The 55,326-nt window shown below is 65.5% G+C and carries 59 protein-coding genes and 1 rRNA gene (1 of these 60 only partly in view); 35 read left to right on the top strand and 25 right to left on the bottom strand.

What is annotated here, in order from left to right:
- Positions 1-124 carry the 3' portion of a hypothetical protein gene (locus tag MHY23_RS08695; RefSeq protein ID WP_239307208.1) on the top strand. Its footprint begins 44 nt before the window's first position, so the window shows 124 of its 168 coding nt (coding positions 45-168); its start codon lies beyond the left edge, outside the window; the stop codon is at positions 122-124.
- Here the strand turns inward: MHY23_RS08695 and MHY23_RS08690 are convergent.
- A complete protein-coding gene (locus MHY23_RS08690; RefSeq protein WP_239307207.1) occupies positions 121-573 on the bottom strand; it encodes a hypothetical protein in 453 nt (150 codons plus the stop codon). The genes MHY23_RS08695 and MHY23_RS08690 overlap by 4 nt on opposite strands.
- Positions 574-744: 171 nt before the next feature.
- Between MHY23_RS08690 and MHY23_RS08685 the strand changes: the two genes are divergently transcribed.
- Complete coding sequence (locus MHY23_RS08685; protein WP_239307206.1) at positions 745-2,064, top strand: amino acid permease; 1,320 nt, start codon at positions 745-747, stop codon at positions 2,062-2,064.
- Between the two features lie 18 nt (positions 2,065-2,082).
- On the opposite strand, the gene MHY23_RS08680 is transcribed toward MHY23_RS08685, so the two are convergent.
- A complete protein-coding gene (locus tag MHY23_RS08680; RefSeq protein ID WP_239307205.1) occupies positions 2,083-2,484 on the bottom strand; it encodes a DUF488 family protein in 402 nt (133 codons plus the stop codon).
- Between the two features lie 341 nt (positions 2,485-2,825).
- Here MHY23_RS08680 and leuS point away from each other — a divergent pair, with 341 nt between their 5' ends.
- On the top strand, positions 2,826-5,654 hold the full coding sequence (gene leuS / locus MHY23_RS08675) for a leucine--tRNA ligase (protein ID WP_239307204.1): 2,829 nt from the start codon (positions 2,826-2,828) through the stop codon (positions 5,652-5,654).
- Positions 5,655-6,022: 368 nt separating this feature from the next.
- On the top strand, positions 6,023-7,045 hold the full coding sequence (locus tag MHY23_RS08670; RefSeq protein ID WP_239307203.1) for a hypothetical protein: 1,023 nt from the start codon (positions 6,023-6,025) through the stop codon (positions 7,043-7,045).
- Here the strand turns inward: MHY23_RS08670 and MHY23_RS08665 are convergent.
- Positions 7,035-7,973 (bottom strand): acryloyl-CoA reductase, encoded by a 939-nt coding sequence (locus MHY23_RS08665; protein ID WP_239307202.1) that lies wholly within the window; start codon positions 7,971-7,973, stop codon positions 7,035-7,037. The genes MHY23_RS08670 and MHY23_RS08665 overlap by 11 nt on opposite strands.
- Before the next feature lie 35 nt (positions 7,974-8,008).
- Between MHY23_RS08665 and MHY23_RS08660 the strand changes: the two genes are divergently transcribed.
- From MHY23_RS08660 to MHY23_RS08650, 3 genes are read left to right on the top strand one after another with little or no spacing between them, the layout of a single operon-like run.
- Positions 8,009-8,515, top strand: a complete 507-nt coding sequence (locus MHY23_RS08660) for a VanZ family protein (protein ID WP_239307201.1) — start codon at positions 8,009-8,011, stop codon at positions 8,513-8,515.
- Positions 8,512-8,877, top strand: a complete 366-nt coding sequence (locus MHY23_RS08655; RefSeq protein ID WP_239307200.1) for a YidH family protein — start codon at positions 8,512-8,514, stop codon at positions 8,875-8,877. The genes MHY23_RS08660 and MHY23_RS08655 overlap by 4 nt, the downstream gene beginning before the upstream one ends.
- On the top strand, positions 8,874-9,188 hold the full coding sequence (locus MHY23_RS08650) for a DUF202 domain-containing protein (protein ID WP_255713993.1): 315 nt from the start codon (positions 8,874-8,876) through the stop codon (positions 9,186-9,188). Before MHY23_RS08655 ends, MHY23_RS08650 begins: the two co-directional genes overlap by 4 nt.
- Before the next feature lie 198 nt (positions 9,189-9,386).
- Here MHY23_RS08650 and MHY23_RS08645 read toward each other — a convergent pair whose 3' ends face one another.
- The 5 genes from MHY23_RS08645 to MHY23_RS08625 form a co-directional block, all read right to left on the bottom strand.
- On the bottom strand, positions 9,387-10,670 hold the full coding sequence (locus MHY23_RS08645) for a plasmid pRiA4b ORF-3 family protein (RefSeq protein WP_239307198.1): 1,284 nt from the start codon (positions 10,668-10,670) through the stop codon (positions 9,387-9,389).
- Between the two features lie 17 nt (positions 10,671-10,687).
- Positions 10,688-12,112 (bottom strand): C4-dicarboxylate transporter DcuC, encoded by a 1,425-nt coding sequence (gene dcuC, locus MHY23_RS08640; RefSeq protein ID WP_239307197.1) that lies wholly within the window; start codon positions 12,110-12,112, stop codon positions 10,688-10,690.
- A gap of 86 nt (positions 12,113-12,198) precedes the next feature.
- A complete protein-coding gene (locus MHY23_RS08635; RefSeq protein WP_181889327.1) occupies positions 12,199-12,741 on the bottom strand; it encodes a pirin-like C-terminal cupin domain-containing protein in 543 nt (180 codons plus the stop codon).
- Between the two features lie 10 nt (positions 12,742-12,751).
- Positions 12,752-13,354, bottom strand: a complete 603-nt coding sequence (locus MHY23_RS08630; protein WP_239307196.1) for a response regulator transcription factor — start codon at positions 13,352-13,354, stop codon at positions 12,752-12,754.
- A complete protein-coding gene (locus MHY23_RS08625) occupies positions 13,351-14,487 on the bottom strand; it encodes a sensor histidine kinase (protein WP_239307195.1) in 1,137 nt (378 codons plus the stop codon). Before MHY23_RS08625 ends, MHY23_RS08630 begins: the two co-directional genes overlap by 4 nt.
- A 91-nt stretch (positions 14,488-14,578) precedes the next feature.
- Between MHY23_RS08625 and MHY23_RS08620 the strand changes: the two genes are divergently transcribed.
- From MHY23_RS08620 to MHY23_RS08610, 3 genes are read left to right on the top strand one after another with little or no spacing between them, the layout of a single operon-like run.
- Positions 14,579-15,556, top strand: a complete 978-nt coding sequence (locus MHY23_RS08620; protein WP_239307194.1) for an ABC transporter permease — start codon at positions 14,579-14,581, stop codon at positions 15,554-15,556.
- Positions 15,556-16,197, top strand: a complete 642-nt coding sequence (locus tag MHY23_RS08615; RefSeq protein ID WP_239307193.1) for an ABC transporter ATP-binding protein — start codon at positions 15,556-15,558, stop codon at positions 16,195-16,197. The genes MHY23_RS08620 and MHY23_RS08615 overlap by 1 nt, the downstream gene beginning before the upstream one ends.
- 10 nt (positions 16,198-16,207) lie before the next feature.
- Positions 16,208-16,714 carry a hypothetical protein gene (locus MHY23_RS08610; RefSeq protein WP_239307192.1) on the top strand — a complete coding sequence of 169 codons (507 nt, stop codon included), beginning with the start codon at positions 16,208-16,210 and terminating at the stop codon, positions 16,712-16,714.
- Here MHY23_RS08610 and MHY23_RS08605 read toward each other — a convergent pair.
- From MHY23_RS08605 to MHY23_RS08580, 6 genes are all read right to left on the bottom strand, one after another.
- Entirely contained in the window at positions 16,624-17,736 is a 1,113-nt protein-coding gene (locus MHY23_RS08605) for an MFS transporter (protein WP_255711198.1), read from the bottom strand. The genes MHY23_RS08610 and MHY23_RS08605 overlap by 91 nt on opposite strands.
- Positions 17,737-17,814: 78 nt before the next feature.
- On the bottom strand, positions 17,815-18,759 hold the full coding sequence (locus MHY23_RS08600) for a hypothetical protein (RefSeq protein WP_181889321.1): 945 nt from the start codon (positions 18,757-18,759) through the stop codon (positions 17,815-17,817).
- A 539-nt stretch (positions 18,760-19,298) separates the two neighbouring features.
- Positions 19,299-21,050: an IS3 family transposase gene (locus MHY23_RS08595; protein WP_239307190.1), complete on the bottom strand. Its 1,752-nt coding sequence runs from the start codon at positions 21,048-21,050 to the stop codon at positions 19,299-19,301.
- A 445-nt stretch (positions 21,051-21,495) separates the two neighbouring features.
- Positions 21,496-22,452, bottom strand: a complete 957-nt coding sequence (locus MHY23_RS08590) for an NAD(P)-binding domain-containing protein (protein WP_239307189.1) — start codon at positions 22,450-22,452, stop codon at positions 21,496-21,498.
- Positions 22,445-24,025, bottom strand: a complete 1,581-nt coding sequence (locus MHY23_RS08585) for a bifunctional ADP-dependent NAD(P)H-hydrate dehydratase/NAD(P)H-hydrate epimerase (protein WP_239307188.1) — start codon at positions 24,023-24,025, stop codon at positions 22,445-22,447. Before MHY23_RS08585 ends, MHY23_RS08590 begins: the two co-directional genes overlap by 8 nt.
- A 21-nt stretch (positions 24,026-24,046) precedes the next feature.
- The gene (locus tag MHY23_RS08580) at positions 24,047-24,853 is read right to left on the bottom strand and encodes a DNA-formamidopyrimidine glycosylase family protein (RefSeq protein WP_239307187.1); all 807 of its coding nucleotides are present in this window, start codon (positions 24,851-24,853) and stop codon (positions 24,047-24,049) included.
- Between the two features lie 25 nt (positions 24,854-24,878).
- On the opposite strand from MHY23_RS08580, the gene MHY23_RS08575 reads away from it, so the two are divergent.
- Genes MHY23_RS08575 through MHY23_RS08560 form a run of 4 tightly spaced genes read left to right on the top strand, consistent with a single transcriptional unit; the run spans position 24,879 to position 28,391 of the window.
- Entirely contained in the window at positions 24,879-26,372 is a 1,494-nt protein-coding gene (locus MHY23_RS08575; protein WP_239307186.1) for a DUF1846 domain-containing protein, read from the top strand.
- A 54-nt stretch (positions 26,373-26,426) separates the two neighbouring features.
- Entirely contained in the window at positions 26,427-26,762 is a 336-nt protein-coding gene (locus tag MHY23_RS08570) for a helix-turn-helix domain-containing protein (RefSeq protein ID WP_239307185.1), read from the top strand.
- Between the two features lies 1 nt (position 26,763).
- The gene (locus tag MHY23_RS08565; RefSeq protein WP_239307184.1) at positions 26,764-27,462 is read left to right on the top strand and encodes a PIG-L deacetylase family protein; all 699 of its coding nucleotides are present in this window, start codon (positions 26,764-26,766) and stop codon (positions 27,460-27,462) included.
- A gap of 38 nt (positions 27,463-27,500) precedes the next feature.
- On the top strand, positions 27,501-28,391 hold the full coding sequence (locus MHY23_RS08560) for a rhodanese-related sulfurtransferase (protein ID WP_239307183.1): 891 nt from the start codon (positions 27,501-27,503) through the stop codon (positions 28,389-28,391).
- Here MHY23_RS08560 and MHY23_RS08555 read toward each other — a convergent pair.
- The 3 genes from MHY23_RS08555 to MHY23_RS08545 all read right to left on the bottom strand — a co-directional run bounded on the left by MHY23_RS08555 (position 28,381) and on the right by MHY23_RS08545 (position 30,360).
- Complete coding sequence (locus MHY23_RS08555) at positions 28,381-28,839, bottom strand: hypothetical protein (RefSeq protein WP_181889313.1); 459 nt, start codon at positions 28,837-28,839, stop codon at positions 28,381-28,383. The genes MHY23_RS08560 and MHY23_RS08555 overlap by 11 nt on opposite strands.
- 10 nt (positions 28,840-28,849) lie before the next feature.
- Positions 28,850-29,728, bottom strand: a complete 879-nt coding sequence (locus MHY23_RS08550; RefSeq protein ID WP_181889312.1) for a universal stress protein — start codon at positions 29,726-29,728, stop codon at positions 28,850-28,852.
- A 167-nt stretch (positions 29,729-29,895) separates the two neighbouring features.
- Complete coding sequence (locus MHY23_RS08545) at positions 29,896-30,360, bottom strand: MarR family transcriptional regulator (protein WP_311389932.1); 465 nt, start codon at positions 30,358-30,360, stop codon at positions 29,896-29,898.
- 67 nt (positions 30,361-30,427) lie between these two features.
- Here MHY23_RS08545 and MHY23_RS08540 point away from each other — a divergent pair, with 67 nt between their 5' ends.
- From MHY23_RS08540 to MHY23_RS08485, 12 genes are all read left to right on the top strand, one after another.
- Positions 30,428-30,790 (top strand): DUF5318 family protein, encoded by a 363-nt coding sequence (locus MHY23_RS08540; protein ID WP_239307182.1) that lies wholly within the window; start codon positions 30,428-30,430, stop codon positions 30,788-30,790.
- Between the two features lie 102 nt (positions 30,791-30,892).
- A complete protein-coding gene (locus MHY23_RS08535; RefSeq protein ID WP_370645836.1) occupies positions 30,893-33,148 on the top strand; it encodes a transglycosylase domain-containing protein in 2,256 nt (751 codons plus the stop codon).
- On the top strand, positions 33,149-34,690 hold the full coding sequence (locus MHY23_RS08530) for a glycosyltransferase family 87 protein (RefSeq protein ID WP_239307181.1): 1,542 nt from the start codon (positions 33,149-33,151) through the stop codon (positions 34,688-34,690). It abuts the gene before it with no gap.
- A 3-nt stretch (positions 34,691-34,693) separates the two neighbouring features.
- A complete protein-coding gene (locus tag MHY23_RS08525; RefSeq protein WP_181889309.1) occupies positions 34,694-34,882 on the top strand; it encodes a hypothetical protein in 189 nt (62 codons plus the stop codon).
- A 282-nt stretch (positions 34,883-35,164) separates the two neighbouring features.
- Positions 35,165-35,461 (top strand): 30S ribosomal protein S6, encoded by a 297-nt coding sequence (rpsF, locus tag MHY23_RS08520; protein WP_181889308.1) that lies wholly within the window; start codon positions 35,165-35,167, stop codon positions 35,459-35,461.
- A gap of 51 nt (positions 35,462-35,512) precedes the next feature.
- Positions 35,513-36,157, top strand: a complete 645-nt coding sequence (locus tag MHY23_RS08515; protein ID WP_181889307.1) for a single-stranded DNA-binding protein — start codon at positions 35,513-35,515, stop codon at positions 36,155-36,157.
- Positions 36,158-36,205: 48 nt separating this feature from the next.
- Positions 36,206-36,658, top strand: a complete 453-nt coding sequence (gene rplI / locus MHY23_RS08510) for a 50S ribosomal protein L9 (protein WP_181889306.1) — start codon at positions 36,206-36,208, stop codon at positions 36,656-36,658.
- A gap of 127 nt (positions 36,659-36,785) precedes the next feature.
- Positions 36,786-37,547 (top strand): hypothetical protein, encoded by a 762-nt coding sequence (locus tag MHY23_RS08505; protein ID WP_181889305.1) that lies wholly within the window; start codon positions 36,786-36,788, stop codon positions 37,545-37,547.
- A 54-nt stretch (positions 37,548-37,601) separates the two neighbouring features.
- Entirely contained in the window at positions 37,602-37,889 is a 288-nt protein-coding gene (locus MHY23_RS08500; protein WP_239307180.1) for an antitoxin, read from the top strand.
- Positions 37,890-37,897: 8 nt separating this feature from the next.
- Complete coding sequence (locus tag MHY23_RS08495) at positions 37,898-38,296, top strand: type II toxin-antitoxin system VapC family toxin (protein ID WP_239307179.1); 399 nt, start codon at positions 37,898-37,900, stop codon at positions 38,294-38,296.
- Entirely contained in the window at positions 38,287-38,985 is a 699-nt protein-coding gene (locus MHY23_RS08490) for an AAA family ATPase (RefSeq protein WP_370645835.1), read from the top strand. The genes MHY23_RS08495 and MHY23_RS08490 overlap by 10 nt, the downstream gene beginning before the upstream one ends.
- Positions 38,986-39,147: 162 nt before the next feature.
- Positions 39,148-39,822: an AAA family ATPase gene (locus MHY23_RS08485; protein ID WP_239307178.1), complete on the top strand. Its 675-nt coding sequence runs from the start codon at positions 39,148-39,150 to the stop codon at positions 39,820-39,822.
- Here the strand turns inward: MHY23_RS08485 and MHY23_RS08480 are convergent.
- Both MHY23_RS08480 and MHY23_RS08475 read right to left on the bottom strand, forming a co-directional pair.
- Complete coding sequence (locus tag MHY23_RS08480; RefSeq protein ID WP_239307177.1) at positions 39,819-40,193, bottom strand: type II toxin-antitoxin system death-on-curing family toxin; 375 nt, start codon at positions 40,191-40,193, stop codon at positions 39,819-39,821. The two genes, MHY23_RS08485 and MHY23_RS08480, sit on opposite strands and share 4 nt — an antisense overlap.
- Positions 40,190-40,396 (bottom strand): CopG family transcriptional regulator, encoded by a 207-nt coding sequence (locus MHY23_RS08475; RefSeq protein ID WP_239307176.1) that lies wholly within the window; start codon positions 40,394-40,396, stop codon positions 40,190-40,192. Before MHY23_RS08475 ends, MHY23_RS08480 begins: the two co-directional genes overlap by 4 nt.
- A 71-nt stretch (positions 40,397-40,467) precedes the next feature.
- Between MHY23_RS08475 and MHY23_RS08470 the strand changes: the two genes are divergently transcribed.
- On the top strand, positions 40,468-42,528 hold the full coding sequence (locus tag MHY23_RS08470; protein ID WP_239307175.1) for an ATP-dependent DNA helicase RecQ: 2,061 nt from the start codon (positions 40,468-40,470) through the stop codon (positions 42,526-42,528).
- Here the strand turns inward: MHY23_RS08470 and MHY23_RS08465 are convergent.
- Positions 42,505-42,924, bottom strand: coding sequence for a hypothetical protein (locus tag MHY23_RS08465; RefSeq protein WP_239307174.1), 420 nt, complete (start codon positions 42,922-42,924; stop codon positions 42,505-42,507). The genes MHY23_RS08470 and MHY23_RS08465 overlap by 24 nt on opposite strands.
- Positions 42,925-43,298: 374 nt before the next feature.
- On the opposite strand from MHY23_RS08465, the gene dnaB reads away from it, so the two are divergent.
- Positions 43,299-44,816, top strand: a complete 1,518-nt coding sequence (gene dnaB, locus MHY23_RS08460; protein WP_181889298.1) for a replicative DNA helicase — start codon at positions 43,299-43,301, stop codon at positions 44,814-44,816.
- A 106-nt stretch (positions 44,817-44,922) separates the two neighbouring features.
- The gene (locus tag MHY23_RS08455; protein ID WP_070844554.1) at positions 44,923-45,111 is read left to right on the top strand and encodes a hypothetical protein; all 189 of its coding nucleotides are present in this window, start codon (positions 44,923-44,925) and stop codon (positions 45,109-45,111) included.
- Positions 45,112-45,129: 18 nt separating this feature from the next.
- Here the strand turns inward: MHY23_RS08455 and MHY23_RS08450 are convergent, their stop codons facing one another.
- Genes MHY23_RS08450 through MHY23_RS08435 form a run of 4 tightly spaced genes read right to left on the bottom strand, consistent with a single transcriptional unit; the run spans position 45,130 to position 49,244 of the window.
- The gene (locus MHY23_RS08450) at positions 45,130-46,443 is read right to left on the bottom strand and encodes an MFS transporter (protein WP_239307173.1); all 1,314 of its coding nucleotides are present in this window, start codon (positions 46,441-46,443) and stop codon (positions 45,130-45,132) included.
- 41 nt (positions 46,444-46,484) lie between these two features.
- Positions 46,485-48,749 (bottom strand): cation-translocating P-type ATPase, encoded by a 2,265-nt coding sequence (locus tag MHY23_RS08445; RefSeq protein WP_239307172.1) that lies wholly within the window; start codon positions 48,747-48,749, stop codon positions 46,485-46,487.
- A 21-nt stretch (positions 48,750-48,770) separates the two neighbouring features.
- On the bottom strand, positions 48,771-48,971 hold the full coding sequence (locus MHY23_RS08440) for a heavy-metal-associated domain-containing protein (RefSeq protein WP_239307171.1): 201 nt from the start codon (positions 48,969-48,971) through the stop codon (positions 48,771-48,773).
- Between the two features lie 12 nt (positions 48,972-48,983).
- On the bottom strand, positions 48,984-49,244 hold the full coding sequence (locus MHY23_RS08435) for a transporter (protein ID WP_239307170.1): 261 nt from the start codon (positions 49,242-49,244) through the stop codon (positions 48,984-48,986).
- Between the two features lie 61 nt (positions 49,245-49,305).
- On the opposite strand from MHY23_RS08435, the gene MHY23_RS08430 reads away from it, so the two are divergent.
- Both MHY23_RS08430 and MHY23_RS08425 read left to right on the top strand, forming a co-directional pair.
- Entirely contained in the window at positions 49,306-49,677 is a 372-nt protein-coding gene (locus MHY23_RS08430) for a co-chaperone YbbN (protein ID WP_181889294.1), read from the top strand.
- Positions 49,678-49,765: 88 nt separating this feature from the next.
- Positions 49,766-50,704, top strand: coding sequence for a PspA/IM30 family protein (locus tag MHY23_RS08425; RefSeq protein WP_239307169.1), 939 nt, complete (start codon positions 49,766-49,768; stop codon positions 50,702-50,704).
- Between the two features lie 312 nt (positions 50,705-51,016).
- On the opposite strand, the gene MHY23_RS08420 is transcribed toward MHY23_RS08425, so the two are convergent.
- Positions 51,017-52,399: an NYN domain-containing protein gene (locus tag MHY23_RS08420; protein WP_239307168.1), complete on the bottom strand. Its 1,383-nt coding sequence runs from the start codon at positions 52,397-52,399 to the stop codon at positions 51,017-51,019.
- Between the two features lie 183 nt (positions 52,400-52,582).
- Between MHY23_RS08420 and MHY23_RS08415 the strand changes: the two genes are divergently transcribed.
- The 4 genes from MHY23_RS08415 to MHY23_RS08400 form a co-directional block, all read left to right on the top strand.
- Positions 52,583-52,957, top strand: coding sequence for a GntR family transcriptional regulator (locus MHY23_RS08415; protein WP_239307167.1), 375 nt, complete (start codon positions 52,583-52,585; stop codon positions 52,955-52,957).
- A complete protein-coding gene (locus MHY23_RS08410; protein WP_239307166.1) occupies positions 52,954-53,712 on the top strand; it encodes an ATP-binding cassette domain-containing protein in 759 nt (252 codons plus the stop codon). The genes MHY23_RS08415 and MHY23_RS08410 overlap by 4 nt, the downstream gene beginning before the upstream one ends.
- Positions 53,712-54,710 carry a hypothetical protein gene (locus MHY23_RS08405; RefSeq protein ID WP_239307165.1) on the top strand — a complete coding sequence of 333 codons (999 nt, stop codon included), beginning with the start codon at positions 53,712-53,714 and terminating at the stop codon, positions 54,708-54,710. The genes MHY23_RS08410 and MHY23_RS08405 overlap by 1 nt, the downstream gene beginning before the upstream one ends.
- Before the next feature lie 552 nt (positions 54,711-55,262).
- Positions 55,263-55,326: ribosomal RNA gene (locus tag MHY23_RS08400) — 16S ribosomal RNA — on the top strand; the annotation flags it as partial.

Below are 55,326 nucleotides of genomic sequence, written 5' to 3'. Positions count from 1 at the left end.
GCTGCGGCTCAAGCGCGAGCGCACCGAGGACGAGCAGGTGATGGTGGACAGCTACGGCCGGGACACGGACCGTGTGGACCTGACGCTGCTCGACCCGGTAGTTCAGTGGGCGCAGCGCGCCTAGCGGCTGAGCTTGGGCAGCTGGAGTGCGCCGGACTGCAGCGCGAAGTTCGCGATCAGGCCCAGCACCGCGAGCACGACGGTGGCGATGATGCCGCCCTTGATGCCCGCCTCCAGCGGCTCGGACTTGTAGTCCTCGCCGTCCAGGCACGCCTGTACAGCCTGGACGTTGTTGGCCTTCTGCTGCGCCGCGGTGTCGGTGGAACCGAATGCCTCGCCGACGACCGCGGCGGTGCGCTGGATGCCGGTGAGCTTGTTCAGCTCCACGCCCTCGATTCCCTTCTCCGCCACGATTTCCTGGGTGACGCTCTTGGAGCCGATGCTGTCGAGTTCAAGCTTGCACACCGGAGTGTTCTTGCTGCCGGCCATGGTGTTGGACGCGGCGTCTGCGGGGCCGGCCGCCAGGGAAACGGCCATCGTGGCGGCAACCGCGGCGGCGGTGAACTTCTTCATGGGAAACTCCTGTTCAGGGGCGGGAAACAACAATAGTCAATATATCCTGCGCCTGGACGGCTGTCCGCAAGAGGCCGTGGTGTACACCCGTGGTCTCCCCAGTTATTGCTGCGCGTCGCGGTGCCTTATGATTCAGTGTGGCTTAAAACACTCATACGTTAAGGAGTACCTTTGACCACAGCGGGCAAAGAGTTCAATTTGGACCACCTCACCGGCGCCGACAAGCGGCAGGTGGAGGAAAACCGGTCCGGCACCGTCCCCGACGGCGGAACCCTGTCCTGGGCAATCACACTGTTCGGCACCGCCGTCGGCGCCGGCATCCTGTTCCTCCCCATCGACGCAGGCAGCTTCGGCTTTCTCCCACTACTGCTGATCACCCTGTTCATCGGCCCGATGGTGTTCTTTTCGCACCGCACCTACGCCCGCATCGTGGCCGCCTCCCCGGTCAAGGGCTTGGACGTGCTGCAGGTGGTCACCGCGCTCGCCGGCCGCAACCGCGGCCTGATGACGGGCCTGATGTACTGGCTGTCCATCTACCCCATCGTGCTCATCTACGGCGTGAGTATCACCAACACCATGGACAGCTTCGTGGTCAATCAGCTCCATGGCCCCGAGGTACCGCGCTGGCTCATGGCCATCCTGTGCGTCGGCGTGCTCACCGGCGCCTACGCCTTGGGCAAGAAGGCCACCCTGGCCTTTGCGAACCTGCTGGTCTACCCCCTGATCATCGCGCTGGCCGCGGTGTCGTTCTACCTCATCCCCCAGTGGGACCTGGCCAGCTTCCGCTCCTACGAGTCCGACGTGCCGTTCTGGAAGGCGATGCTGCTGATCCTGCCGGTGTTCGTGTTCTCCTTCAACCACATGCCGGCGATGTCCCAGTTCGCCCTGGACGTGCAGAAGAAGTACCCGGATGACCTGGAGTCCACCAAGAAGGCCGTGGCGAAGACCGAGCTCATCACCACCGGCCTGCTGGTGGTGTTCACCATGTTCTTCGTGTGGTCCTGCACCCTGGCGCTGGGTGCCGACGGCATGGACGCCGCCCGTGAGCAGAACATCCCCGTGCTGTCCTACCTGGCCAACGAGACCCACACGCCGTTCCTGGCGATCCTCTCCCCGATCGTTGCCCTCTGCGCGATTGCGTCGTCCTACTTCGGCCACGTCATGGGCGCCGAGGAAGGCACCACGTACCTGGTGCGTGCCGTGGCCCCTGGCGTCGCTGAGCGTATGGACCCGAAGAAGCTGCGCTGGGGCATCTACGTCTTCATTTTTGTCACCACGGTGATCGCCGGCATCCTCAACCCTTCGATCCTGGACCTCATCTCCGTGGTCGGCGGCGTGTTCATCACCTTCCTGGTGTACATCGTGCCGATGCTGCTATTCCGCTACGCCAAGGACTACCAGCGCTACGCCAACAAGCCGGAAACCTGGTTCGTGTTCGTGCTGGGCATCGTGATCATGTGCGTGGCCATCTGGCAGATGTTCGCGGGCTAGAACCTAGAGGTGCACGACTTAGAAGTCGCCGTGCTCGGCGAGGTACTCCGCCGCCACGGAGCGGTGGCAAACTCCGGGGTCGGGCTCTGAGCAGAGGAGGGCGGAGCCGTCGATAAGCTTGGGCATTGTGCGCTTGGCATATTCGGCGCGCAATTGCTTTGCAAATTCGTCGAACGGCAAGCCCTCCTTGCGGTACGCGCGCATGAGGTCCTCGCTGGGCGCGAGTGCTAGCTCGTGGGAGTAGCCGATGCCCGCGATGGTGTCGAGGAACCACGGCAAATCCGACTCCTTGGTAAAGCCGGCGAGCTGGTTTGTGTTGTGCCGCCGGATATCCACGACCTGCTTCACGCCATTGTCCCGGAGGATGTTGAAGAACTCCTCCGCGGTCTTCTTGCTGTAGCCGATGGTGTAGAGCTGCATATTTGCGACCATAGCGGTGTGGCTCGCGGTACGTTGGCGCGGTTGCGGACTCCGCATTGCGGACAATTTCGGGTAGACCAACTATTGGTAATTGCCAACGAAAAGTGGGTCGAGACTGCCGGAACTCGAGCGGCAGGATCTGTGATTTTGTAAAAGTTTACATGCGAAACAGTGCATAAGCTCTCTACCTGCGGTGTTAAATCTGGACGCTCGTCTGAATTGTCGATTCGTACAAAACCACCTAGAACCCGCCCCCACCGAGAGCCCACCCAGAACCTGCTCCGCCCCGGACCCCGCGCCGGGCGCCTGCATCCAAATGCCCTTAACTACACTGCATAACCATGACTGAGGCGACCCCGCACCGCTATACGGCCGAGCTGGCCAACACCATTGAGCAGAAGTGGCAGGCGTACTGGCGCGACAACCAGACGTTTTATGCCCCGAACCCGGTCGGCGACCTTGCCACCGGCGAGGAGCTGCCCACAGACAAGCTCAACGTCCAGGACATGTTCCCCTACCCCTCGGGCGCGGGCCTGCACGTGGGCCACCCGCTGAGCTACATCGCCACGGACGTCTATGCGCGCTACAACCGCATGCTGGGCAAGAACGTGCTGCACACGCTGGGCTACGACGCCTTCGGCCTGCCCGCGGAGCAGTACGCCATCCAGACGGGCACGCATCCGCGCGTGACCACCGAGGCGAACATCGCGAACATGCGCCGCCAGCTGGCCATGCTGGGCCTGGGCCACGACCCCCGCCGCTCCGTGGCCACCACGGACCCGGAGTTTTATAAGTGGACGCAGTGGATCTTCCTGCAGATTTACAACGCGTGGTTCGACGAGGAGCTGCAGAAGGCACGCCCGATCGAGGACCTGGTCAAGGACCTCATGTCCGGCGCCCGCAAGACCAAGGACGGCCACAACTTCCGCGACCTGACCACCGCGGAGAAGCACAAGGCTATCGACGAGTTCCGCCTGGTCTACCTCTCCGACTCCATGGTCAACTGGTGCCCGGGCCTGGGCACGGTGCTGGCCAACGAGGAGGTTACCGCCGAGGGCCGCTCCGAGCGCGGCAACTACCCGGTCTTCCGCAAGCGCCTGCGCCAGTGGATGATGCGCATCACCGACTACTCGGACCGCCTGCTCGACGACCTTGACCTGCTCGAATGGCCCGAAAAGGTCAAGAGCATGCAGCGCAACTGGATCGGCCGTTCCCGCGGCGCGGACGTGCATTTCGCCTCCCCCGCCGGCGACATCACGGTCTTCACCACCCGCCCGGACACGCTCTTCGGCGCGTCCTACGTGGTGCTTGCGCCGGAGCATCCGCTTGTCGACGAGCTGGTCACCGCCTCCTACCCTTCCGACGTAGACAGCCGCTGGACCGGCGGCACCGACACCCCGCGCGAGGCAGTCGATGCCTACCTGCGCTCGATCGCCGCGAAGTCTGACGTGGAGCGCCAGGAGAACAAGGAAAAGACCGGCGTGTTCCTCGGCTCGTATGCCGTGAACCCGGTCAGCGGCGAGGAGGTGCCGATCTTCATCGCCGACTACGTGCTCACCGGCTACGGCACCGGCGCCATCATGGCGGTTCCGGCGCACGACGAGCGCGACTACGAGTTCGCCACCGTCTTCAGATTGCCCATCACCCCGGTGCTGGACGGCGATGTCTCCGAGGCGGCGTTCACCGGCGACGCGGAGCACATCAACTCCGCGAACGAGGACGGCCTCGACCTCAACGGCCTGGGCAAGGGTGAGGCTATTGAGCGGGCGATCCTTTGGCTCGTCGATAGGCAGAGGGGCTCCGAGAAGATCCAGTACAAGCTGCGCGACTGGCTGTTCGCGCGCCAGCGCTACTGGGGCGAGCCGTTCCCGATTGTCTACGACGAGAATGGTCAGGCGCACGGGCTGCCCGAGGACATGCTGCCGGTGGAGCTGCCGGAGGTGGAGGACTACAACCCCATCGCCTTCGACCCCGATGACGCCGACTCCGAACCCGCCCCGCCGCTGGCGAAGGCGACCGACTGGGTCGAGGTGGAGCTGGACCTGGGCCACGGCAAGCAGAAGTACTGGCGCGACACGAATGTGATGCCGCAGTGGGCCGGTTCCTCCTGGTACCAGCTGCGCTACATCGACCCGACGAACGCTGAAGCATTCGTAGACATCGAAAACGAGCGCTACTGGACGGGTCCGCGCCCCGACGAGCACGGTGCCGATGATCCGGGCGGCGTGGACCTCTACGTCGGCGGCGTGGAGCACGCCGTGCTGCACCTGCTGTACGCCCGCTTCTGGCACAAGGTGCTGTTTGACCTCGGCTTTGTCACCTCCCAGGAGCCGTACCGCCGCCTGTTCAACCAGGGCTACATCCAGGCCTACGCCTACACCGACTCGCGCGGCGTGTACGTGCCGGCCGCCGAGGTGGAGGAAAAGGACGGCAAGTTCTTCTACGACGGCGCCGAGGTCAACCGCGAGTACGGCAAGATGGGCAAGTCCCTGAAGAACTCCGTCGCGCCGGACGATGTCGTGGAGGAGTACGGCGCCGACACCCTGCGCGTTTACGAGATGTCCATGGGGCCTTTGGACACCTCCCGCCCGTGGGCGACCAAGGACGTCGTCGGCGCGCACCGCTTCCTGCAGCGGTTGTGGCGCCTGGTGGTGGACGAGGCGACCGGTGAGACTTCGGTGGTGGACACTGAGCTTTCGGACGAGGACTCCAAGGCCCTGCACCGCACCATCGCCGGCGTGCGCGACGACTACGAGCACCTGCGGGACAACACCGTCGCCGCCAAACTCATCGAGTACGTCAACTACCTGACCAAGACCTACCCGAACGGTGCGCCGCGCGCCGCCGTCGAGCCGCTGGTGCAAATGGTCTCGCCGCTCGCACCCCACATCGCCGAAGAGCTCTGGTCGGTGCTGGGCCACTCCGAGACCATCACGTTCGAACCGTTCCCGGAGTTCGAGGAGCAATGGCTTGTCGACGACACCGTGGAAGTGCCCGTCCAAATCAATGGCAAGGTCAAGGCGCGCATCGACGTCGCCACCGACGCCTCCAAGGACGACCTCGAGGCCGCAGCACTTGCCGACGAGCGCGTGGCCGACCTGGTCGCCGGGAAGAACGTGGTCAAGGTCATCGCCATCCCCGGCCGCATGGTCAACCTGGTGGTGAAGTAGGGGTCTGCGGGGCGTGGGGCTTCGCGGCGGGTGCCTGCGCGGCGGGTGCAAGATAGTTCACTCGCCAGATGCCTCCCAGTGAATTAGTTTCCTTTGGGCGGTCGGATAGTTCACTTTCCCCAGGTCGCGCGGAGCCCGCTGCGGGGTTGTTCACTCGGCGATGAACCATTCCGCACCATTCCGCACCGGCGCCGACACATCGCGGCTGAATCTGTCAGGCTGCCCTTAAACCCCCAGGTCGGCGCAAACGGCTGCCGTGATCTGTCAGACACCCGGCCGCCCAAAACCCGCCCGCCGCCCGGGTCTGTGGCTGGTGTGACTGATAACATCCCGAGTGAAAGTTACCCACCAACACGAAGGATAAACACATGTCCACCCCTTATAACGGCGGCGGGTACGAGCCGTACCCGGAGCACCCGGAAGGCAGCCACCCGGAAAACGGCACCGGCGGCACCGGCGACCGGGCCGGCGACTACCCGGCCTACAGCAGCCCGAACACCGAAAGCACCTACGACGCGTTCGAGGTGAACTCGGCGGCGTCGATGGCCGGCGCCTCCGCGTTGCGCTTCCACGGCCAGCAGCTCACTGACAACGCCCCCGGCGACGGCGTGTCCCCGCACCCGATCAACGACCCGGCGTCGAACGGCTGGTTCCACGTGAAGGGCACCGGCAAGCTCGAGGTCATGGAGGCGCTGAGCTGGGGCGGCAAGGCGCTGTTCGCCAACGCCAAGCTGTGGATCCCGCTGGGCGTGGCCTACACGGTGCTCGCGGTGCTGGGCCTGTTTTTGCCGGGCCCGGGTGCAGCCATCGGCTCGATCGGCATGCTGCTGCTCGCGCCGTGGATGGTTGGCGTGGCGTTGCAGCAGACGCTGGTGAAGCAGTTCACGTACAACGACGCGAAGGCGCCGGCGTACGGCAAGACGCTGGGCGTGACGGCGCTGCTCGGCGTGCTGGCCTTTATTGTCTCCATGATCCTGCTCATGGTGCTCGCGTTCGGCGCGCTGAGCACCATCGATCCGACCACGCTGCCGGACAACGCTGAGGATGTCACCCCGGAGGAGATGTGGAACCTGTTGCGTCCGATTCTGGGCGCATTGGCTGTCATGGGTGTGATTGGCTTGCTGGTCATGCCGTTTTTCATGTTCCAGGCGTGGTACGCGGCGGATAATAACGGCTCGTTCGGCAACGCTATTTCCGCCGGTTTCAAGGCTGGCGCGTCGAATTACCTGAAGATCCTGGGCTTCGTGGTGCTCGCCGGGTTGATCAACATCGTTGGTGCGGCGCTGTTTTTCGTCGGCCTGATTGTCACGATGCCCGGCACCATGCTGGCCGCGGCGCACGCGTACCGCCAGATTTCCGGCGGTCCGGTGCCCAAGGAAGCTACAGCGTAACGACGGCGCGTCCGCTCCACCCACCATCGAGCAGCGAACGCCCAACTTCTTCAACGCCGTCCAATCCGACTTCTTCGGTGCGGATGGCGTTGGTGTCTACGGACTCGTCGAGGAGCGACCACGCCTCGTCGCGAAGCTCATTCGGCGCGTCGACGGAGTTGATGCCCACCAGCTGCACCCCGCGCAGGATGAACGGCAGGACGCTGGCCGGTAGGTCGTTGCCGGCGGCCATGCCGCATGCGGTGGCCACGCCGCCCCACTGCAGCTGCGACAGCGCGTTGGCCAGCACGGTGGAGCCGACGGTGTCCACCACGCCGGCCAGGCGAGCCTTCTGCAGCGGCTTGCCGGCCTCGGCGAACTCGGCGCGGTCCACAACCTCAGCGGCGCCGAGCTCCTTCAGCCAGGCGCCATGCTTATCGACGCGCCCAGTCAACGCCCACACCTCATACCCCCGCGCCGCCAGGAGCTGCACCGCGATGGATCCGACGCCGCCGGTGGCGCCGGTGACGAGCACGGGGCCGTCGACAGGCGAAAGTGCGACGCGTTCCAGACCCGCGACCGAAAGTGCGGCGGTGTAGCCCGCGGTGCCGATCGCGGCCGCCTCGAACGCGGAGAAGCGCTCGGGCACGCGGGTGATGTCTTTAGCGTCGATACGCATCTGCGGGGTGTAGCCGCCGTGGCGGCGCTCACCGATGCCGCGGCCGTTGACGGTGACCAGCGTGCCGTCCTCGAGGGTGCCCACCGCGTCGATGCCCGGCACCGTCGGCAGTTCGCGCAGGATGCCGCGGTTGCCGGACAGCGCCATCGCGTCCTTGTAGTTCACCGACGAGTGGCTCACGTTGATCAGGGTGTCGCCCTCGCCCGCGTAGGCGTCCTGCGTCTCGACGATCTCCGGGCCGTTTTCAGTGACAATCAAGCTGCTGTTCATGGCCGCCAGCATAGGCCGACACTACGGTGGGGCGGGTGAAAACAGCGAGCAAAGCCAACAACGCCGCCGCCCACGCCGCGGCGGTGGTCGTGACTGTCCTGGTCGTGCTCGCGTTTACGGTGGGCAAGGCGTTCGTTTCCATCCCGGGGCTGTGGTCGGCGGAGGCGCACCAGCTCAGTCAGGTCCGCCTGAACCCGCTGGAGACCTTCGAGTACGCGCGCGTGTGGTGGGGGCCGTGGCTGAACCTGTTCGGCAACATCGCGCTGTTTACCCCGGTCGGCTTCATCGCGTACCGCGGCTCGGTGGCCCGCGCGGTGCTGGTCGGGTTGGTGTGCAGCCTGGGCATCGAGGTCGCACAGTATGTGTTCGCGTGGGGCTACAGCGATACTGACGACGTGCTCTGCAACGTCGCCGGTGCGGCGCTGGGTGCGGGGTTGGCCGGAGGGACGTCGAGAAGCAATCGCGCAACGGTGCTGTGGTGCATCGCCGCGGCCGGCGCGGTCGTGCTCACCGTGTGGGCGGCGCTAGGGTTGAGCGCATGAGCGAGCGCGGATGGTTTACCAGGCGGGTCTTCCCCGATGGCGGGGAGCCCGACCCGCGATTCACCCTGGCCAACGAGCGCACCTTCCTCGCCTGGACCCGCACCGCGCTGGCGTTTCTGGCCGGCGGGATCGCGCTCGAGGCGTTCGAGCTGCCCGGCATCGAACCCGGCGTGCGCAAGGTCGCTGCCGCCGCTGTCATCCTGATAGCCATGGCCATTTCCGCAGGTGCGGCGGTGCGGTGGGTGCGCATCGAGAGAGCTTTGCGTCACGACGAGCCCCTGCCCGCCCCCGCCATCATCCCCGTCTTGTGCGTGGTGGTGTTCGTCGCGGCGGTGGTTGTGGCGGTGAGCCTGCTCGCATGATCGCCGTCGCCGACCCCGGCCTGCAGGCCGAACGCACCGCCATGAGCTGGACCCGCACCGCGCTGGCCATGCTCGTCTGCGCGGCGACGTTGCTGCGGTGGGCGGGTTCCTATCCGGCGCTGATCGTGGTGGCGTCGGTGGCGCTGGCGGCGGGCGCGCTGGTGATCGTGGCGCTGAACCGGCGGGGGTACCGCTTCGAGGCCTCCGCGCTTGCCAACGAGCGCAGCGCACCCAACGCCGCAGCCGTGTTTCTGCTGACCGCGATGATGCTCGGCACCGGCGGGCTGGGGCTATACCTGGTAGTGGGGTGAGGGGGCTGGCTTCCGCCGCCCCGCCGCTGCCCCGCCGCTGCCCCGCCGCTGGGAATTTGTTCACTGCCCACCGGCCTGCGGGTGAATTAGTTTCCCTGGCAGGGTTGATTTGTTCACTTTCCCCAGGTCACGGAGTCCGGTGTCGGGGATTGGTTCATCTGCTAGTGAATTAATTCCACGAGGGAGAAGTGGGGGCGGCTAGCGGTAGCGTTTTCCTCGTTGATAAAACTCCCGATGCTCGTGCATCATTTCACGACCTTCGGCGGTAAGGGCGGAACGCCCGGGCTGGATTTCCTCGACAACGCTGAAGGCGTAAAGCCAGGGGATTAGGAAGTCCATTGATTCCGGCGGTGCGGCGCCACCGTCCCCGATGAACCATTCGATCGTTGCATCCCAGTCCTCCCGTCCCACCACCGCTTCGAACAGGCGACGGAAATTTACGCTGAAGAACGACGTGCGGAAATCGCTGTCTAGGTATTCTTTACCTGCTTTAGTGAGGGTGACGGTGCCGCTGCGCTTTTTCAACAGGCCAGACTCGACAAGCACGTCCGAGACGTCGTCGGCAAACGGTATCTCAGTGATGTGGGTGATTGCCTGCGCAGTGCTGAGCGGCAGGATCCCCTGCTCCAGGGCGACCCCCTCGGTGAAAAGCTCCAACAGTTTTGCCACTACTCCGGTGAGTTCGAGGGAGTCGTCGAAGGAGCCCGGCACGTCGGGAACGTCTACCCCGTCCGGCCCGCCCAGCATGTCGCCGAAGAACTCGGTCACGGCGTTGATCATGGTGGGGTTGCGCTCCGGGTGCGGGTCCATGTCGATGATCTGGAGCAGGTCGGGGCGGGACTGGAGGAAGTCGTCGAAGTGCTGGGCCAGGCCGGGGCCGTCGCCGTGCTCGTCGGCGGCGGCGACCTCGTCGAAGAACATCTCCTCGGCGACGTTGCCGATTCGGGTGGCCACGGACACCGGGTCGGCCTGCGTCATGCGGTCGAGCATCCGCTCCGGCGGCATGACGGGAAGGTAGGAGAACATCAGGGTGATGGTCTCCAAGTCCGGTTCGATGCCGGCGGCCAGCAGGCGCGCCTGGTGGCGGAAGGTGGTCATCAGCTCTGGGCCCGAGCAGGCTTCGACGACGTCGGGCCCGGCAGCGTCGATAAGCATGGGCGTAGGGCCCTCGATGTTGGAGGGGCCTAAGACCTCGACGTGGACGTTCCAGTTGGCCGCCGGGTCGTAGACGTAGTTCATGGGGCGCATCTCGGCGACCGTGAGCTCGCTTTCCGGGTGCTCGCCGGGGCCGGGGGCCGCAGTAAAGACGGAGCGCTGCGTGCCCTCCTGGCTGACATAGAGGTGGGTGGCGGCGCCGGTGAAGCCGAGGGAGGCGTCGATGATCTGGGAGAGTTCGCCGAGCGTCATGGTCTCCTCGACGTTGACGCAGCGGGAGATTTCGGGCGAGGTGCCTTCGACGATCATGAGCACTGAAACGGTCATACCGGCAACCTTACGGACTAGACCACGAACAGGAAGGCGCACACGACGGCAGTCACCGCGCCCGCGGCGAGCGGCACGGCGGTGCGGCGGACCACGTCGATCGGGTTGACCTGCAGCGCACCGGCGACGATGAGCACTGCGGCGTTGACCGGGGAGGCCTGGCGCATGGTGTTGGAGGCGGCCCAGATGGAGGTGAGCATCTGCGGGGCGGACACGGCGGAATCGGCGGCGATGCCGGGCACCATCTCGGAGAACGCGAAGTAGGGCGCCACGCCGGAGCCGGTGAGCAGCGCCATCGCGGCGGTGGCCAGCACGAACACCAGCACCATCAGCACGGCGGCGCCGGAGGATGCCTGAGCCAGGTTGGTCAGGGCCTCGATCACGCCCATCTGCGTGATGCCCTCCACCAGGATGGCCGCGGCGACGATCAGGGAGACCACGCCGGCCGCGCCCTCGCCGAGGCCCTTGAAGAACTCCTGGAGGGAGTCGGTGGCGTAGTTGACGTCGCGCAGGCGGATGGCCTCGATGATCATGGTCACCATCAGCGAGACCACGGTCACCGGCAGGATGCCGGCCTCGAAGGAAACCACGCCCAGGCGGTTCAAGGCGGCGGAGACGATGATCAACAGCAGCGGCAGAAGCGGCAGGATGGCGTAGAAGCCGGGCAGGCCCTCGGCGCGCTCGACGGCTTCGCGGATGCGGCGCTCGGACTCGCTGTCCTTGGCCGCCTCAAGCTCGGCGTCCGACGCGCCGGCACCGGACTTGACCAGGTCTTTCTTGTCGCAGTGGCGCTGCCACCACATGTGCACAAACGCGATGACCACCAGCGCGGGGATGGTGGCTTTGGCCACGTTGCCGAAGGTGAACTCGGTGACGGTCATGCCGGTCAGCTCCGCGCCCTGGATCAGGCCGGCCTCCAGCGGCGACGGCGCGATGGTGGAGGCGGTGGCCACGATCGCGCCGACGGTCAGCGGCGTCAGCCCCGCGGCGATCAGCGCCGGCATCAGCGTGGCCACGAGCAGCAGCGACAACGCACTGGCAGAAGGCACGACGAAGGACAACAGCGTAGCGACGGCAAACCCGATGGGCACGAGCCAGTAGGAGCCGTGGAAGCGGCGCAGCGGGCTGGACAGCGCCACCACCGTCTTGGCGTCGGCGCCGATGTGGCGCATGTAGCCGACGAAGCCGAACAGCACCATGATCGCCATGCCGGTGCCGGCGAAGCGGGACTTGAACAGGGACTCGATGATCAGCAGCTCGTCGTAGAACGCGTTGCCGGAGGACTCGATGTCCGCGGTGGAGTGGTCAATGCGCCCGGTGGCTGCGGCGATCATCAGCAGCAGCACGCCGACAGCGAAAATGGAGGAGGCCGCGTGGACCTTCTTGGCAATGAAGTAGCCGACGGCAATGACGGCGAGAATGGCAAAGAAAATATAAAGCACGCTGCGATTATGCAGTGCGAAACCACACCCCGCTGGGCGAATGCGTAAGGTGTGGCAAATCTCTCGGCGAAAACCCGCCGCAAACGCTAAGCCGGCTGCCCGCCCAGGATGAGCACGTGAGCGATGTTCTCGGAGCGGTTCTTCAGCCCCAGGGTGCGGTGGCCGGCGTCCAGCATGCCGGCGGAGTGCGGCGGCACCGGGGTGTTGTTCACGGTGATGTCCCCGTCGGGGGCGACCACGGCGTACTCGAACTCCTCGTAGACCGTGACCGCCAGTTCGGTCTCCGGCGCGATGGTCAGCTGCGCTGCCACGCAGGGCTCGTCGGTTTCCACCGCACCGGTGCGGCCGAACATGCGCCCGGCGAAGACGAAGGCCTCGCCCGCGGATTCGGTGGTCACGCTGCGCAGGCCAAACGCGTCCGGTTGGGCGCGCTGGATCTTGTCGGGGACCGCTTCAGCGTCGATAAGCACCTGCACCTGCGCGCGCTCGAGCACGCCGCCGAGGCGCGCGGTGCCGTCGTGCCGCCATGCGAAGGATTTGCAGCCTGCGGGGGTGTCGTCGGGGCCGCCGAGGCCCCTGAGGAATGCGACCCCGCGCCAGGGGCCCGCGTTCAGCTCAATGAATGACATGGTGGCAAGCTTATATGATCCGGCGCTGCCGGGCTTCCTCCACAGCGGCGGTGCGGTTGTCCACCCCGAGTTTGGAATAAATGTGGATCAGGTGCGTCTTCACGGTCGCCTGCGAGATGAACAGTTGCTGGGCGATTTCCTTGTTGGAGGCGCCGGTCTGCACCGCGCGCAGCAGCTCAATCTCGCGCGCGGACAGCGCCTCGGCCGGGTTGACCAGCCGGTCCGCCAGCACGTTGGCCACCTGCGGGGAGAGCACCCTCTTGCCTTGCGACGCGCTCCGCACCGCCTCGTACAGCTCATCTTCCGGCGCGTCCTTGAGCAGGTAGCCCATGGCCCCTGCCTCCACCGCGGCGACCACGTCCGCCTGGGTGTCGTAGGTGGTCAGGATCAACACCGGCGGCCCGCCGGCGGCGACCAGGCGGCGCGTCAGCGCGATGCCGTCCGCGCCGGGCATCTGGATGTCGGAGACCACCACGTCCACCCCCTCGGGCACCTCGGCGTTGCCGTCGGCGGCCTCGGCGACGACTTCCACGCCGTCGAAGGAATTGAGGACGGCGCGCAGGCCGGCGCGGACGACCGGATGGTCGTCGATAAGCATGACGTTCAGCGTCATTTCTCCTCCACAGGCAGGGTTGCGGCGAGGACGTTGCCTTCCACCGTGAGCTCGCCGCCGACCTCCTCCACCCGCGCCCGCAGCCCCTTCAGGCCGTAGCCCTCGGGCCCGGTGATGCCGCGGCCGTTGTCGAAGACGTCGATGGTTGCGGTCGCACCAAGCCTATCGACGGTCACCACCGCCGACGAGGCACCCGCGTGGCGCACGATGTTGCTCAAGCCCTCGCGCACGACGCGCTCCGCCACCGACGCGCACGGTTCCGGCAGGTCGACGGCCTGGACGCGGACCTCGAGCTGCTCGCCGAGCGCGCGCTGGCGGTCCTGGGCGTGGCGCGCCAGGCGCTCAAGGCGCACCGGCAGCGTCTCGCGCTTCGGGGCCTGCGGCTGCGCGGAGTTCTCCGCGACGAAGCGGCGCGCCTCCGCCAGGTTGTCGGAGGCGGTGGAGCGGATCACGTCCAGCGTCTCGCGTGCCGGGTCGCCTTCATCGAGCTGCTTGTCCATCGCCCGGCCCAGCAGCACGATGGAGCTCAAGCCCTGCGCCATGGTGTCGTGCACCTCGCGCGCCAGGCGGGCGCGCTCCTCCGCCACGCCCGCCGCGTGCTCGGCCTTCGCGGCCTCACGCTGGGCGGCCTTGAGGTCCTCGGCCATCTGCCGGTAGTGGTCCGCCTCCGCGCGCAGCGCCTGGTAGGCGTGCACGATGATCACCGCCAGCACGGTGCCGATGGTGGGGCCGATGACCGCGCCGGGCCCGCCGCCCGGTGCGGTGGCGGAAAGCGCCACGGCCAAAAACGCCGCCGCGGCCGCGAGCTCCCACCACGCGGGCAGCAGCACGCAGGCCAGCATGACCAGCGGGAACTCCAGCCACACGAACTCCTCGGACATCTGCACCAGTCCCACCCACAGCGCTGCCACCACCGCGAGCCACGCGTACGGCGCCCACGCCGGGTAGTCCCTGCCGTGGAAGTGCCAGACGGTGCCGGCCATGTACACGCAGGCGAACGCCAGGGGCAGGGCGAGGGCGGTCACCGGCGCGTCGCTACGCAACTGCCCCACGAGCCCCACCGCAAGTAGCACGGCGACGAGCACGTGCAGGCTCACGCGCAGAAAATCCAGCAGGCGGGTGGTGGACAACATGCGTCTGAGCGTAGATCAACCGATCGGTTGACCGGGATTTCAACCGCCCGCGCGATGTATGAAGGTGCAGGTCGACGGCAGGATCAAAGCCATGTTCGTAGGAATCAGAGAAATCACGTCAGCCAAGGGGCGCTTCGGGCTGATCGCAGGCACCGTGGCGCTGATTACGCTGCTGGTGGTCGTGCTCACGGGCCTGACCGCCGGCTTGGGCAAGCAGAACACCTCCGCGCTGGAGGCGCTGGATCCGAAGTCCGTGGTCTTCCAGGACCCGGAAGACATCTCGTTCACCACCTCCCGCGTCGAGGCGCGCGACGGGCTCACCCCGCTCGGCGCCAGCCAGATGCTTATGACCAAGGGCAATGGCGAGGACGCTGCCGTGGCCATCCTGTCGCTGCCGGAGGGCACCGAGCTTCCCGGGGGCCAGAAGCTTTCCGACGAAGCCGTGGCCGCACCCTCCCTCGACGTCGGCGAGGGCGAGACCGTGACCGTCGCCGGCAACGACATCACCGTCGGCGCGATTGGCGAGGACCTCGCGTTCTCCCACTCCCCCGTCCTGTGGGTGCCCACGGAGTTCTGGCAGGCGGCGATGCACACCGACGCTGACGGCTCGGTGCTGCTGGCGGACCACGACGTCGACGGCCGAGTGAGCCTGAAGGAGGCCTTTGACGGCCTGCCGGCCTACTCCTCGGAGCAGGGCTCGCTGAAGCTCATCCAGGGCTTCCTCTACGCCATCGCCGCGCTGGTGATCATCGCCTTCCTCACCGTGTGGACGATGCAGCGCACCCGCGACCTGGCCATCCTGAAGGCCATCGGCGCGTCCAACTCCTACCTGCTCAAGGACGCCCTCGGCCAGGCCGCGGTGATTTTGGGGCTCGGCGCGCTGATCGGCGGCGTGCTCGCGTTCGGCCTCGGCCTGCTCATGCAGGGCGGCGCCCCGTTCTCCCTGACCGCGCTCACGGCGGTCGCTCCCCCGGTGGCCATCTGGGCCCTGGGCATGGTCGGCGCCCTGATCGCCACCCGCAACATCACGAAAGTTAACCCTCAGGCGGCTCTTGGAGGTGTCGCATAATGCTCGAACTCAACGATGTCACCGTCGCATTCAAGGACGGCCAGGAAATGCGCACCGTGCTGGACCACCTGGAGTTCACCGCCAAGCCCGGCGAGATGACCTTCATCGTGGGCGAGTCCGGCTCCGGCAAGTCCACCCTGCTCTCCGTGGCGGCCGGCCTGATTCAGCCGGACTCCGGCACCGCGAAGCTCAACGGCCAGATCGTGGACAACGACGTGCGCCGCGACAAGATCGGCATGATCTTCCAGCAGGCAAACCTCATCGCCGCGCTGAACGTGCGGGACCAGCTGCTGGTCACCGACCATATTCGGGGGCTTCGTCCCCGGAAGGAGAGGGCGGAGGAGCTTTTGGCCACCGTCGGCCTTGAGGGTCTGGGCGACCGCCGCATCGGCGAGATGTCCGGCGGCCAGCGCCAGCGCGTGGGCATCGCGCGTGCGCTCATGGGCGAGCCGTCGCTCTTGCTTGCGGACGAGCCCACCGCCGCCCTCGACGCCGACCGCTCCCAGGAGATCGTGACACTTCTGCGCCAGCTCACCACCGAGCGAAACATCGCCTGCGGTTTTGTCACCCACGACCGGTCGCTGATCGAGAGCAGCGACGAAGTCTTCGAACTCGGCGTCAACGCCCCCGCCTACGCCTAAACTGGCGCGCGTGTTCTACTGTGCTCCCGGCCCCGCCCCGCTCGACCCCGCCCTGCTGGCCAGGGAAATCGAGCGCAGGGCGGGACTTTCGTCGTGCGGACCCCAGGTGCGCACTCTTCCGCAATTGCGTGACGACGCCCTCGTGGCCGGCGATGGCTACTGGCTGGCGGGGCGGAGCGCCGTCGATAAGCTGCGCGCTTTCGACCGCAACGTGGTCGCGTACGCGGTGGGCGAGGCGTTCATCGTGACCTCGCTGCAGGAAATCGGCGCGACGATGCTGCGCGGCCGCGACCTCGTGCGCGTGCCGCACGGCACCTTCCGCGTGCCCGAGTGGGGCCAGCGCACGTTTGTCGCCGGCGAGACCGCGGAGTTTCTGCGCGGCTACCTGGAGCTGGAGGCCGCCGGGCGGTTCGTGGAACCCGCGCGCTACCGCAGGAGGGACCGCGAACGGGTGGCCATGACGGTAAACGCCAACGCGCCGAGCACCGCCGTCGACAGCAGCGTGCCGCCCAAGTAGCCCAGGTCCACGGTGGCGGCGCCCAGCGCCGAGCCGGAGGCGATGCCCACCTGGAACGTGACCACGTACACCGAGCTGGCCAGATCCTGGTTGCGCTGGCCGGCGAACAGGAAGATCGTTGTGGCCACCGTGGGCAGCGCGCCCGCGGCGATGCCGAAGACTACGATCACCGCGAACATGCCGATCCCCGTGTTGTAGTGCAGCGCGAGCAGGCCCGCGATGCCGGAGGCCACCAGCGTGGCAGTGGCGATGCCGTTGAGGCGGATCATGCGCGCATCCACCAGGCGGCCGGACAGGGTCACGCCGACCAGGCCCGCGATGCCGTACAGCGCCACGCCGTAGGGCACGAACTGGTGGCCGGCCGTGGCCTCAATGAGCAGGGCCAGGTACGTAAAGGTGACAAAGATCGCCATCACGGCCAGCACTAGGTAGATGACCAGAGACGGAATGGCCGACTTCGTCGCCTGCGCGTCAGCCTGCTGGGCCGGCGGCTTCGCGGGCAGGCTGGGCAGGGAAATCACCATCATGACCAGTGCGCCTACCACCGCGGCGCCGAGCACCCAGGTGGAAGCGCGCCAGCCGATCGCCGAGCCCATCGCCGTGGTCAGCGGCGAGCCGACCACCATCGACAGGGTGGACCCGAACGACACCGCAGCCACCGCCTTGCCCATCTGCCCCGGCGGCGCAATACGCGCGGCGACCGGGTTGACCAGCGACCAGAACAACCCGTGGGTAAACGCCGCCGTCACACGCCCCGCCACCAGCGTGGCGTAGCTCGTGGCCGTGGCCTGCAGGACAATGCCGCCCAGCAGGAAAACCAGGGTGGCGATGAGCAGGTAGCGCCTGTTCACCTTCCGCGTGACGTGCATCAGCGGAATGGTCACTACCGCGACCAGACCGGCGTAGACGCTCATGAGCAGGCCAATCTGGCCCTCAGAGACGTTCAGGTCCCGCGCCATCGGAGAAATCAGGCCGATGGCGAACATCTCGAACGTGACGTACACGAAAGCAGCGAAGCTCATCGCCGTCAGCGGGACGACGGGGAACTTCGCTGCTTGCTGCGGAGATTGCTGCGTGTTTCGCACCGAGCCAAGATACGGCTACTGGTCAGACAGCGCAAACGCTGCGCCTGCGGCGCCAAGGGCCACCAGGATCGCCACGATCACACCGATGATCGTACCCGTGCTCGCGGAAGAGCCGCCGGACGCGGCTTCCATGGTCTGCTCAGTCCTGTGGGTGGTCTGGGATACGGTCAGGCTGGTCAAAGTGTCGGTGGTCACCGAAGTGGTGACGTTGCCGTTGGTGACCGTGTGAGTCACTGTGTCCCTGCTCTTGCCTTCCTGCCCACTCGGAACCGCGTTGGTGCTTGTCGTCGGTGTGGTGGTCGGGGCGTCCGGGTTCGGGCCGTCGGTAGGCAGCAGTGCGTTGCCGCCACCTTTGGCACAAGTCTGACGAGCCTCCTCGAACGCCACCATCAACCTTGCCACACGACGAGCCTGCTTCACGTCCGGCAGCTGCTCATACGCATCAACCCACGCCTCGACCTGGTCCTTCGGCATGGCCGGGTAATCGCGAGACTGCTGCTCAACCAGCCCCTCGCGGTCCGGGATCAACGCGAACTCCGCGAAGCCGTCGCGAGCCGGCACAGTGATCTCGCCGTTGCTCACAGCGGTATCAATGATGTTCCAGTACTTGGTCATGTCGAACGCCTGGTGGTCGCTGACCGCCGCCGAATTCCACACCTGCGTGAAGTACGCGCGGGAAGAATCGATGTCCGCCCCAGTGTCCTCAGCGACTCGCTGAGCCCAGTTCTCGATGTTGGCCTCAAGGTTGCTGTTGAAGTAGGTCACGTACGAGCCGGTGAACAACTCCAAAAACGGTGCGACGGTGTCCGGAGCAGCCGGGTACAACTGCTCAAACGCGGACGCCCAGCGGGCCCGCTCATCAGATGCGCCGACGCCGACACTGCGGTCGAGCGAATCAATGTACTTACGTTCAGCGTCATTCACCTTCAGCGAGCACACGCCATCGCTGGGTTCGCCCACGGTAGCTGCACCGGCGGAAGGCACGACAAACGCGGCCGCTGCAGTTGCGACTGCGCATGTGAGCGCTGCTATCCTCCGATTTTTTAACATACCGATAGCGTAGCGCAGAGGAACAACATTTCAGTATCCGAGAGAGGGGTGACGTGGCTCTCTTAAACGGCTCGACCCGTTTAAATTCGGGGAAAGTGCAGGTTACCGGAACGTTAACTCAACTTTCTAAGCAAAATAAAAGGTAAGTTTTGGGGTTTGATACGCCCTTTAAGGGGCATTTGCGCTTGTCAGTGGGTAAGTTACACGCTTGTAATTCAAAGGTATCGACGTTTTTTATGCGTCTGGGGTGGCTGTCGGGGGGGCGTTCTCTTTTGCGGTTTCTGCTGTTTGCGGTAGCTGGTCGGGTCAAGGGGGCGGCAGCCGGGGGCCCGGCTACTGTGGGGGCCGAGGTCCAGTCGGCTGTTCCCAGCTACAAGGTTCCAGCTATTCGGCATAAAAGGGGATGCGGACAAATTTTTGGAGTGCGTTTGGGGGACTTTGTCTCGTTGTTATGCACTCAGTGCTTGTCGGTGTTCGGCGATGGTGGTGTAGCCGTCGCCGAGTGTCGACTTCAATCGTCTGTGGATGTAGAAGTCGATGTAGGTGTCAATATAGTCGCGCATCTGCGCCACCGTCATCGTTGACACCACAGGCCTGCCTTTGAGCAGTTCTTGTTTCATCGTGCCGAAGAAGCCTTCGGTGCGCGCGTTGTCGCCGCTGGTGGCCTTGCGTGACAGTGACGGGATGTAGCGCCACCGGTTGCCGCACCATGTATCGGCCTCGCAGTCGGGGCAATCCAAGATGTTGTGGGTGTGGTCGGTAATCAGACTGACCCAGCGTTCACTGCGGTAGAGCCCACCACGATCGGAATGGATAATCGGTTGCGCACCGTCTGGTTTGACCTCGTCGATTCGCGCGATCATTTCAGCGACCAGGTCGTGATTCGGCGACGTCGACATGGTGACCGCAATCGGCATCCCGTCGTAGAAATCGATCGCTGCCGACAGGAATAGTTTGCCGTCTGGGCAGTGGATTTCGGTGACGTCGGTGCCGATTTTCTCCCACGGGGCATCCGCGTGGAAATCGTGGGTCAGCCCCTGAGTGTCGGCGTGGTCGATGAAATACTGCGACGGTGCAACAACCGGCCGGGCCACATCCGAATCCGCATCCCCGTCGCTGCTGTCGGGTGGGGTGATCAGCAGCAGGTTTGCCGGTTTGTGGTCGGTTTCACCGGTGTAGGAGGAGTACTTGCCAGACGCCTTCGCCGGTGGGCGGCACCCAAGCTCTTTCATGAGGGTGCGCACGATCTTTTCCGACACCGTATGCCCCATGATCTTCAGCCAGGCGTGGATGCGCCGGTAGCCGTAGCTTTGCCCGGATTCGGCGGCTGCCTGCAAGATCAGCGGTTTGAGTGCAGCGTGGCGCTGTTCGCGCTGTTGCACTACCTGCGTGTGTTTGTGTCGGTGGTAGTAAAACGTCGACTGCGCAATCCCGACAACCGCGCATGCTCGAGCGATGGAAAACCCGTGGGCGTCCGTGAGGGCAACCACCACAGCGGCTTTCGCCGCGGTGGACAGCTCACCGTCACGGACGTCGTCTTTTCCCCGCGACTCACCGTCGCGGACGTTGTCTTTTCCCCGTGGCTCACCATCGCTCATGAGCACGTGGATAATGGCGTCTTTGACCGTTTCCCGGTCGCGCATCTCAACAACGAGCTTTTTCAGCTCGTCCATGTCACTGGGTAAATCAGCGATATCGTCTATCGGCCCAGGCCCTGGCAGCCACTCGTTGACCGGCCGGGGTGGCCTTTTCGCATCGGCTGCCTCATCGACTCGCTGCTGCTGATGGTTGCGTTGGACTTTGCGGTGTTTGCTCACACGCTCCATTGTCACCGCAAACGCCTCGTCGAACGTCATCGACGCTGCCGAATCACGTTCGTCATCGTCTGGCCAATACCGCTTCGTCCAGGTCAGCGCCGCGGTGTCGTGGACATCGAACTCTACAGCGATGTCACGCACTGTCGCCTGCGAGGTCAACCTGCGTGCGACAACCTTCGCGATGGTCTCAGCGTCGTAGGCGCGTCGCGTGCCATCAAACAACTGGCCGCGACGTCTGGCTGCAACCCAGTTGCCGACCGTGGCCACCGACGGTCGGCGACCACATACGTCTTCAGCCCAGTCGCAGACCTCACGGGCAGACGACCCAGCCAAAAACCTCTCAACCGCACCATCGCGGATATCAGATGGAAACCCTGCGGGCATCGGAATACCTTCCAGCCCCCAACACTCCAACTTTTTGTCCGCGCTCCCAAACGACGATTGTCGAGGTCCTGATAGCTGGATCCGCGGCTATGGGGCGGGCGGTCACAGCATCTGTGCGGTGCTTTTGCTCGAGCTTGCGGACTCCGCAACTCCGCAGTGCGGACAACTGGAGGTGGGCCAACTATTGGTTGCGGACAAACGATTTGAGGAGCAAGGCGCGGATGGCGGTTTCGATGCTGGTGTCATCGGTGCTGAGCTTGCGGACTCCACAACTCCGCATTGTGGACAATCAAGCAGGGACCAACTATTGGTCCGCACCCACCAAATTCGAGCCGGGATGTCTGGGTCGGTGGGCTGTTTCCAGCTACAAGGGCCCAGCTATTCGGCGTAAAACAGCGATTGTTGAGGACCTGATAGCTGGATCCGCGGTTATGGGGCGGACGCGCTAGCCCTTGCTCGCGATGCGCCGGGCGATGTCGCGGGCGAAGGGGCTCACACCGCCGATGGTCCCGGCGCCGGGGCCGTTGAGCGAGTCGAAGCCCAGGACGAACAGGCCGGGCGTGTCCAGGCCGCGCTCCAACCCCCGCACGGGAGACAGTGCGGGGCGGAAGCCGGTGGCCCAGATCAGGGCGTCGAAATCCGAGAGCTCGTCCAACGACTCGACCATGGGTTCGGCGTCCAGCAGATCGAGTGATCGGGCCCGGCGGACTTCGGGGACGAGGACGATGTCGCCGCCGAAATCGGCGCCTCCGGGATCGTCCTCGCCGCGTGAGATGGCGACGAAGCGCTCGCGGTTACGGCGGAAAAGCTGCTCGCCGTCGACATCCTCCGGCATGAACGCGGGCGGTCGGCGGGTGAACCATTGCACGTCCACCCCGCCGAGTGCGAGGTCCGCGACGATCTGCGCACCGGAGTTTCCGCCCCCGACGACAGCGACGCGCTGCCCGGCGAAATCCTCCGGCCGCCGATACTGAGCCGAGTGCCCCTGCTCCCCCGCGAACGACCCGGGGATGAAGGGCACAAACGGTGCGGACCAGATGCCGGTGGCCATCACCACATTGCGGGTGGAGTGGCCGTTGAGGTGGAAAGCGGAGCCGTCGTGAAGCACGTGTTTGACGCGCTCACCTCGTCGGATGGGCAGGTCGTAGCGCTGCTCGTAGTCGGACAAATACTCAACGACGTGATCGCGCGGCGGGTAGCCGTCGTAGTGGGGCATGGGCCAGCCGGGCAGGTTAGAAAACTCCGCGCGGGAGAACAGAGTCAGCGCGTCCCAGTAGTGCGGCCACGCCCCGCCGGGCTCGTCGGAGGCGTCCAGCACGACAAAGGAAGCGCCGTATTTTCGCAGGTAATACGACACGGCTAGCCCGGATTGACCGGCGCCGACAACGACTGCGTCAAGCATGGGTGCCTCGGGTGCATTGCGCGGTCGCGGGGCGGACAAATTCGGCGATGCGGCTAGCCGGCGCGGTGGCGGGGCCAAACGGGGTCTCGGCGGCGAGTGACGCTGCGAGCGCGTGGACGGTCACCGCCCCGGTGGTTGTGGCGGCTATGGCGGCGTCGGCGTATGGGGTGCGTGCCGCAGCCAGCGCCAGGTGCGCACCCATGATGCCAGCGAGCACGTCGCCGGAGCCGGGTGTCGCAGCCCAAGAATGGCCGGCATCGACGGCGTGGATCAGGTGCGGCTCGTCCTCCGGCGCGACCAGGGTGATTCGGCCCTTGCGCACGATGGTCGCGCGCAGCGTTGCAGCGAGGGCGAGTGTCTCTTCGAAGCGGATTCCCGCGGCAACTCCGGCCGCTTTCTGGAGGCGCGCGAACTCGCCGTCGTGGGGCGTGAGCACTGTAGTCTGCTGCCGTTTGGCCACCTGTTGGCGCAGGTCAGGGTGTTCGGCGAGGAGGGTGAGGCCGTCGGCGTCGATGAGCACTGGCACCTCCTGGCGCAAGATCCAGGAGAGCTCAGCGGCGGCCGCCTTGTCGGTGCCGGCGCCAGGGCCGAACACCCAGGTCTGCACCCGTCCCGCATCCTCGAGCGTTTGCGTGACGACGACCTCCGGATGTGCCCGCACCACCTCAGCGGCCTGCGGACCGGCGTAGCGCACCATTGCCGGCGAGGCGTGTACAGCACCAGACACGGCGAGTAGCGCGGCACCCGGATACCCGTCACTACCTGCGCGGACGCCCACTACTCCCCCGCTGTACTTGTCGTCGTAAGGGCCCGGCTCGACGGGGCGGACCGACGCGGCACGGAGCGGGGTGAGACTACTGGGCCAATGGCCGGGGCCTGGCACGGCCCGGTTGGCGAGCACTAGTGCGGGTCCCTCATGCGCCCATTCGGGCAGGGTTTCCAACAGCGCACTGTGCAGCGGGCGCCCCGGCAGGCCGATGTCCGCGAGCAGCTGCACCCCGCACTCCGGGGCAAGCGCGTGGGCGCGTCGCCACCCGCCGAACGTGACGGTGGCATCGGCGGAAACGTGCAGCTCACCCGCTACGCCGGTGTTTGCATCCACGCCGGAGGGAACGTCCACAGCCAGAACCTGCACGCCCCGCAGCCATGCAACCACGTCCACGAGTTCCCCGCGCAGCCCGCCGGATCCGCCGATGCCGGTGATGCCGTCGATGGCAAGGGCGTATTCCGCGGAACCTTCGGGCAGCCGTTCCAGCACAGTGCCGCCGGCGTTGGTGAGCGCCGAAAGGGCCCGCTCTTGGGCGTGTCCGGCAGTCAGCAACGCATCCACGTTGTGGCCGGCGAGCTGCAACTCGGCACCGGCGTAGAGCGCGTCGCCGCCGTTGCCGCCCGGCCCGGCGAGCACGAGAGCGCGGCCGCTCGAACCGCCTGATCCTCCAGCCAGCATCGCCTTCGCCGCCTCGAACACCGCGTGTGCCGCCGACTGCATGAGCTCGTCGGGGTGCGACTGGGAATCCAGCAACGGTGCTTCCGCGGCCCGGACCTGGTCTGCGGTGAAAGTCGTGGCGTGCATGCGCACCACCCTACCCGCGCCCTAAAGTGCCTGGCAGGACGGGCAAAAGAACAGGTTGCGGCCCTCAAACTGCTGCTTTTCGACGGAGCGCCCGCACACGTAGCAGGGCTCGCCGGTGCGGCGGTAGACGTAGACCTCTCCCCCGTGGTCGTCCTCCCGCGGGGCGCGCGACATGGCCTCGGGCAAGTGTTCGGGGCGCACTGTGTCGATGCGCCCGGTGGCCACCCCGTCGGCCATGAGCGCGACCAGGTCGGCCCAGATGGCGTCGAAACGCTCACGGCCCAGCTCCCGGCCCGGGGTGAACGGGGAGATGCCCTGGCGAAACAGCGGCTCGGCCCGGTAGATGTTGCCCACACCGGCGAAGTAGGCCTGGTCCATCATCAGCGAGCCGATGGTGCGCCGGGAGCGCCGCACCCGCTCGAACAGTGCGTCTGGGTCCGCGGACGGAGAAAGCGGGTCTTCGCCGGCTGCGTCCAGAATCGCCTGCTGCTCCGCCGGGGTGATGTAGGCGCATGTCTGCGGCCCGCGCAGGTGGGCGGCTATCTCCCCTGCTCCCCCGTCCGGCACCAGCCGCAGCCGGATCTGGCCGCGCAGGGTGTCTGCCGGTTCGAAGGAGAACTTCCCGATCAGCCCCAGGTGCACGTGCACCATCGCGTCCGTGAAATGCAGAAACAGGTGCTTTCCGTGGGCTGCAGCGTGGGTGAGCGGAGTGCCGTCGATAAGCGAAGGCTCGAAGCGCCCCTGCGGGGAGCTCGCGGAGACCGGCGCGGGGCGGAAATCCGTGTTGAAGCGGCGCGCAAGCCGGTGAATGACATGACCCTCAGGCACGGTCGCTGACTGTACTATTGCACCCATGCCGTACGAGATCGGGTTCGACCGCGAAAAATACATCCAAATGCAGTCCGAGCACATCCAGGAACGGCGCGCGGAGGTGGGCGGCAAGCTGTACCTGGAAATGGGCGGCAAGCTTTTCGACGACAACCACGCCTCCCGCGTCCTGCCCGGATTCACGCCCGACAACAAGATCGCCATGCTGGACCGGATCAAGGACGAAGTGGAGATTGTCATCTGCTTCAACGCCGGCGACGTGGTGCGCCAGAAGATGCGCGCTGACCTGGGCATCAGCTACGAAGACGACGTGCTGCGGCTTGTCGACGTGTTCCGGGACCGCGGGTTTTTGGTGGAAAACGTTGTGGTCACGCAGCTGGAGGGCCACAACCAGAACGTGGAGGCGTTCGTGGAGCGCCTTGGCCGGCTGGGGCTGAAGGTGGCGCGCCACTACATGATCCCGGGCTACCCGAACGACACCGCGAAAGTGGTCAGCGAGGAAGGCTTCGGCCGCAACGACTACGTGGAAACCTCCCGCGACCTGGTGGTCATGACCGCGCCGGGGCCCGGTTCAGGCAAGCTGGCCACCTGCCTTTCCCAGGTGTACCACGAGCACAAGCGCGGCATTGACGCTGGCTACGCCAAGTTTGAGACGTTCCCCATCTGGAACCTGCCGCTGTCGCACCCGGTGAACCTGGCGTACGAGGCCGCCACGACGGACCTGGACGACATCAACGTCATCGACCAGTACCACCTGGACGCCTACGGGGAGAAGGTCTCCTCCTACAACCGCGACATCGAGGTTTTCCCGCTGCTGAAGACGCTGCTGCGGGAGGCCACCGGCGCGGACCCGTACCAGTCGCCGACCGACATGGGCGTGAACATGGCGGGCTACTGCATCTCCGACGACGCCGCGTGTCGCCACGCCGCCGAGCAGGAGATCATCCGCCGCTACTACGCGGCGCTTGTGGACGAACGCCGCGCCGACGCCGACTCCACCATCTCCGACCGCAACCTCAACGTCATGCGCAAGGCGGACCTTTCCGTGGAGGACCGCGTGGTGGTCGCGCCCGCGCTCGAGGTGGCGGAGCGCACCGGCAAGCCGGGCGCGGCGCTGGAGCTGCCGGACGGGCGCATCGTCACCGGCAAGACCTCCGACCTGCTCGGACCGTCCGCCGCGGTGCTGCTCAACGCCTTAAAGCTGCTGGCCGGCATCGACGACGACGTGCACCTGCTCTCCCCCGATTCCATCGAGCCGATCCAGACGCTGAAGACCCGCCACCTGGGCTCGGTGAACCCGCGTCTGCACACCGACGAGGTGCTCATCGCGCTGTCCGTGTCGGCGTCCGGCAACCCGGACGCGGCGCTGGCACTGGAGCATTTGAAGTCGCTGCGCGGGTGCGACGCGCACATCACCACGATTCTGGGGTCCGTAGACGAGGGTATCTTCCGCAACCTTGGCGTGCTGGCCACCTCGGAGCCGAAGTACTGGCGCAAGGCGTTGTACCACAAACGCTAAGTTTTCCAACACTAACTATTGCGCTCGTTTCGGTTGTAGTTTATTGTCGAGCACATGCGGGAACAGCAATCGCCGGTGGAAGACGCATTAGCAGAGCTCAACAACAACCTTTCCGTGGCGCGCACGCGCGCAGAAGACCACGTCACGCTGCCGAAACAGACCGCCGTGTGGGTCCGTGACCTGCTCGAGGACCTCGCGGAGGGCCGCCTGGTGCGCCCGCCCGAACCGGACGAGGAGATGACCACCCAGCAGGTGGCCAACCTGCTCGGCGTTTCGCGCCCGTTCGTGGTCAAGCTCATTGACGACGGCAAGCTGCCCGGCCACAAGGTGGGCACCCACCGCCGCGTGTACACGCGCGACGCCCACGCGTTCAAGGAAAAGCGGGGTTAAGGTGCGGGAGCTTTCGCTTAGCGACGGCGCACGCGTCCTCGCCGTCGTCGCCCACCCCGACGACATGGAGTACGGCGCCTCGGCCGCCGTGGCCAAATGGGCCGAAGACGGTATCGAGGTGGCGTACCTGCTGCTCACGCACGGCGAGCACGGCATCGCGGGCGGGGATCCTGTGCAGGTGCGCGAGATCCGCGCGAAGGAGCAACGCCGCGCCTGCGACATCGTCGGCGCAGGGGAGCTGGAGATGCTCGACTTCACCGACGGCCTGCTGGAACACACCCTTGAGCTGCGCAAGGCCATCGCCGGAAAGATCCGCACCTTCAAACCCACCGTGGTGCTCACCCAGGACTGGAGCGTTGTCGCCCCGTGGGGCCTGAACCAGGCGGACCACCGGGTGGCGGGCATAGCGGCGGTGGACGCCGCGCGCGACGCTGGCAACGAGTTCCTCTTCCCGGAGCTGGGCCCGCGCCACCAGGCGGAAACGCTGCTGGTCACCGGAGCCCACGAGCCGGACGTCGCGGTGGCGGTGGAGCAGCGGCACGTGGAGAAAGGCGCACAGTCGCTGGACGCCCACGAGGCGTACTTCCAGGCGCTACCGGACCACCCCAGCGGCGCGGAGATCGTCGGCGGGGCGGCCACGCAGGGCGGGGAAGCGCTGGGAGTGCCGCTGGCTATCGCGTTCAAAGCCTTCGACCTCTAACTTTCCCCGCTGGCCTGGGTGGACATAGACTGCCAGGCATGACCAGCAAGATCCTGCTCTACTACAAGTTCCAGCCCATCGCCGACCCGGACGCGGTGCGCCTGTGGCAGCGGGACCTGTGCGAAGGACTGGGGCTGACTGGGCGCATCATCGTGTCCAAGGACGGCATCAACGGCACCGTCGGCGGCGACATCCGCGCCTGCAAGACCTACGCCAAGAAAACCCGCGAGTACTTCAAGGGCATCGAGTTCAAGTGGTCCGAAGGCGGGGCAGAAGACTTTCCCAAGCTCAGCGTCAAGGCCCGCGAGGAGATCGTCTCCTTCGGCGCGCCGGGCGAGCTCAAGGTGGACGACAATGGCGTGGTTGGCGGGGGAGTGCACCTCACCCCGGAGCAGGTCAACGAGCTGGTGGCCGACAACCCCGAGGCCGTGTTCTTCGACGGCCGCAACGCCCGCGAAGCAGAGATCGGCAGGTTCAAAGGCGCGGTGGTGCCGGACGTGGAAACCACCCACGACTTCATCAAGGAGCTCGACTCCGGCAAGTACGACTGGATGAAGGACAAGCCCGTCATCTCGTACTGCACCGGCGGGATCCGCTGCGAGGTGCTCTCCAGCCTCATGATCAACCGCGGGTTCAAGGAGGTCTACCAAATCGACGGCGGCATCGTCCGCTACGGCGAAAAGTTCGGCAACTCGGGGCTGTGGGAGGGCTCGCTGTACGTCTTCGACGACCGCATGCACACCGAGTTCGGCGCGCCGGGCGACCCGGACTACGTGCAGCTCGGCCACTGCGTGCACTGCGGCGCGGCCACGAACCAGTTCTACAACTGCGCCAACGAGCCGGAGTGCCGCCGCCAGTACTTGAGCTGCGAGGACTGCCGCGAAAACAACCCGTACTGCGGGGAGTGCGCCCAGCGCGCTACTGCGTAGCCAGAATCCCCAGCGTGATAATCAACCACGCCATGGTGAACGGCACCAGCGGGATCCAAAACACGCCGATCCAGGGGATCCAGCGTTCGTAGCGGTTGAGCTTGCGCACAGTGATCACCGCGCAGGTCAACAGCCCCACCACCGGCGGGATCGAGGTGGTCACGGCCCACCACGTGCGCCAGGACTCGGTGCAGAGCCAGGCGGAGCTGCCGTCGCAAAGCGGACCGCCCTGCGCGCGCGAGATCACCGCAAGAATGAACGCCAGCAGTAGGGTCACGGCTACCGTGCTCATCGCGAACGTGATCGCCTGGCGGGTGGAGCGGCGGTTTTTCCGGTCCACCTCCAGCGGATCCGGCTGGTCCGCGAGCTCGTCGAAGGAGCGCGGCTCGGGCCGCATACGCGAGAAACGGTCGGCGGGGGAGTGAAGGTCGTTCTCCGGGTGCTCCATGGAGCCCAACCTACTGCGCCTTCGGGGAGTGCGGGCACACCACCACAGGCACCGAGGCGTAGCGGATGAACTCGCCTTCCAGCGTGCCCACAAACACGCTGGTGAACTGGGGCGACGGATGGGTCCCCAGGAACATGATGTCGCCCTTTTTCCACTTCACCGAATCAATGGAGCGCTTCCAGCTCTTCGCCGCCGAGACGGAGCTGGTGACGTGGAAGGTGTCGCACACGTCCGGCGCGACCTCCGCCGCCAGCGCCCACGCGTAGTCGCGGGCGTGGTCGAGCATGCCCAGCGTCTGCTCGTTCCAGGTGGACGTGTGCTTCTCGTAGGCGGTGGGGGAAAACGCGATAATGCGCAGCGGCAGCCCCAACTTGCAGGCCAGAGCGGTGGCGTAGTCCAGGCCGGAAAACTCCGGCTCTGCTGGGTCGTCCTCCGCCACGATCGCGTACGTCACGCGGGTGATGCCCTTCTTGGAGAGCTTCACTCCGCGTGGCGCAAGCCCCAGCGGGACGGGGCAGGAGCGCATCATCTCGTCCGCAACGCTGGACGGGCGGAACCGGCCCTTCGGTGTCTTCGCGCGAGAGCCCATCAGGATCAGGTCCGCGCCGAAGTCCTTCGCGGTCTCGTACAGGGAGCGCACCCTGTCCTTGCTGTCCACGAGGCGGGAAACGTCCTTTGACCACTGCTCGCGCGGGATGTGCTCCGTCAGCGCCTTCTCCACGCGGGAGTCGAAGGTGGCCTGCGCCTCCTTCATGCGCTTCTTGCGGCCCTTGGTGGCGTTGGCCAGGGATTTTGTCCATTTGGACTGGGTGCTGGACATCACCTGCACGGTCACCGGCAGCGAGCGGCCGAGCCACGCGGCGAATTCCACTGCCTCGGTGTTTGCCACGTCCCAGCCCACAAGCACGCGCAGGGGAAAGGCAAGGGCCGCAAGATGGGCGCTGTCAGCGCTTGGGGAGCTGCTCAGGGCCTTCCTCCTTGACACATGTCCGCATACGCGAGTTTTCAGATAATACAGACATCATAAACATGTGCCGTCCTGGAGACGGAAAGCGGTTAGTCCGCGGACCCCGTGGCGTATGCGCGGGCTAGGTCGTTGAGGACCCCGGTCAACGAGTCCAGCTTCTCCAGCGCCTCCGCATCCAGCGCGCTGAGCATTTGGGCGAGGGAGCGGGTGCGCTCTGCGCCGACGCGCTCCAGCTCAGCGCGGCCGAAATCTGTCAGCTCCACGGACACGCCGCGACGGTCGTCCACCGAACGCACGCGCCGCACCAGATTGCGCTTTTCCAGCTGGTTGACGGTGTTGGAGGCCGTGGGCAGGCGCACGCCTTCCTCGGCGGCCAGCCTGCTAATTCGCGTGGGGCCGCTGAAGCCAAGCCTGTGCAGCACGGACAGTTGCGGGCCGGTCAGGTCCGAGTCCTCCGCGTTGCGGAAGTACGCCACGTACAGGCTGGTCATCGCGGGGCGGATGTCCGCCGCGATCCGCATGGCTTCCGCGGAGGGTTCGTCGTGCGCCGCCACTGTGCACCTCTTTCTTCCAAGTACTTTTCAAAATTTAGCAGCAAGGACTGGGGTTATGATGGCCGGGATGTTCACGTACGAGCACGAGGTGTCCCACGAGTGGCAGCGCCGCCAGACGCTGCGCGAGCTCAAGCGGGGGCATTTGCCTATCGACGAGGTGTGCGACGCCGACTTCCTGCTCCGCGCCGCCGCGCAGCACCACGGCGAGGATTCCGCCCGGCCCTGCCCCGTGTGCGGCGAAGTGATGCGTGACGTGCGCTGGGTCTACTCCGAAAAGTTGGGCAGGCGCACGGGCACCGCGCGCAGCGAGGAGGAGATAGACAGACTCGTGGGCGAGGTGGGGGCGCTGACCGTCCACGTGGTGGAGGTGTGCCCGTCGTGCAAGTGGAACCATCTGTTACAAGAAGTCACAGCCGTACCAGTAGTGTGAATCCGAACTGGGCAGGTAGGGTGTCCGGTAGGAATGTAGTAGGTAGCTCGCCCGTTTGCCCTCCCCGCGGGCGCGGCGGGTGCAATTGTGCAGGGAAAACGTGTGACTGAACAGAGCGCTGAAAAGAATACGGCGAAGGCGAAGGGCTCCAGCGGCACCACGGCCGTGAAGAAAAAGAAGAAGTCCCGCGCGTGGCAGTGGGTGCTTGCCTTCTTGCTGTTCCTCCTCCTGCTCGCCTGCGTGCCGGTCGGCTGGTTTATGTGGAAGTACTCCAAGGCCGAGGTCCCGGAACCAGGCGAGATTGAGACGGCGCAGATCTCCTCGATCTACTTCAACGACGGCGAAAACGAGCTCGCCCGCCTCGTGCCGCCCGAGGGCAACCGCGAGCAGGTGCCCCTCGAATCTGTGCCCGAGGAGGTGCAGAATGCTGTGCTGGCCGCGGAGGACCGCGACTTCTGGACCAACTCGGGCTTCTCGCCCACCGGTTTCGCCCGCGCGGCGCTGGGGCAGATCACCGGCAACACCTCTGCAGGCGGCGGCTCCACCATCACCCAGCAGTACGTGAAGAACGCGCTGGTGGGCAACGAGCACTCCTACGAGCGCAAGGCCAATGAGCTGGTCTACTCCGTGAAGATGACCAACCAGTGGTCCAAGGAGGACATCCTCCGCGCCTACTTGAACACTGTGTACTTCGGCCGCAACGCCTACGGCGTCGAGGCCGCCGCGCACGCCTTCTTTGACAAGCCGGCGTCCCAGCTCACCCTCGAGGAGGGCGGCGTGCTGGCCGCCTCCATCCAGCTGCCTAGCGAGCTGGATCCGTGGACGAACCGCGAGGCGGCGGAGCAGCGCTGGAACTACGTCATGGACGGCATGGTGGAGATGGGCAAGATCACCCCGGAGCAGCGCGCCGGCTTGGTGTACCCGGAAACGCGCGACCCGGCCTCCTACTCCGCCTACACCGAGGCCACCGGCCCGAACGGCCTGATCAAGAACCAGGTGATCCAGGAGCTCGAGGCACTGGGCATCACCGAAAGCGACTTGACCAACCGCGGCCTGCAAATCACCACCACCATCGACGCCGCCTCCCAGGCCAACATGGAGCGCATCGCACGCGAGCGCCTGACCAACCTGCAGGAGGACGCGCGCACTGGTGCGGTGGCCGTGGATCCGTCGACAGGCGCAGTGCGCGCGTACTACGGCGGCGACGACCCCTCCGGCTGGGACTACGCCAACGCCGGCCTGCAAACGGGCTCGACGTTCAAGATCTTCGCCCTCGCAGCCGCGCTGCAGCAGGGCATCCCGCTGACCGCCCAGTTCGACTCCTCCCCGGTACACCTGCCCGGCAACATCACTGTGACGAACTGGGACGGTGGCGGCGGCGGCATGCTGTCCATGACGCAGGCGACCACCGTGTCCTCCAACACCGCCTTCATGCGCATCCAGGACGAGCTGGACAACACCACGCAGGACACCGCCGACATGGCACACGCCCTGGGCGTGGCCAAGTCCATCCCCGGCATTCCGGTGACCCTGCGCGAAAACGGCGGCCAGCCCTACGAGGGCATCGTGCTGGGTCAGTACCAGTCCCGCGTGCTGGACATGGCCACTGCAATGTCCACCCTGACCAACCGCGGCCTGATGCACCCGACCCACTTCGTGGACAAGATCGTGGACGCCAACGGCGAGGTCCTCTACCAGGTGGACAACGACTACACCGAGCGTCGCGTGGCCGAGCAGGTGGCGGACAACACCCTCCAGGCCATGCAGGGCGTGGCCGGCTACTCCAACGCCGTCCTCGCCGGCGGCCGCCAGTCCGCGTCCAAGACGGGCACCGCCCAGATGGGCGACACCGGCAACAACAAGGACGCCTGGATGGTCGGCTCCACCCCGCAGCTCGCAGTGGCCGTGTGGGTGGGCACCGCCGACAACACCTCCCCGATCTTCAACGAGTGGGGCGGCAACATGTTCGGCTCCAACACACCGGCCCGGATCTGGAAGGAATTCCTGGACACCGAGCTTGAGGGCCAGGAGTTCAAGAGCTTCCCCAACGCCAACCCGGTGTACTGGGGCGTGAACCCTTACTCCGGCGGCACCGGCCTGGGCGGCTACTACTCCAACCCGACGCCGAGCTACACCGGCGGCACCGGCCAGGCGCCGTCCGCCCCGAGCTCCGCGGCACCGGCGGACCCGTCGGCCCCGGCAGCGCCCGAGGCACCGGGCGGGGAGGAGGCACCGGCGCCCGCACCCGCACCGGCGCCAGCCCCGGCACCCGCGCCAGCCCCCGCGCCAGCCCCCGCGCCGAACCTCAACGACACGATCAACGACGTCCTCGATCAATTCCAGGGAGCGTTCCAATAAATGACTGAGCCGACGCAGACTACGCAGGTCACCTGGCCGGACCCGGCGGACCGTGTCCAGCCCGGCCGCACCGAGCCGCTCGCGCGCGGCTGGGTGGAGTTCCTCGGCGGGCCGATGGGCCGTTTCGCCCAGATCGGCCGCGCCCGGTTCTGGACGCCGCTGCGCTCCATCCTCGCCGTCGCATACGTCTTCTTGTCCTTCGGCCTGCTGCAGAAGGCGCACTGCGCCGGCGGCAAGGCCGACGACAACGGCATCATCCAGCTCAACTGGGACGGCAACCGCCAGTACACCGCCGCCTGCTACAACGACATCATTCCGCTCTATGGCGCCCGCGGCCTGGACCAGGGCGGTTTTGTCTACGACTACTCGTGGGTGGAGGACGGCCTGACCCGCTACATGGAGTACCCGGTGCTCGCCGGCCTGTTCCAGCAGCTGTCTGCTTGGCTTTCGCGCAGCACCTACTTCCTGGTGGACAACTTCGTGCCGGATTCCGGCTGGTACTTCTACGTCACCGCGCTGCTCATGTCCATCATCTGGGTGATCACCATCCGCATGGTCGCCGAGCTCGCGGGCAACCGTGTCTGGGACACCCTCTTGGTCGCCGGCTCCCCGCTGCTGATCGTCCACGCGTTCACCAACTGGGACATCCCGTCCATCTTCTTCGCCGTCGCCGCGATGCTGGCCGCCCGCAACCGGAAATTCTGGCTCGCCGGCGTGCTCATCGGCCTGGGCACCGCGTTTAAACTCTGGCCGATCTTCCTGCTCGGCGCGTACCTCACCGTGGCGCTGCGCAAGCGCGACCTCGTCCCGTTCGGCAAGATGCTCGCCGCCATGGTGGTGTCCTGGCTCGTGGTCAACGTGCCGGTCTACCTGCGCAACCCGGATGCCTGGGGTGAGTTCAACCGCCTCAACACCGACCGCGGCTGGGAGTGGACCACCATCTACGCGGTCATCTCCCGCATGACCGGCTGGACCGGCTTCGACTCCGGCGAGGGCGCCCCGGTGATCCTCAACGCCGTGACGCTGATCCTGTTCCTGCTGGGCTGCCTGGGCGTGCTCATCCTGGGCCTGAAGGCGCCGCAGACCCCGCGCATCGCGGAACTGGTGGCGCTGATCGTCGGCCTGTTCCTCATCTTCAACAAAGTGTGGAGCCCGCAGTACTCCCTCTGGTTCGTCGTCCCCGCGGTGCTGGCGCTGCCGTACTGGCGCCTCCTTTTGTCCTGGATGGTCGTGGACATGGCCGTGTGGCCGGTGTTGATGTGGCACATGATGGGCGCGGACAACATGGGCGTGCCGGGCTGGTTCCTCAACATCGTGATCATCTCCCGCGACGCCTTCATCATCGCCATCATGGTGCTGGTGGTGCAGCAGATCCTGGGCAAGCGCCGCGACAAAGTCCGCGACGCCCACAACGGCCACGACCCCCTCATGTCGCTGCCGTACCAGTGGAAGGAGCCTTTGCCTATCGACGCCCCTCCGGCCGACCCCGTTTCCGAACCCGCCGACGCCGAGCCGGCCGGCTCCACGGTCGCCAAGGTCTAGCCGATGAACGCCACCACAATCCTGGGCATTGCCTCCATCGTGGTGGCGTTTTTCCTGTTTTGCGCCTCGTTCTATTTTGCGGTGAAGGGGCGGAAGCAAGCGTCGATAAGCTTCGGCTTGATCGCCTTCCTCTTTATGACCGTGATCCCGGTCTCCCTCGCCCTCTTCTCCGCGGTGCCCAACCCGCACTAGGCGGATTTGTAGAACTCGGCATTACTGGCGGTCGAGGCCCGCAAATCCCCAGGTCGGATTTCAGCGCCGCCGACTTTTGCACAACGTGGGTCCGCACCAATAGTTGGTGGCGGCCGGGTTGTCCGCAATGCGGAGTCCGCACACTGTTCGCACGCGCCCGCCGAAACCCAAGGTTTTGAGCTGGTCAAACCGTGGGGTAGTCTGTTCGGGTTGCTTGACGCAACGACCCTCCTGCCATGACCACAAGGGTGATGGCCGAAACAACCAAGACCATAGGAGGTGATGAGGTCCGTGCGTCACTACGAAGTAATGATCATCCTCGATCCGCAGCAGGATGAGCGCACCGTTGCCCCGTCCCTGGACAAGTTCCTGGAGATCGTCCGCAAGGAAAACGGCAAGGTGGAAAACGTTGATGTGTGGGGCAAGAAGCGTCTTGCTTACCCGATCAACAAGAAGGAAGAGGGCATCTACGCCGTTGTCAACCTCGACTGCGAGGCAGACACGGTCAAGGAGCTCGACCGCGTGCTGAACCTGAACGAGAACGTTCTGCGTACCAAGGTTCTGCGTACCGACAAGTAAGAACCGGTAGGCTCAGAAACCACACGATCAGCAGGTAGGAAGGTTTAGGACATGGCTCAAGGCGATACCCCAATTACCGTTGTCGGCAACTTGGTTGCGGACCCGGAGCTGCGCTTCATCCCGAGCGGCGCTGCCGTTGCGAATTTCCGCATCGCGTCCACGCCCCGCACGTTCAACCGGGAAACGAACCAGTGGGAAGACGGCGAAGCCCTGTTCCTCACCTGCAACTGCTGGCGCCAGATGGCGGAGAACGTCGCGGAGTCCCTGACCAAGGGCATGCGCGTCGTGGTCACCGGCAAGCTGCGTCAGCGTTCCTACCAGACCAAAGAGGGCGAAAACCGCACCGTGTTCGAGGTCGAGGTCGACGAGGTCGGCCCGTCCCTGAAGTACGCCAGCGCGTCTGTCACCCGCAACCCGCGTGAGGGCGGTGCGGGCGGCTACGGCGGCGGCAACCAGGGAGGCCAGCGCGGCGGTTTCGGTGGAAACCAGGGCGGTTTCGACCAGGGCGGCCAGGGCGGCCAGGGCCAGAATCAGGGCCAGGGCGGCTACAACCCGGCGAACGGCGGCTTCGGCGGCCAAAGCCAGGGCCAGACCCAGGGCAATCCGAACCAGTCCCAGCCTCAACATGATCCGTGGGGTTCCGCTCCGGATGCCGGCGGTTTTTCCGGCGGCGCGGGCGATGAGCCACCGTTCTAAACGACAACCACACATCAAGCATTTTTCACCATAAGGAAGGTTAGGATTATGAAGCTGATCCTCACCGCTGCCGTCGAGAAGCTTGGCGAGCCTGGAGAGGTCGTCGAGGTCAAGGACGGTTACGGACGCAACTTCCTGCTCCCGCGCGGCCTGGCTATCCCGGCTACCCGCGGCGCAGAGAAGCAGATTGAAGACATTAAGCGCGCCCAGGCTGAGCGCCAGGTCCGCGACCTGGATCACGCGAAGGAACTGCGTGACCAGCTCGACCAGCTCAAGGGCGTCAAGGTTGCTGTGCGCACCGCTAACAACGGCAAGCTGTTCGGCTCTGTGAAGGCCGGCGACATCGCCGACGCTGTGAAGGCCGCTGGCGGCCCGAACTTGGATAAACGCCGCATCAACGTGCCGAAGGGCCTTGTTACCAAGACCGGTGGCTACCAGGTCAAGGTCAACCTCCACGACGACGTGGAGGGCAAGGTGAACTTCGAGGTCGTAAGCGCATAACGCTTATCGACGACTGCTCCGCCTGAGAACGGAAAACTGCAGTCCAACGACAACAGCATTTAAAAGCGCGGGTCCCACTTGTGAGGAGTGGGGCCCGCGCTTTTAGTGTGCCGATACAATACCGCCCATGACGTTTTCCGTGGCGCGCCGCGTGCGCACTTTGGCTGTGTCCCTCCTGCTCGCGGCGGCTGCTGCGGCCGGGTTCGCCATGCCGGCGCAGGCCGTGGCGATGTACGCCGGCGACAGTATCCGCGTCGCGTACAGCGACGGTTCCCGTTACGGCTGTTCGCTGAATACGGTGGCGCACCGCGACGGGCAGGCTTACGGCGTGACGGCGGGCCACTGCCTGGCGCCGATTGGTGGCGCGGTGCCGGTGGCGGTGTACGCGGCGGATGGCCGCACGAAGATCTCGGGCGACCTGCGGGATTCGGGCTACGAGATGCGCGGCGACAATACGCTGGGCAGCCCGCTCCGAGACGTCGCCTGGTTCCCGCTGGCCGGCGGCGTTACCAACGCCGCGGCCGCCCGCGGTGGGGCCGTCGACATCCCGGTCATCGGCGCGGTCAATCCGTTGTCGGACGCAGTCCAGCGCATCAACCCCACCCGCCGTGTTGCGGGCTACCACCCGGTGACGGCGGTGAAGCCGGGCCAGATTGTGTGCAAGGACGGCGCGCGCACCTCGCGCACCTGCGGCCCGGTGTTGAAGGTGAACCCGGACACCGGCGAGCTGGCAGTGCTGATCTTGGCGTTGCACGGCGATTCCGGCGGGCCGGTCTACACCGTCAACCCGGATGGCAGCGCGAACATCATCGGCGTGGTCTCCGGCACGGCGTTCGGCGTGCTGCTCGCGGTGGACGGACTGCTGCCGCTGCCCGCCGGATTGCGGTAGTTGTCAGGGTGTGTATATCCTCTTGGATATACACTTGAACTAGGGGTGATTGCTATGGCCGAACCAATTCAGGACGGGCCAGTCCGCACGACAGTGTTCATGTCGGGAAACAGCCAGGCCGTCAGGATTCCGGCGGCACTGCGCTTTGATTCGGACAGAGTGATGATCGAACGTGTGCCGGAAGGTTTGCTGCTGCGGCCGGAGGAAGAATCGTTCGGGCATGTGGTGGCGAGGTTGCGCGAGTTCCAGCGCGTAAACGGTATTGAATCTGGGCTGGTCGAAGAAGTTGATGATCTGCCGGAGGACCTTCCCCCCGATCTTGACCGCGGCGTCGAGCGATAGGAGATTCGGTGCGGTACCTCCTCGATACAAATGTGTGGATCGATATTGAACGTGGTGACCATCCAGAGGTTGTTCGCAAAAGTTCTGAGCTAGCTAGTGCGCAGCTTTGCTTATCAACTGTGGTTCTTGGCGAAATTCAGGCCGGAATCGAGAGGTCCCGCAGGCCAGATGCTATGCGGCGGGTGTACGACCTCCTGCTGCACGGTTGCCCTGTGTTCGAGGTCGATCGGGAGTCCGCATGCCTATACGGCAAGCTCCGGTCTGATCTTCTGAATCGGGGGCAGGTCATCGGCTCGAACGACCTCTGGATCGCGGCGCAGGCGATCCGAAATGATTTAGTGCTTGTGACTGCAAACGAGCGCGAGTTTGCGCGCGTGCCCAACCTGAAGCTGGAGAATTGGCGGTAGTCATGTTCGTCACCCAGGTCCGCATCGACGCGCCGGTGGAGGGCTACGCCCGCGACCTGCCGGTGGTGCGTCGCTTGGCTGAAAAGCCCCTCGAGCTCGCGCAAACCACGATCCTCACCGGCGACAACGGGTCGGGGAAGTCCACGCTGGTGGAGGCGATCGCTGTGGCCGCCGGCGCCAACGCCGCGGGTGGATCCCGCCACGCCCAGTTCCAGGCCGGGGACCATTCCAGCCTCCACGCCTCGCTTACGCTGACCCGTCGCGAGAACCCGAGCGACGTGTACTTCCTGCGCGGCGAAACATACCTCGACCTCGCCGAATACCATGAAAGCCTCGGAATCGAAGACCCGTTGCAAGACCTCACTCGCCGCAGCCACGGCCAAGGCATCATGCGCATGGCCCACGAACGCTTCGGCCCGGACTCTTTGATCATCCTGGACGAGCCCGAAGACGGCCTCTCGGTCTTCTCCCAGCTCGAACTGCTCGGCCTGCTCGCGGTGCTGATCCGCCGCGGCGCGCAGGTGCTCATGGCCACGCACTCGCCGGTGCTGCTCGCCGTCCCCGACGCCCGCATCCTCGCCGTGCCCACCCTGGAGCCCATGCTTTTCGACGAGGCCGAGCCCGTCACCGCCACCCAAGAGTTCATCGACGACCCGGCCGGCACGGCGAGATTCCTGGTGGACGGTTAGGGAGCCTGACCTGAGCGTTCAGGTCGATATCTCGAGGTCGATAGTTGCTGGTCACAGCTTTTTCGGATTTTGGAGCCCCGGCAGGCCAAGAGGCGCTGACCTGCAACTATCGACATGGAGCTATCGACCTCAACGTATTGACCCCGCCGTAGGATGAGCCCCATGTTCATTCAGCACGTCTCTGTCGACGCGTCGAAGGCCCCGCCGTGGGCCCTCGACGCGCCGGCGGTTGAGCACGTCGCGGAGTTCGGCTTCCCGCTGACACACCCGGTCACGCTGATCACCGGCGGCAACGGCGTGGGTAAGTCGACGCTGTTGGAGGGGATTGCCCGCGCGTGGGGGTTTAAGGTCGAGGGCGGGCCGTGGGGCGTCGATAAGCCTGGCGCCCACGACCCGATGTTTGGCGCGCTGCGGCTTCGGACCGGGGCGCGCGCCAAGGCCGGGTATTTCCTGCGCGGCGAGACGCACACGCGCGTCACGGAGTTCGACGAACGGTCGCACGGGGAGTCCGTGTTGGAGCTGACCTCGCGGTTTACCCCGGATGCGCTGTACTTGCTGGACGAGCCCGAATCGGGACTGTCCGCCGTCGCGCAGATGGCGCTGGTGGCGCAGCTACACGCGATCGGGGAACAGGGCGCGCAGGTGATTGCCGTGACGCACTCGCCGATCGTGCTCGGTGTGCCGGGCGCGGAGATCGTGGAGGTCGGCGAGCACGGCGTGGACCGCGGCCTGGCGGTGGAAGACACACTCGCGTTCCGGGCGATGCGCGACTTTCTGGCGGACCCGCACGGCATCGCCGAGTACATGGCGGACTGGGCGGAGGGCGAGCTGGGTTAGCTAGCTAGCCTCCGTAAGCGAGCAGCGATAACGGATACCTCTGGGTGGTACTTGGCCACGTCACAGGCGAGGTCGAAAAGATCATCTTCGGCTAGAGTCTCGTCGTCGACACCGTGGGACGCGAGCATGAGTAGGCAAAGCAGTACTCCGATGCGCTTGTTGCCGTCATGGAGGGGGTGGCTAGATTCCATGCTGTCGAGGATGGCTGCAGCCTTGTGCCACACATCGGGGTAGAGGTCTCTATTGCCGAATCGGAGCCACGGACGTTCAATTGCCGATGCCAATAAACCCATATCCTTGATATGGAATCCTTGGACCTTCACCCATTCGGCGATGATCTCGACTTGAAAGAGAGAGCGCGGATCCGTCATGCGTCTTTTAACCGGTCCATGAGCCTCGAACGGCTTTGGAAGATGCGATCCAACTCAGCATGAGCGTGCCTACGAGCTTCTTCCTTCTCCCACTCTTGGTGGATCAATCGAAGCAAGGTCTGCTGCTTGGATGTTCCAGAGCTTTTGGCCAGATCGGAAAGCATTTTGTCGTCATCATCGGTCAGTCTCAAGTTCAGCGCCATGATAACGATAGTACCGTTTCAGTACCACTGTTCGAACACCCGTGTCGGGGCCGTGGTATATGGTGTGCGCCATGACTGCGACACGCGAACAAGCGGACGAACTTCTCAAGGGCATCGCGGGGCCCCACGCCGCCCTGCGCGACGACCAGTGGACGGCCATCGATTCCCTCGTTAACCAGCGCAAACGCATGCTAGTGGTGCAGCGCACGGGCTGGGGAAAATCGGCGGTGTACTTTATCGCCGCGAAGCTGTTGCGCGAGTCGGGCGAGGGCCCGTCGATTATCGTTTCGCCGCTGCTCGCGCTCATGCGCAACCAGGTCGAAGCGGCCGCACGCGCCGGCATCCGGGCGGCCACGATCAACTCCGCGAACATGACGCAGTGGGAGGAGATCCAGGCAGACGTCGACACGCTGGACCTGCTCCTGATCAGCCCGGAGCGCCTCAACGCGCCGGGTTTCCGCGAGGAAGTGCTGCCGCAGCTCGCGCAGTCCGTCGGCATGCTGGTTGTGGACGAGGCCCACTGCATCTCCGACTGGGGGCACGATTTCAGGCCGGATTACCGGCGCATTTCTTTGCTTATCGACGACCTCCCGGCCAACACCCCCGTCCTGGCCACCACCGCAACGGCGAACGACCGCGTGGTGACCGACGTGGTCGCCCAGCTGGGCGAAGGGACCGGCGTGCTCCGCGGCGGGCTGGACCGAGAGTCGTTGTCGCTCAACGTAGTGCGCCTGGCAGACCCCACCCAGCGTGCTGCCTGGATCGCGCAGTACTTAGCGCAGGTGGAGGGCTCCGGCATCATCTACTGCTTGACCGTCGCCGCCGCGCACGACCTGGCGGAGGCGCTGGAGACCGCCGGGTGGAACGTGGCCGCCTACACCGGCCGCACGGAGGCGGAGGAGCGCGAGCGCCTCGAGCAGGCGCTGATCCACAACGAGCTCAAAGCCCTGGTGGCCACATCGGCGCTCGGCATGGGCTTTGACAAGCCGGACCTCGGCTTCGTGGTGCACCTGGGCGCGCCGAGCTCCCCGGTGAGCTACTACCAGCAGATCGGCCGCGCCGGGCGCGCCACCGACCACGCCGAGGTGGTGCTGTTGCCCGGCCCGGAGGATCAACGCGTGTGGGAGTACTTCGCGTCCGTGTCCATGCCGGAGGAGCCGGTGGTGCAGCAGCTGCTGGGCGCGCTCGGCGATGATCCAATCTCCACCCCGAAACTCGAAAACGCCGTGGACTTGTCGCGCACACGCATTGACCAGGCGCTGAAAGTGCTGGACGTTGACGGCGCGGTGCAACGCGTCAAGGGCGGCTGGGTTGCTACCGGTGAGTCTTGGGCCTACGACCACAAGCGTTACGACGGCCTGGCGGACGCCCGCGAGCGCGAACAAAACCTCATGCTGGCCTACGAGTCCACGGACGCCTGCCGCATGGTGTTTTTGCGCAGCGAGCTGGACGATCCGACGATCGGGGAGGGGGAGCGCTGCGGGCGCTGCGACAACTGCACCGGCAACCACCTGCCCACCGACGTGGACCCGGCGCTCGCCGAGCGCATCGACGCCCGCCTGAAGGCCCCCGGTGTGCCGCTTTCCCAGCGCAAGATGTGGCCGACAGGCTCCGCGCGCCGCGGCAAAATCAAGGGCGTACTCGGCGGCAAGGCGCTGGGCCGGCTCAACGACGTCGCCCGCGGCCCCGCCCTGGCCCAACTCTTGCGCGACAACGCTTACCGCCCCGCCGAGAATTGGCGCGACGACCAGTGGCTGACCCGCTTCGTCGCCGTGCTGGCGGACTGGGACTGGGACACGCGCCCGGCCACAGTGGTCGCGCTCGGCTCGGCGGACCCGGCACGGGCGGAGATGGTCGCCTCCACCGCCGAGGCCTTGGCCCGGGTGGGGCAGATGACCTACGGCGGGGTAGTGCGCGCCGGGGAGACCGAGGTTCAGGCGCGCAACTCCGCCTTCCGCGTCAATGCGCTGGACCGGTACTTCGACTACTCGGGGCTCGACGTGGGCGAGGGCCCGGTGTTGCTGCTTGCCGGCGAGGTGGATTCCGGCTGGTCCGTCACCGTCGCGGCAGCGGATATCGCCGAGCGATTCGGTGTGGAGGTGCTGCCGCTAGCGTTCGCCTCGCGGGCGTGAGGTCCTCGCCGCCGCTGTCTGCGCAACGGCCGAGCCGAGCAGGATGAGTAAGCCGAGAGGGATGAGGTACAGAAACAGGTTGATGATCGGCAGCGACATGCCCGCCTGGTATTCCTGCCAGCTCGAGTCGGCGACAGAGCCGAAGCCCACGGCAAGGCACGCTGTGGCGATCCAGACGGCCACACCGTGCGCAGGGCCACTCCGCCGCGCTGCCGCAGTGTAGGTGGCAGCCCATCCGACCGCTCCCGCTGCCGCAAGCACGGCGAGGACGGCGAAGGCGAGGCGGTAGGCCGCGAAGTCGAGATTGCCGCCAACCGCTCGCATCCCAGCCACGCACACTGCTGGAAACGCCACTGCAAAGACGAGGTAACTCCAGAGAATTGCTCGTGGGGACATGCGACGACGGTAACAAAAACACACCGGGTGCGCCCCTGTGACGGAATGTGGATAAGTGGTGGGTTATACAGCCTGGGTAGGGGTTAGATTGTCCACTCGAGTGGACATTTCGTGGTTGTCAAACGCCGTGGTCAACCGAGTTATCCACCTAAAACGTCACTCGGCGTGAGTTTGAAAATATACAGGGTGAACTGCGGAAATGTACCGTTGTCCAGTGGCTTGGAGTCTCGAATTCACACGAATTCCACACCGCAAACACCACCCCTGTGGAAAACTCACCCGCACATTCCCCAATTGTCCACACCCCCTGTGGATAACTCGGTTTGCGGTTTGCATTACGGGGTAGTCTCATACACACAGCGAAAGGGGAGCCCATGGGTGCAGACGACAGCTTCGACGACTACGTGCCGCCGCCGGAACCGGCCGCGGACTACGGGGACTTCAGCGACTCCGACTTTGACGCGTTCCAAGGCAACAGCGGTAACTCGAGGGGGAAAGGTGGGAGGGGCGGTAGCTCGTCGAGAAGCAACCGCTACTCCAACTTCAACCGCGGCAACAACGAGCTGCAGGAATACCGCACGCCGCCGCACGACGAGCTGGCGGAGCGCTCCGTCATCGGCGCGATGCTGCTCAACCCCGACGTCATCCTGGATGTGGCGGAAAGCCTGCGCCCGGACGACTTTTACTTTCCGGCGCACCAGCTGATCTACCAGGCCATCCTGGACCTGTTCGCGCAGGGCAGCAACGTCGACGTGCTCATTGTCGCTGGGCGGCTGGACCGCATCAACGAGCTCGAGCGCGTCGGCGGCGCGCCGTATCTGCACACGCTGATCTCCGAGGTTCCCACGGCGGCGAACGCCCGCTACTACGCGGAGATCGTGGAGGAAAAGTCGATCCTGCGCCAGCTGGTCAACGCCGGCACGCAGGTGGTGCAGCTCGGCTACGAGGGCGAGGAGGGCATGGAGGTCGACGCGATCGTCGACCACGCCCAGCAGAAGGTCTTCAACATCACCCGCAACCAGTCGGGCGAGGACTACCGCCCGCTGTCGGAACTGCTCAAGCCCACTATTGACGAGCTGACCATGATCGCCTCCGGCGGCGCGCTCGAGGCGGGCGTGCCCACCGGGTTCATCGACCTGGACAAGCTCACCAACGGCCTGCACGCTGGCCAAATGATCATCATCGCGGCGCGTCCCGGTGTGGGTAAATCCACGCTCGCGCTGGACTTCATGCGCTCGTGCTCGATCCACCAGAACAAGACGTCCGTGATCTTCTCGCTGGAGATGAGCGCCTCCGAGATCATCATGCGCATGCTGTCCGCGGAGACGGAGATCAAGCTCTCGGCGATGCGCTCGGGCCAGATGGAGGAGCGTGATTGGGAGAAGCTCACCCACCGCCTCACCGAGATTCAGGACGCGCCGCTGTTTATCGACGACTCGCCGAACCTCACCATGATGGAAATCCGCTCCAAGGCGCGCCGCCTGAAGCAGCAGCACGGCCTGGACCTGATTGTGGTGGACTACCTGCAGCTGATGAGCTCCGGCAAGAAGGTCGAGTCGCGCCAGCAGGAGGTCTCGGAGTTCTCCCGCCACCTGAAGCTGCTCGCCAAAGAGCTCGAGGTGCCGGTGATCGCCATCTCTCAGCTCAACCGTGGCCCGGAGGCCCGCACCGACAAGCGCCCGCAGCTGGCTGACCTGCGTGAGTCAGGCTCGCTGGAGCAGGACGCCGACATGGTGTTTCTGCTCTACCGCCCGGACTCGCAGGACCGCGACGACGAGCGCGCGGGCGAGGCCGACATCATCGTGGCGAAGCACCGCGGCGGCCCGATCGACACCATTCCGGTGGCGCACCAGCTGCACTACTCGCGCTTCGTCAACATGGCGCACGGCTAGTTAACCTGCCCTATGAACAGTTAGGCATGGCTTTCCAACGGTGACACGCTGCGGAAACGCGTTTATGCTTCAACAGCACAACGCAAAAGCTGCAAAGGAGAAAGCCATGACCGTGCGTTCCATGAACGGCCCCGCCGCCTGCGCGAGCACGGTGGCCAAGCTCGACCCGAGCATTACTGTCGCCAAGACGGGGGAGAACACGCTGCTGCTCAACCTGCCGCGCAACATCGAGGAGATCGACAAGGCGACGGAGGACAAGTCGCTGCTGTCGCGCATTACGCGCTTCTTTGCTTAGCGACGGGCTCCGCCTGAACTACGCAATCGCCACCCCACGCTGCTCAGGTAGCGTAAACGCCGCCGCGCAGGCCAGCGCGAAGGCGGCGGCGAACACGCCGAACACCGCCGTCGAGCCGCCGAAGGCGAGCACCGGCGGGACCACTAGCGGGGCGAGGATTGAGCCGATGCGGCCGAACGCCGCGCCCGCGCCCGTGCCGGTTGCGCGGATAGCGGTGGGGTAGAGCTCTGGGCCGATCGCGTACAGCGCACCCCACGCTCCAAGGTTGAAGAAGCTGAGCAGGCAACCCGCAGCGATGATCTGCCACTCCGTGCTGGCCATGCCGTACGCGAACGCAGCAATCGCCGAGCCCGCGAGGAAACTCGCCAACGTGATGCGGCGGCCCCACCGCTCGATGAGCCAGGCGGCCGCGGCGTAGCCGGGCAGCTGCGCCAGGGTGATGATCAGCGTGAAGGTGAACGAGCGAACCAGGGAGAAACCCTGCTCCACCAGCAGGGACGGGATCCAGATGAACGCGCCGTAGTAGGACAGCGACACGCAGAACCAAATTGCCCAAAACGCGGCGGTGCGCCCGCGCAGCTCCGGGCCCCAGATTCCGCCATCGACGGGGTGTTCCTGGGCTGGCGCGGCGGTGTCGCACTGCGCGGGGTCGGCCTCGGCCTCGAAGTCGCGGACGATCCGTTCGGCTTCGTCGTGCCGGCCCACTGATTCGAGGAAGCGCACGGATTCCGGCAGTCCCATGCGCACGTAGATGGCGTACATGGCTGGCACCGCGCCGAGCGCGAAGCCCCAACGCCAGCCGTTGTCGCTTTGCGCCACCACGAAGGTGCCGATGACGGCCGCCATGATCCACCCCACCGCCCAAAACGCCTCTAAGAGCACGACCATGCGCCCCCGAACCTTCCGCGGCGAAAACTCGCTGACCAGTGTGGACGCAACGGGAAGCTCCGCGCCGAGGCCAAGGCCCACCAGGAAGCGGAACACCATCAGCGACGCCACCGACCACGCCAGCGCCGACGCGCCGGTGGCCAGTCCGTAGAGCAAGAGCGTTGCGGCGAAGACTTGGCGCCGGCCGATCTTGTCGGCGAGCAGCCCGCCCAGGCTCGCGCCGATGGCCATGCCCACGAACCCCACCGACGCAATCCACCCCGTGGTGGTGTTGTCCAAATTCCACTGCGCGGCCAGCGCGGCGAGGATGAAGGACACGAGGCCGATGTCCATCGCGTCGAGGGCCCAGCCGATCCCGGAGCCGACCAGCAGGCGCTTGTGTTTCGGGGTGACCGGCAGGCGGTCCAGTCGCTCAGTGCGGGTGAGCTGCGCAGAAGAGTTCATGCGGGGAGTGTAGGGCGCGCTCTCCCGCGCGTTGGCAGTTTTTATTCACCTGCGCCCGACGACACGGAGTTGAACGCCCGCAGCCGCAGCGAGTTCGACACCACGAACACCGAGCTGAACGCCATCGCGATGCCGGCGAGCATCGGATTGAGGAAGCCCAGCGCCGCCACCGGGATGAGGATGACGTTGTAGGCAAACGCCCAGAACAGGTTGCCCTTGATCGTCTTCAGGGTCTTGCGCGACAACCTGATCGCGTCCGCCGCTGAGGTCAGCGAGTTGCGCATCAGCGCGATGTCCGCGGCCTCGATGGCCACGTCCGTGCCCGCGCCCATGGCCAAGCCGAGGTCCGCCTGGGCGAGCGCGGCGGCGTCGTTGACACCGTCGCCGACCATGGCCACGTGTTTGCCCTCGGCCTGGAGGCGCTTGACCACCTCCACCTTGTCCTCCGGCAGGACGCCCGCGGTGACGTTAGCCGGGTCGATGCCCACTTCCGCCGCGACGGCCTCTGCCGCGCCGGCGTTGTCGCCGGTGAGCAGGTGAGGTGTAAGCCCCAGCCCGCGCAGCTGCGCCACGGCGTCGGCGGAATCTGCCTTCACGGTATCGCGCACGGCGACGAACCCGGCCAGGGCGCCGTCCACCTCGACGGCCACCGGGGTCGCCCCGGCACGTTCGGCGTCCTCGAAGGCGCTGGCTAGCCCGCCAAGCGGCAGGGAGGGGCGGCCGACGCGGACCGGGTGGCCGTCGATAAGCGCGGACGCTCCCTTGCCCACCTCATTTTGGAAGTTCTCCGAGGCTGGCACCTCGCTGGCCGCCTCCACGATCGCGCGGGCGATCGGGTGCTCGGAGCCGGCCTCCACGCCGGCGGCGAGCCGCAGCACTTCGTCGGCGTCGAAGCCGTCAGCTGCGACGACGTCCGCAACCCCCATCTCGCCCGACGTGATCGTGCCGGTTTTGTCCATGACCACCGTGTCCACCTGGCGGGTGGACTCGAGCACCTCAGGGCCCTTGATTAGCAGCCCCAGCTGGGCGCCGCGGCCGGTGCCCACCAGGATCGCGGTCGGGGTGGCAAGCCCAAGCGCGCACGGGCAGGCGATGATCAGCACCGCCACCGCCGCGGTGAACGCGTGGGCGACACTGTGGCCCACTAGGAGGTGTCCGGCCAGCGTCACCAGCGCAACCAGCACCACCACGGGCACGAAGACCTGCGAGATTTTGTCCACCAGCCGCTCCACCGGCGCCTTGCCGGCCTGCGCGTCGCGCACGAGCTTGCCCATCTGCGCGAGCGTGGTTTCGGCGCCGACGCGGGTGGCCTCCACCACCAGGCGACCGGAGGTGTTCAGCGTCGCGCCGGTGACCGCGGACCCCTCGGAGACCTCCACCGGCACGGACTCGCCGGTGAGCATGGATTCGTCCACGGCCGAGTGCCCGGACACCACGCGGCCGTCGGTGGCGATCTTCTCGCCGGGCCGCACGATGAATTGGTCGCCCACCGCCACTTGGGCAATCGGCACGCGCACTTCCTTGCCGCCCCGGATCACGGCGGCGTCCTTGGCGCCCATGTCCAAAAGCTCGCGCAGCGCCTCCGAGGACTGCCCCTTCGCCCGCGTTTCAAACCACCTGCCTAGCAGCAGGAACGTAATCACCACGCACACGGACTCGAGGTAGATCTCGTCCATGCCGGCGTGCGACGGGAAGATGGACATCTCCATGACCATCCCCGGCTCGCCCGCGTTGCCGAAAAACAGCGCCCACACGGACCACAGGTACGCCGCGGACGTGCCCAGCGTGATCAGCGTGTCCATCGTCGCCGCGCCGTGCTTCAGGTTCACCCAGGTCGCGCGGTGAAACACGCTGCCCGCGGCGAAAAACACCAGCGTCGCCGCCGCGAACGCCGCCCACTGCCAGTTGGTGAACTGCAGCGCCGGCACCATGCTCACCAGCATCACCGGCAGCGACACCAGCGCCGCCCAAATCGTGGTGCGTTTCAGCTTTTCGGCTTCCTCCAGGCGGGCATCCTCGAGCTTCTCGCTTGTCGACGCCCCCTTGGCCGCCGCTTCACCCCCCACCGCGTCATCAGTCATTTCAAACGCGTCGTACCCGGCGGAGCGCACTTCGTCGATAAGCACCTGCGACGACGTCTTCGCCGGGTCGAAATCGACGGTGGCCGTCTCGGTGGAGAAGTTCACCGTGGCGTCCACGCCGTCGAGTTTGTTGAGTTTGCGCTGCACGCGCGAAGAGCACGACGAGCAGGTCATCCCCGTGACGCCCAGCTCGACGTGCTGCAATGCTATCGGGGTTTCAGTCATAACCCCCAGCTTAGGCCCGGGTTAGGCCAGTGTGTAACCGGCCTCTTTCACCGCGGCCGCGATGTCGTCGGTGGAAAAGCCGTCGCCCTCGACGGTGACTTTCCCGGTGGTGTGGTCCGCCTTCACAGCGGTCACGCCCGCGACCTCAGAGATCTCCTCCTGCACGCTCATCTCGCAGTGCCCGCAGGTCATGCCCTCAACGTTGAACTCGCGTCCGGCCATGGTGTGTCCTCCTTAAATCTCGATTACGTAGCCGGCGTTTTTCGCCGCCTGCACAACATCTTCGTCGGCGAAGGTGAATCCGACAACGGTGAGGTGGCCGGCCTCGAGGTCCAATTCCACCTCGTGGGTGCCGTCCACCAGCGACAGCTCGTCTTTGAGCGAATCGACCGCGACTTCGTCCTTCGGGCCCGAGATCCGGTACGTCTTCGTCATGGCTGCTGCACGCCTCCTGGTTTCCACTCGTTCCAGCCCGGCTTGGAATAGCTCGGACATTGTTAGGGTTGTACCCGTTGCAATCTCTACAACAATAACCAAAAGCTTTAGGGAGCGTACTTTGAGCACGATCGATGTAACCGACGACACTTTCCAGGACACCGTCACCCAAGACGGCATCGTGTTTGTGGACGCATGGGCGGACTGGTGCGGCCCGTGCAAGCAGTTCGCGCCGACCTACGAGAAGGCCTCTGAAAAGCACACCGATGTCACCTTTGCCAAGCTCGACACTGAAGCCAACCAGCAGGTGGCCAGGGGGCTGGACATCCGGGCGATCCCGACGCTGATGGCGTTCCGCGATGGCATCCTGATTTACCAGAACGCCGGCGCCTTGCCGCCGGCCGCGTTGGACGACCTTATCCAGCAGGTCAAGGACTTGGACATGGACGACGTCCGCCGGCAGATCGCCGAGCAGAACGCCTCCGAACAGTAGGCCTTTTTATTCAGCGCCCGCGAGACGGGCGCTTTTTTCATGCGTACACTTGCCTAACGACGAACCCCACCACCGGAAGGACACTCCAATGGCGAACCCGTTTAGCAAGGGCTGGAAGTACCTCATGCAGTCGTTCGACACCAAGATCGACCAGAACGCAGATCCGAAGGTGCAGATCCAGCAAGCCGTCGCTGCTGCGAAGGAGCAGCACAAGGCGATCTCCGAGCACGCGGCCAACATCATCGGCAACCGGAACCAGCTGCAGATGAAGATGGAACGCCTGATCAAGTCCCAGGAGGACCTGCAGAACAAGGCGCGCACCGCCCTGCAGGCCGCGCAGAAGGCGGAGGCGGCCGGCGACGCCGAGAAGGCGCAGCAGTTCAACAACGCCGCCGAGGTCATCGCCACCCAGCTGGTGTCCGTGGAGCAGGAGCTCGAGCAGACCAAGCAGGCCTACGCGTCCGCCGACCACGCCGCCAAGGAAGCGCAGCAGAAGCAGCAGCAGTCCGAGGCGCACCTGAAGGAGCAGCTCTCCCAGGTCTCTCAGCTCGAGTCCCAGCTCAACCAGGCCCGCATGCAGGAGCAGACGGCCAAGACCATGGACTCGATGAACCAGTTCAACGACGACAACGTGCCCACCCTCGACGGTGTGCGCGACAAGATTGAGCGCCGCTACGCCAACGCCCTGGGCCAGCAGGAGCTGATGAAGGACTCCATGACCGACCGCATGGCCGAGATCGAGTCCGGCTCCACCGACGCTGCCGCCGCCAGCCGTCTGGACCAGATCCGCGCGTCCATGTCCGGCGAGCTCGAGGCCGGCTCCGGCGCGGGCGCCGGTGACGCGGACCGCCAGCTCGAGGCGGGCTCTGGTGAGGGCGAGGCCGCCGAGTCCGCCGCCGAGCTGAAGCCGTCCGGCAGCTCCCGTCGCGTCGCCGCCGACGCCCCGGAGACCTCCGACACCGACAACGCCAACAACACCGACGACATCCTCGCCGACGCCGAGAAGTACATGCGCGACGAGGACTAACCGCCTCCAACTAGCAGATCACAAACGGCCGCCTGACAGATTACGGCGGCCGTTTGTGCTGACCTGGGGCTCGAGGGGCTGACTGACAGATTCCGCCGCGAAGTGTCGGCGCCCCTAGCGGATTTGTTCACTCACCGAGACCCGATCAGTGAATTAGTTCCCACTTGGACGGTTGAATAATTCACTATCCCCAGGACATTGAAAGCCCGCAGTCCGATTAGTTCACAAGCGAGTGAACTATCCCGCAATTGGGTCGGAAAAGGCGCCCCGAGGGCCGAAACCCCGGAGCGCCGCAACAACTCCAGAACCGCGTTAGCTCTCCCGGCGGATGTTGATGAGTACGCCGCGGATGCCGGAGTGGAACCCGTCGCGGAGATTGACGCGCTGGGTCTCGGACAAGGTGTACTCGTGCAGGGTTTCGCAGGCGAACTGCAGCAGCGGCCGGTCGATTTCCGGGGGCAGCCCGCCGCCGGAGAGGAGGTGGGCGTTGTCGCGCTGTTCGCTGGAGGCGGCGTTCTCAAACCACCAGTTAGCGTACTGCTGGCCCACGTCGTAGGGGGTTTGGAAGCCGGCGGAGGTCCACACTTCTTCGGGAAGCGGCACGTAGCGGGAGCGCAGCTTGCGGCGCGGAGCCATCATCGACGGCTTCGGCGCAGGCTTGGGCCCCGGCTTCGGCGCGCTCGCAGGCGCGTCCGTGCTGGTGCCGGCGAGCGACGCGGGCGACGGTTTCGCACCCTCGGCGGGCGCCGACGGGGCGGGCGCCGACGGGCGGTCGGGCTCGCTGGAGACGTTCTGGTTACCGGGCTTGTTCGACTCGTTGTTCGCCTCCACCTGTGCCTCGGAAGGCTCGTCCATCTCTGGTTCGTCCGGGCGGTGGGTGCGTTGTTGCGAGGTCGGGGTGCCCACGATGTCCGACGGCTTCGGGGCGGCGGGTGCGGCAGCAGGCGCCTGTCCCGGCTTCGGGGCGGACGAAGCACCCGCAGAGGCGGCATCCGAAGTAGCGTCCGAATCCGAGTTGTCCCCCGCAGCGCCGGCGTCCGGCCGGAGCGGGTCGGGGCCCAGCCCTGGAACCGCGGTGGGGCCGTCCGCCTCTTCGAGCGGAGCAGCGTCGTTAAGCGGGCGCTCCCTGATGCTGGGCGGGAGCGGGCCCTCGAGCACCTGGAGGCGCATGGCGTCGGCGAAGTCCTCGCGCGGGTCGAGGATGGTGGTGCTGTCGCAGGCGTGGCGCAGGGCGGAGGACATGGAGTCCCAGCCGAAGCCGTAGAGGTGCATGCGCGCGCCGCGGCTGGTCACTTCCTCGACGCCGGGGATCATGTCCGCGTCGCCGGAGACCAGCACGAAGTCGGTGAATTTTTCGCTCACGCCGTTGACCACAAGGTCGGCGACGAGGCGGGTGTCCACGCCTTTTTGGGTGCGGCGCTCGCCCCACTCGATGAGTTGGCCGGTGCGCAGTTGCACGCCGTCGCAGGTGCGCAGCGCGCGCTGGTAGCGGTGCGGGCCTGAGTCGGGGATGCCGTCGTACCAGAACTGGCGGTGGATTGGTTGGTTGAGCTGGTCGGTGATCATTTTGCCGAGGGTTGCCACAACCTCCGGCAGGTCAATTTCTAACTGTGCGCGGGCGCCGATTTCCCACGAGTTGTAAAAGCTCGCGAGCAGGTATGACGTGTCGACGAACACAAGTGTGCGTTCAAGCATGGCTCCTAAATTCCGATTCTTTTTCGTTGCTAAGTAGCGTTACACGCACCATCTTGCCTGAAAAAGCTCAGTCATTCCACGTCGTATTTGTCACGGTTTCCTGCGAACTGGTTGCGCTCCCCCGGGCTGCGTGATAGTCAGTTAGTTACTCGAGTAACTAACCAATCAACCGGAGGGCAGGGCATGAACACTGACGCAGAGCCGCTCTTCGTGCAGATCGCCAGTTTCGTCGCCGACCTCATCGTCGACGGCACCCTGAAGCCCGGCGAGCAAGCACCGTCGACAAATCAGCTCGCCCAGTTCCATGAAATTAATCCCGCGACGGCGCGCAAGGGGCTTGCATTGCTTGTCGACGATCACGTGCTGGAAAAGCGCCGCGGCCTCGGCATGTTCGTCACCGACGGGGCCCGCGACCAGATCCTGGCGAAGCGTCGCGAGGATTTCGCCGGCGACTACATCGCCCCGCTCATCGACGAAGCCCTGCACCTGGGCTACACCCGCTCCGACCTCCACGACCTAATCGACCGCGTCGCAGAAAGCAGAGGCATGTACCAATGACCATCCACACCCGCGACCTGACCCGCAGCTTCGGTTCCAAGGACGTGCTCACCGGCGTCGACCTGGATCTGGGCCCCGGCATCCACGGCCTGCTCGGCCGCAACGGCGTGGGAAAATCCACGCTGCTGCGCATCCTGTCCGGTCAACTCAAACCCACCTCCGGCACCGTCGAGGTGTTCGGCGTGCGCCCCTTCGACAACGCGTTTGTCATGGACAACACGTGCCTGACCGGCGTTGACACCGCCTACCCGGGCACGTGGTCCGGCGCGGATGTAATCAAGGGTGCGCGGTTGCGCTACCGCACCTGGGACCAGCAGCTTGCCGACGCACTGACCGCCGACTTCGCCATGGATCAGGCATTGGAAACCCGCTACGGGAAGCTCTCCCGCGGGCAGCGCGCCATGATCGCCATCGTTATCGGGCTCGCTTCCGGCACCGATCTTCTACTCCTGGACGAGCCCTACGTCGGCCTGGACACCCACAACACCGAGGTGTTCTACCGCCACCTGCTGGACCAGGCGGACACCGGCCGCACCATCGTCATGGCCACCCACCACATCGATGATGCGGCGAAGGTGCTGGATACGGCGGTGATTCTGGGACGTGAGGGGGCCGTCGCAAAGCAATGTGCCCCCGAGGATGCCGACAGCTTCGCGGTGGCTGGAGGGGAGCTTCTGCCTATCGACGCCGCTTCGCGCCATGCCCGCCCCGCCCACTTCGACGACCTCATCGAGCACTACCTGGAGGTGTACTGATGAACACGACCCTGCTCGGATTCTTCCGCCACCAGTTCGTCGCCCCCTCGCTGTTCAGGCTGCTGTGGATGGTGCCGCTGGCGGTGATGTTCGGCCTCGGCGCGACGATTACGGACCACCCGCTCACTGCGGTGATGACACCTGCGATGGTGACCCTGTTTGTGATTGGTGCGCTGTCGATGGAGGAGACGGCATACATGGCGTATGGGATGCCCCGGGCCTGGCGGCTGCGACTGGCCGCGATGGCTGTGGTGCCCGCGGTCGTGATCGGCGTGGTGGTGGCGCTGCTGCTGCGGCCCGATTGGGTCGGCGTGCTGGGCGCCCTGGGTGCGTTGGCGATCGGTCTGATTATGGGGCAGCGCTTTGTCACCGGCGAAGTGCCGGAAGGGCGCGAACGCGTTCGCGGGCGCCTGGGGTCCGGCGGTTTCCTTGTTGAGCTGGTGTGGAAACCGCAGCTGCTGTGGGCTTTGGGTATCGCGGCGGCGCACTGCGTGACGCTGTACCTGGCCAGCTTCATCGGTAGTGAGCCTTTGAGGCTCTGGATCGGGGCGTTGCCACTGTTGGTTTGGTACGCCATGTATTGCATGTACGGCTCGGGGATCGCCGGTCCGGACGTCGGCGCGAGCTACGGGGTGCCGCGGCGGCGGTGGCTCGCTGCGTCGTTGGCGGCCTCGGTGGTGTCGGTGCTGGTTTACCTGTTGGTTGTCGGCTTTGTCTCGCACTTGAGCTGGGCCGCGGTTGCGGTCGGGGCCGCGGGGGCCTTTGCGTGCGCGGTGCTGGGGACGGCAATGAAGGTGCGACGCAGCGGTATGGGGCTGTTGCCGGCAATGTTCCTGGCCATTCCGGTTTCTCGGTCAGCGGAAGTGGCGTCATTTATGGACGGGGAGGCCTTGTACTGCCTGGTGGTCTCTGGGGTTTTCCTGCTCATCGGTGTTGGCATGCACGCCGCGTTCTTGGGTGGCTACATGAACCCGAAACAAGCACGTAAGAACGTATAGAAAAAAGGCTGTGCGCTGCGGGTTTGTGTTGTGTGTGGGGTGTGTGTAACTTATATCGAGTCAGCGAGACCGACAACGCCCCGCTGGAAGGTGAGATTCTTTCCGGTTTGTGTGGCGGGCAGGAAAACAATCGCTGGCGGATTCCAAAGTCACTTTCGGACTGGTCCACTTGTGTGGGTTGGTTTGGGTGTGCTGGTGTTGTTTGAGAACTCGATAGTGTGCCAATGTACTTTTGTTGCGTGGGTGTGTTTGCCTGCCTTTTGTGCACTGTGTGGTGCGCGCCTGTGGGTGTGTGCCGGTGGTGGCGTGGTTGAATTCCAATGATGGATCGCGTCATCGTTTTTGGTTCGGTGTGCGTGGGGTGTGGTTGAACATGTTTCACGTATTTTTGGCCAGCCCCTGCTTATGACCCCGTCGGGTTGGGGGTTGGTTGTTGAACCTTTGTAATTTTTGGATTTTGCCAGTCACTTGATGCCTGTTTTGGGTGTTGGGTGTTTGGTTTGTTTTTGGTTGGGTTTGGGCTTTTCACGGCCTGTTTCTGCTGAAACTGTTTTTGTGGAGAGTTTGATCCTGGCTCAGGATGAACGCTGGCGGCGTGCTTAACACATGCAAGTCG

Origin of the sequence: Corynebacterium sp. ACRQP, assembly GCF_022345915.1 — a bacterium.
In the GTDB taxonomy this organism is placed as follows: domain Bacteria; phylum Actinomycetota; class Actinomycetes; order Mycobacteriales; family Mycobacteriaceae; genus Corynebacterium; species Corynebacterium lehmanniae.
The sequence above is the reverse complement of the archived record's forward strand: the minus strand, read 5'-3'. Positions and strand labels throughout refer to the sequence as shown.

What these genes read in the sequence shown, in the direction of transcription:
- MHY23_RS08690 (WP_239307207.1), bottom strand. Translation starts at nt 573, where the DNA reads ATGAAGAAGTTCACCGCCGCCGCGGTTGCCGCCACGATGGCCGTTTCC.
- MHY23_RS08680 (WP_239307205.1), bottom strand. Translation starts at nt 2,484, where the DNA reads ATGCAGCTCTACACCATCGGCTACAGCAAGAAGACCGCGGAGGAGTTC.
- leuS (WP_239307204.1), top strand. Translation starts at nt 2,826, where the DNA reads ATGACTGAGGCGACCCCGCACCGCTATACGGCCGAGCTGGCCAACACC.
- MHY23_RS08670 (WP_239307203.1), top strand. Translation starts at nt 6,023, where the DNA reads ATGTCCACCCCTTATAACGGCGGCGGGTACGAGCCGTACCCGGAGCAC.
- MHY23_RS08665 (WP_239307202.1), bottom strand. Translation starts at nt 7,973, where the DNA reads ATGAACAGCAGCTTGATTGTCACTGAAAACGGCCCGGAGATCGTCGAG.
- MHY23_RS08655 (WP_239307200.1), top strand. Translation starts at nt 8,512, where the DNA reads ATGAGCGAGCGCGGATGGTTTACCAGGCGGGTCTTCCCCGATGGCGGG.
- MHY23_RS08650 (WP_255713993.1), top strand. Translation starts at nt 8,874, where the DNA reads ATGATCGCCGTCGCCGACCCCGGCCTGCAGGCCGAACGCACCGCCATG.
- MHY23_RS08645 (WP_239307198.1), bottom strand. Translation starts at nt 10,670, where the DNA reads ATGACCGTTTCAGTGCTCATGATCGTCGAAGGCACCTCGCCCGAAATC.
- MHY23_RS08635 (WP_181889327.1), bottom strand. Translation starts at nt 12,741, where the DNA reads ATGTCATTCATTGAGCTGAACGCGGGCCCCTGGCGCGGGGTCGCATTC.
- MHY23_RS08630 (WP_239307196.1), bottom strand. Translation starts at nt 13,354, where the DNA reads ATGACGCTGAACGTCATGCTTATCGACGACCATCCGGTCGTCCGCGCC.
- MHY23_RS08625 (WP_239307195.1), bottom strand. Translation starts at nt 14,487, where the DNA reads ATGTTGTCCACCACCCGCCTGCTGGATTTTCTGCGCGTGAGCCTGCAC.
- MHY23_RS08620 (WP_239307194.1), top strand. Translation starts at nt 14,579, where the DNA reads ATGTTCGTAGGAATCAGAGAAATCACGTCAGCCAAGGGGCGCTTCGGG.
- MHY23_RS08615 (WP_239307193.1), top strand. Translation starts at nt 15,556, where the DNA reads ATGCTCGAACTCAACGATGTCACCGTCGCATTCAAGGACGGCCAGGAA.
- MHY23_RS08605 (WP_255711198.1), bottom strand. Translation starts at nt 17,736, where the DNA reads ATGAGCTTCGCTGCTTTCGTGTACGTCACGTTCGAGATGTTCGCCATC.
- MHY23_RS08595 (WP_239307190.1), bottom strand. Translation starts at nt 21,050, where the DNA reads ATGCCCGCAGGGTTTCCATCTGATATCCGCGATGGTGCGGTTGAGAGG.
- MHY23_RS08590 (WP_239307189.1), bottom strand. Translation starts at nt 22,452, where the DNA reads ATGCTTGACGCAGTCGTTGTCGGCGCCGGTCAATCCGGGCTAGCCGTG.
- MHY23_RS08585 (WP_239307188.1), bottom strand. Translation starts at nt 24,025, where the DNA reads ATGCACGCCACGACTTTCACCGCAGACCAGGTCCGGGCCGCGGAAGCA.
- MHY23_RS08575 (WP_239307186.1), top strand. Translation starts at nt 24,879, where the DNA reads ATGCCGTACGAGATCGGGTTCGACCGCGAAAAATACATCCAAATGCAG.
- MHY23_RS08570 (WP_239307185.1), top strand. Translation starts at nt 26,427, where the DNA reads ATGCGGGAACAGCAATCGCCGGTGGAAGACGCATTAGCAGAGCTCAAC.
- MHY23_RS08560 (WP_239307183.1), top strand. Translation starts at nt 27,501, where the DNA reads ATGACCAGCAAGATCCTGCTCTACTACAAGTTCCAGCCCATCGCCGAC.
- MHY23_RS08555 (WP_181889313.1), bottom strand. Translation starts at nt 28,839, where the DNA reads ATGGAGCACCCGGAGAACGACCTTCACTCCCCCGCCGACCGTTTCTCG.
- MHY23_RS08540 (WP_239307182.1), top strand. Translation starts at nt 30,428, where the DNA reads ATGTTCACGTACGAGCACGAGGTGTCCCACGAGTGGCAGCGCCGCCAG.
- MHY23_RS08530 (WP_239307181.1), top strand. Translation starts at nt 33,149, where the DNA reads ATGACTGAGCCGACGCAGACTACGCAGGTCACCTGGCCGGACCCGGCG.
- MHY23_RS08525 (WP_181889309.1), top strand. Translation starts at nt 34,694, where the DNA reads ATGAACGCCACCACAATCCTGGGCATTGCCTCCATCGTGGTGGCGTTT.
- rpsF (WP_181889308.1), top strand. Translation starts at nt 35,165, where the DNA reads ATGAGGTCCGTGCGTCACTACGAAGTAATGATCATCCTCGATCCGCAG.
- MHY23_RS08515 (WP_181889307.1), top strand. Translation starts at nt 35,513, where the DNA reads ATGGCTCAAGGCGATACCCCAATTACCGTTGTCGGCAACTTGGTTGCG.
- rplI (WP_181889306.1), top strand. Translation starts at nt 36,206, where the DNA reads ATGAAGCTGATCCTCACCGCTGCCGTCGAGAAGCTTGGCGAGCCTGGA.
- MHY23_RS08505 (WP_181889305.1), top strand. Translation starts at nt 36,786, where the DNA reads ATGACGTTTTCCGTGGCGCGCCGCGTGCGCACTTTGGCTGTGTCCCTC.
- MHY23_RS08500 (WP_239307180.1), top strand. Translation starts at nt 37,602, where the DNA reads ATGGCCGAACCAATTCAGGACGGGCCAGTCCGCACGACAGTGTTCATG.
- MHY23_RS08485 (WP_239307178.1), top strand. Translation starts at nt 39,148, where the DNA reads ATGTTCATTCAGCACGTCTCTGTCGACGCGTCGAAGGCCCCGCCGTGG.
- MHY23_RS08480 (WP_239307177.1), bottom strand. Translation starts at nt 40,193, where the DNA reads ATGACGGATCCGCGCTCTCTCTTTCAAGTCGAGATCATCGCCGAATGG.
- MHY23_RS08475 (WP_239307176.1), bottom strand. Translation starts at nt 40,396, where the DNA reads ATGGCGCTGAACTTGAGACTGACCGATGATGACGACAAAATGCTTTCC.
- MHY23_RS08470 (WP_239307175.1), top strand. Translation starts at nt 40,468, where the DNA reads ATGACTGCGACACGCGAACAAGCGGACGAACTTCTCAAGGGCATCGCG.
- MHY23_RS08465 (WP_239307174.1), bottom strand. Translation starts at nt 42,924, where the DNA reads ATGTCCCCACGAGCAATTCTCTGGAGTTACCTCGTCTTTGCAGTGGCG.
- dnaB (WP_181889298.1), top strand. Translation starts at nt 43,299, where the DNA reads ATGGGTGCAGACGACAGCTTCGACGACTACGTGCCGCCGCCGGAACCG.
- MHY23_RS08455 (WP_070844554.1), top strand. Translation starts at nt 44,923, where the DNA reads ATGACCGTGCGTTCCATGAACGGCCCCGCCGCCTGCGCGAGCACGGTG.
- MHY23_RS08450 (WP_239307173.1), bottom strand. Translation starts at nt 46,443, where the DNA reads ATGAACTCTTCTGCGCAGCTCACCCGCACTGAGCGACTGGACCGCCTG.
- MHY23_RS08445 (WP_239307172.1), bottom strand. Translation starts at nt 48,749, where the DNA reads ATGACTGAAACCCCGATAGCATTGCAGCACGTCGAGCTGGGCGTCACG.
- MHY23_RS08440 (WP_239307171.1), bottom strand. Translation starts at nt 48,971, where the DNA reads ATGGCCGGACGCGAGTTCAACGTTGAGGGCATGACCTGCGGGCACTGC.
- MHY23_RS08435 (WP_239307170.1), bottom strand. Translation starts at nt 49,244, where the DNA reads ATGTCCGAGCTATTCCAAGCCGGGCTGGAACGAGTGGAAACCAGGAGG.
- MHY23_RS08425 (WP_239307169.1), top strand. Translation starts at nt 49,766, where the DNA reads ATGGCGAACCCGTTTAGCAAGGGCTGGAAGTACCTCATGCAGTCGTTC.
- MHY23_RS08420 (WP_239307168.1), bottom strand. Translation starts at nt 52,399, where the DNA reads ATGCTTGAACGCACACTTGTGTTCGTCGACACGTCATACCTGCTCGCG.
- MHY23_RS08415 (WP_239307167.1), top strand. Translation starts at nt 52,583, where the DNA reads ATGAACACTGACGCAGAGCCGCTCTTCGTGCAGATCGCCAGTTTCGTC.
- MHY23_RS08410 (WP_239307166.1), top strand. Translation starts at nt 52,954, where the DNA reads ATGACCATCCACACCCGCGACCTGACCCGCAGCTTCGGTTCCAAGGAC.
- MHY23_RS08405 (WP_239307165.1), top strand. Translation starts at nt 53,712, where the DNA reads ATGAACACGACCCTGCTCGGATTCTTCCGCCACCAGTTCGTCGCCCCC.